We start from the raw sequence: 41,951 nt of genomic DNA, 5'->3' as shown, positions 1-41,951 counted from the left end.
GCACCCTGGCTCGAGCACTACAACACTCAACGTCGCCACAGCGCACTCGCAGGACTCCCACCCATCAGCCGACTGTGACCAACCTGGTGGCCGAGTACAGCTAGGCGGGTTCGTCCCTGAGTCTCAGCTGCCTGGACGCGATCGAAAGACGCAAGGCCGGACACACTCGGTGTCTCTTCGCTCGAGGTTGCAGCTGGGAGCTCCTCGACCACCAGCACGTCCTCCTCCGGGTCTTCGGACTCCGTCGTAGGTGTGTCCTCAGTGCCAGGCTCCGTGGTGCTGGTGGCAGCAGATCCAGCAGGTGTGGGAGACGGGGAGGTGTCACCCACGGCGTCATCTTCACCGCCACAGCCAACGACGCCGGCCAGGAGCACTGTCAGGGCCAGCATGGCGGCACCGCCCGGCCTGCTCCTCAAACGGGGCTCCTTTGTCACTGGGCTTGGGTCAGCAGCGCGTTGCTCACGGCGATGGCGTACCCAACTGCCAGGAGTCCTTCGGGTGCAGCGTGCGGTCGCTGATGAAGAAGTTAATCTCACCGCCCAGCGTGAAGTCAGCGTCGTGGATCCACTCGTTCGTGCCGGTGGCACAGGCGTTGTGCCCCGAGAAGTCGTTGCGGACCTGACTCGTGGCGGACCATGTGCGCGCTGAGGTCGCCGCCGACTGGATGGTCGACTTCAAGGCCGAGCTGACAGCCGAAATCATTGTCCGCTCGGCTGGAACCACCCGGTCGCACAGAGCGTTAGTCGAGGTGACGGCTGTCGAACTCGAGGACCCACGCGCCTCGACGGTTCGCCACGTTGGCAGCGATCTGACCGCGCCGCACTGGGGTGCCGAAGGCGTCGTCGCAGGCCGTCGTCGACTCACGAGCTGGTCTGACCAAATTATGCGACTGAGCCGGCGACGGTGCGTCGGGTCCAGGTTGGCCCGCATCGCCGAGGGTCGAACGGCCGCACGTGGCCCCACCATCCCGGCGGAGTGGCGTGTGGTCGGTGGTGCCAGGCGTTGAGATCTCCGGGCGACCGCGTTCCGTCCAGGAGCACCTCGACCTCGAGCGAGGGCTCTACGTCGCGGTAGCCGCGCTCGTCGGCCGAGGATGCGGTCATGCCGGGACATCCCTCTCTAGACGGGACCCTCGAAGGCTGTCACTCTGTGATCCGGCACACAGGGGGAGGGTCCGTAGTGAGCCTCAGGTCCAAAGCGACGATTATCGCCGCACTCGCCGGGTTGGTCATTGGCGCGACCACCTCTTACGCCATGGCCGCGGCCGCGATCAGTCCGTGGCGCAACTGGTCGAGTTACGTCAACGACTATAGGAACAGGTCGCTCGTCGACTCTGGCATCTCCCGCACCGAGACCCACCGGGTGAACTCGGGCGAGACGCTGGCGGGCCGAATGGGGACCCAGGGCCGCACCTACTGGGACGATGGCCCGATGTGCAGCTCGACGGTCTGGCGGTACAACACGGAGCCCGCCAGGGTGCACATCACGCGCTACTCCAACGGGTGCGGGGGCTGGATCTACTCGTAGGGGGCCTCCAGGACCTGGGATGGCAGCGGGTACGGCACCTACCCGAGCTTCCGAACGCCGAACTACCTTTCATGAAGCAGGGGGCTTGCAGATGAGGATCCCAACAGCACGCACCGTTCTCGCCGGTGGAGTCGCGTTCGTCGCGGCGGTGGCCTTGTCGTTCCTCGCAGGGAGTGGCATCGCGGCCCTGGCGACGCAGGACGAGGGCTCAAGCGACGTCAAGGTGAAGGAGCAGCCCAAGGACTGGGAAGTCGCCACATCGAACTTCCCGAAGAACAACTCTGGACAGACCTATGGGTCCGCCGCCGACGCGAAGACCCCCGACGAGGAACCGGACCTGATCGCGGTGGTGGGCGACTCGGGGCGCCATGGCTTCGTGAAGCAGCAGGACCTCCAGGGCCCCGGCGTCGGCGACGTGAAGACGCCCGAGGAAGCGCTCGAGTGGGAGCGCCAGATCGAGGCTGGCAAGGCCGACCTGACCGTCGATGTCTACGACGTGGAGGGGGAGTGGGTCATCGACACCTTTACCCTTGACGCCGGTGTCACGTCCGAGGGCTCGTCGACGGAGCGCTGACGCCAGGCAACTGAGAGGGCGCGACGGGTTCGCTCGCGATTGCCAGACAGTCTAGACAGGTAGCCGCCTTGCGCTACTGGTCACGCTCCGCGTGACGATCCCGCACTGGCACGCTCCGCGAGCCGATCGCCTGCGGGGACAGCCCACCGGCTGACCGTCATAGGCTGTTGGGCGGTGACACGAACGTGGGACGCGACAAAGACCGGGGTGCTGCACCTGCCGTCCGGTCGACTTGTTCGGGGACGTGGACTGCGCCGACCACTGCCCGACGGCGCCCTTCCCGACTTTGGGCTGTACTTGCTCGGCAGGCCACCTGAGGGCATGCCGTGGGACACGCGATGGCTTCGCTGGCCGGACTTCCGGCTACCCGCCGACCGAGTGGACGCGCGAGACGCGCTGAGCGAGGCATGGCGCCGAGCCGAGGACGAACGCGTGGAAGTCGCCTGTGGGGGCGGGCGCGGCAGGACGGGCACCGCCCTCGCATGTCTTGCAGTTCTGGATGGTGTGCCCGCCGACAAGGCGGTCGCGTTCGTCCGCGAGCACTACGACGCGCGGGCGATTGAGACGGCCTGGCAGCGCCGCTACGTCGAGCGCTTCAACACCGGGTGAGGTGGTCCGCAGCGCGATGGGCTATCGGTGAGCGCGTCCCGTTTCCCAGACCCCAGCGGAAGCGGGTACGTGCCGCGCCCTCACGGCACTGACCGCGTCCGCACTCGGTTCGCTGATCGGGCGGCGTCCCCGGGGCAGGGGAGTCCGCGCGGGGCCTTCCCGGTTGCGGGCGCCGCTCCCCCGGTCTCAATCTTCCCGTGTCCATCACCCACCTACGTGAATCATCGTTCCCTGAGGTGGGAGAACCAACCTGGCAGCCCTCGTGGTCTGGGAGCCTGGACAGCTCAATCGGATGACGTGAGGCCCCGGATGTTCGCACCGGGCGGTTGCCTTGCAGTCCGCTCACGCAACCACCTAGTGGTGCCAGCAGCCATGCCCCGCGACTTGGGCGTCTGGTGCACGGGGACCACGATCAGCGAAGCCTCACCCTCCCGGGACCACTTGATGGCGTGATAGACCGCTGACAGCGATTCGGTGCTGTCCACGGCGACCAGCCCGGGCGCCACAAGCCGAGCCTCGTGCCACGGCCCCTCAAGGTCAGGCAGGTCCTCCGAGGTCCAAGCGAGATACACAGTCATGCCTTTATCTTTCATGACATGTACGGATTCTCCTTGGCGTGATGTCTCCGCGCCCGCGGGGCAGCCTGACGGCACACCGGCCGCCCGCACCCAGCTCATGTCCGCTCGAGCCGCCGCGAGAGGTAGGGCGCGGTCGCGCTGCCTTCGGCCCTCGCGATGTCGGCCGGCGTGCCGGTCGCGACAACCCGACCGCCGGCATCTCCTCCGCCCGGACCGAGATCGATGACCCAGTCCGCGGTGGCGATCGCGTCGAGGTCGTGCTCGACGAGGACCACCGTGTTGCCGGCGTCGACGAGCCGGTGCAGCTGGCGCAGCAGCAGAGCGATGTCTGCGGGGTGGAGTCCGGAGGTCGGCTCGTCGAGCAGGTAGAGGGCATGGCCGCGGTGAGCGCGCTGGAGCTCGGTGGCGAGCTTGATGCGCTGTGCCTCCCCGCCGCTGAGCTCGGTCGCCGGCTGTCCAAGTCGCAGGTAGCCCAGACCCACCTCGCGAAGCGTCTGGAGGCTGCGTGCGGCGGCCGGTACGTCGGCCAGGAACGTGGCGGCGTCGTCGACGGATAGGTCGAGGACCTCCGCGATGCTCTTGCCGCGGTAGGTGATCTGGAGCGTCTCGGGGTTGTAGCGATCGCCGTGGCACGTCGGGCAGGGAGCGTAGGTGCCAGGCAGAAACAGTAGCTCGACGGAGACGAATCCCTCGCCCTGACAGGTCTCGCAGCGGCCCCCGGCGACGTTGAAGGAGAAGCGGCCGGCGCCGTAGCCGCGGGCCCGGGCCGCGTCCGTGGCGGCGTACAACTTCCGCACGGCATCGAACATCCCCGTGTACGTCGCGAGGTTGGACCGCGGCGTCCGGCCGATCGGGCGCTGATCGACCAATACCAGTCGGTCGAACGACTCACGAGCAGTCGGGTCCTCGGCCAGGACCTGGGTGACCAGGGTCGACTTGCCGGACCCGGACACCCCGGTGACGGCGGTCAGCACGCACAGCGGGATATCGACAGACAGGTCGCGCAGGTTGTGGCGATGTGCGCCGGTCAGTCGCAGCCAGCCCTGCGGGGCCCGCGCATCGTGCGCGAGCCGCTCAGCGCGACCGAACAGGTAGGCGCTGGTGACCGACTCAGTCACGTCCTCCAGGCCCGCGACAGGGCCGCTGTGGAGCACTCGACCTCCGGCCTCGCCCGCACCCGGGCCGATATCGACGACCCAATCTGCTCGTCGTACGACGTCGAGGTCGTGCTCCACGACGAACAGTGTGTTGCCGGACGCCTTGAGGCGGTCCAGGACATCCAGCAGCGGCTCCGCGTCGGCCGGGTGCAGGCCGGCGAAGGGCTCGTCCAGGACGTAGACGACTCCGAACAGGCCCGAGCGCAGCTGGGTGGCGATCCGCAGGCGCTGCGCCTCTCCGGGCGACAGCGTCGTCGAGCTCCGTCCCAGGCTGAGATAACCCAGGCCCAGATCGAGGAGCACCTCGACGCGCGCGACCAGGTCAGTGCAGATCCGCGCCGCGACCTCGTCGGCACCCGCGGGCCGCTCAGCGACCGGACGCAGCAGAGCCACCAGCGCTGTGAAGGGCAGGTTGTTGACCTCGGCGATCGAACGCCCTAGAAAGGTCACCGCGAGGGCCTCGGGCCGTAGTCCACTGCCCTGGCAATCCGGGCAGGGCGCTTCCTCCAGGAACCGCATGGCCCGCTCGCGCATCCGCTCGCTCGTGGAGTCGGCCAGCACGTGCATGACGTGGCTGCGCGCGCTCCAGAACTTCCCGTAGTAGCCGTGGTCGACGCGACCTGGTTCCGGCTCGATGAGCACCGAGGGCTGCTCGTCGGTGAACAGCAGCCAGTCGCGGTCCCGCTTCCTGAGACTGTGCCACGGCTTGTCGACGTCGATGCCGAGCCCCATCACGATGCTGCGCAGGTTGGCGCCCTGCCACGCGCCGGGCCAGGCGGCGATCGCCCCTTCACGGATGCTCCGTGACGGGTCCGGGACAAGCAGCTCCTCGGTGACGTCGTGGACGACGCCCAGGCCGTGGCAACGCGGGCACGCGCCCGCGCTGGTGTTGGGCGAGAACGCCTCGGCCGCGAGGTGATCGGCACCAGCCGGGTAATCGCCGGCCCGCGAGTAGAGGATCCGCAGCAGGTTGGACAGCGTGGTGATGGTGCCGACCGACGAGCGTGAGGTGGCCGTGCCCCGGCGCTGCTGAAGCGCGACCGCAGGCGGCAGGCCGGTGATCTCCTGGACGTGCGGGGCACCGACCTGCTGCAGCAGCCGGCGCGCGTAGGGCGCGACCGACTCGAAGTAGCGGCGCTGCGCCTCGGCGTACAGCGTTCCGAAGGCCAGCGACGACTTCCCCGACCCGGAGATCCCGGTGAACGCCACCATCACGTTGCGAGGAATGTCCACGTCAATGTTGCGCAGGTTGTTCTCATTGGCTCCGCGGACACGCACAAAGCCATCGGTCGCATCGGTGGTCACGTGCTGCCCCTGTCGGTCGCTCTCGGTTTGCTTGCAACGAAGCATCGCGTTCCCCGAAGAGTGCTTGAGACTCCCGCGGCCAAACGGGCCCGCCCTCCGAAGCCCACTGTGAGTTGGTGTACGCGAGCATCAAGGTCGGCGAGTGGGTGAGGAGCACCGTATGCGTGACGATGATCTCGGCAATGCGGATGAGCAAGCAGCCGAAGACACAGCAGATCGGTCGGTCAGAACGCTGGAGTTGTTCTTCGACCTGGTCTTCGTCTACGCGATGTCGCAGGTCACTGTCCTGATGCTCGCGGACATCTCCTGGGCGGGGTTCGGCCGCGGGATTCTGGCGCTCGCTGCTGTGTGGTGGGCGTGGGCCTGCTACGCCTGGCTGACGAACACCTCCGACCACGACGGACCCGGGCCTCGCCTGCTGCTCTTTCTCGCGATGGCGGCCATGCTGATGGCCGCGGTCGCGCTGCCGCAGGCGTTCGGCGCGCGGGCGCTGGTCTTTGCGCTTGCATTCCTGGCGGTCCGACTGATCCACGTCGTGCTGCTGGCTCTTGACGTGCGGGGCGAGGCGGACGTGGGTTCGGCCGCGCTGCGACTAGTCCCCACCCTGCTCGCCGGCCCGGCAGTGCTGGTGGCCGCGGCGTTCTTCGACACGCCAGAACGAGAGTTGCTGTGGATCGTGGCCGCGGTGATGGATCTGTCGGGGCCGGTCCTGGTCGGGACCACCGGTTGGAGCGTGACACCTGCCTACTTCGTGGAGCGGCACGGGCTGATCATCATCATCGCGCTGGGTGAGGCGATCGTCGGGGTAGGCGCTGGCGCCGAAGCCGCTCTTCCGCGCCCGAGTGTTGTGACGGCCGTCCTCCTCGCCGTGCTGATCGCGGCCGGTCTGTGGTGGTCCTACTTCGGTTATCTGCGCGGCGGTGCCGAACGACGGCTGCGCGGCACCACTGATCGGGAGCGGTCAAGGCTCGCGCGCGACTCCTACAGCTACCTGCATCTGCCGCTCGTGGCCGGGGTGGTGTTCTTCGCTCTCGGGGTGCACGAAGCAGTCGCGGCACCGGGGGAACCACTCTCCTTGTTGCCGGCCGTCGCCCTGGCCGGTGGCGTCGCGATGTTCTACGTCGGCGACGTCGCCTACCGATGGCGCGACCACCACCAGCTCGCCACCGGTCGCCTGGTGGCCGCAGTGGGGGCTGCTTCGCTGATCCCGGTCGCGGTGGTGGCGCCTGCTTTGGCGGCGCTCGCCGGGCTAACCCTCGTCTGCTTGCTGCACACCAGCTGGGAACTCTGGCACCACCCGGCGTTCGGCCCGGTCGACGACTCCTGATCGTCCAGTGCCATCGCCGCGCAGACTCTCGCAACTACGGCTTGGGACTACCTCACCGGACGGCGTTTCGCAGGGGCTCGCCGACGGAGGCACGGCGTAGTCGCCACGCGCGTGTCGCCAGGTGGAGGTTGAGTTGTGCCTCGACGTCGTTGAGGTCGTGGCCCGAGATCTCGGTGATGCGGCTGATTCGGTAGCGCAGTGTGTTGCGGTGGATGGTGAGCGTCGTTGACGTGTCGGCGTACTTGCCTCCGTGGTCGAGGTAGGCCGCTAGGGTGGGGACGAGTTCGGTGCCGTGGCGACGGTCGTAGCTCAATAGGTCGCCGAGCCAGTCCCTGATGAGGCGCTCGACTTCCTCAGCGTTGCCGTCGAGGGCGAGCAGCCGGTCTACTCCCAAGTCGGCGTAGGCGATGAAGCCATACGGATCGTGGGACTGCTGACGAGCCCTGAGTGCTCGTTGGGCTTGCTCATACGCACGTGGGATCTGTTCCGGCGAGTTGGCCGGCTCCCCCTTGGCGATCACACCGTTGGTGTCGCCGTAGGTGCGCGACAAGTCGTTGAACAAGCGGCCCATGTCGACACCTCGATGGGCGAGGGCGACGACCAGTCCCCGGTTCCGGACGACCAAGCAGGGCAGTCGCTGACGAGCCATGGCCATCCGGAGGTGATCGACGTCGCGGTCGTGCGCGCGGTGACCCCGCTCGGAGGACCATGCGCACACGATCAGGTCGTGCGGAACGGCAAGGTCGTGGCCCTGAGCGGATGTCCGGTCCACGGCAACGTCGGCCGGGAGCCCTTCAAGAAGGTCGTCGAGGAGGTCTCGACTCAGTCGGTTCTCCAGTTCATTCATCGCCGCGGCCCTAGCCCTCAGCAGCCCCAGTGCGACGCCCGCGTACCGCAGAGCGAATGATGCGTCGTCTCGGTCTTTGTCCGGTGGCACCTCCAGTTCGATCGTGCCGAGTTCGGGGCGTCCGCCGATGACCTCCTCGAGCGAGGTTCGCTCGAGGAGCGGTTGGTACCGACCGGCGACCGTGATCCGGGTCGTCTCGTGCCCGAATCTGTCCCGCAGCACGACAGCGGAGCCAGTGAGCCGGCTGAGTGAGGTGGCCACGTCGAGCTCAGTCCCGGTCGTGGATAGTCGGGCGAACTCCTCAAGCACCCCCTCACGGTGCTGCAGCGCCGCGACGGTGCGCGCCATCTCGTTATTGGCTGCATCGAGTTCGTGGGCGCGTCGGCGGTGGCGCTCGTGCACCTGCGCGTCCGCGAGCGCCGTCCCGAGGAGATCGCCCAACCGTTCGATGACGAACAGTTGTTCGGGGTCGGGCCGGGCGAAGCTGCGAAGGACCAGTCGGCCCGGGGCGCCGTTCAAGACCGCCACAGCCGTCGTCGACGTCCAGGAGTCGCCGTTGTCCTGCACGAATACCCGTTCACCGGTTGAGGGGCTCGGTTCCGCCGGCTTCGTTGGCTCCCCGGGGGGCAGGGTGATCCACTCCCGGTCCCGCTGGAAGGTGACGTGAACCAACTGGCAGCCGGTCACCGACTCGACCTCACGCTTCAGGACGTTGATGACCTCGTCCACGTCGTGACGTTGCATCATCGCCATGGACATCACCAGCAGCCCATCGAGGCCGGTGAGGGCACGCCGCAGATCCAGCTCGCCGGTTGGCACCACGGTTCCGGTTGTGGCGGGCTCGCAGACGGTCATCTCTTGATCCCTGGCCGGCCCGCCCGGGGTCCCCCTGTGCCGTAGGGACCCCACAGGTCGTCGCGCTGAGCGGCGACGCCTCGGTACATGCAGCACGGATGTATCCCGGGATCCAGTCCGAGTCCGTGATAGCTCATCGGTCCTCATCAACTCCCGGGGGCAGGGTCGCGCTCACCGTACCCCTTGCCCAGCGCACCCACCCGCGGGGAGTTGTGCACTCGAACCAAATCATGCCCCGGGACTTTGGCCTGGTGCGCTCATGACTTCTTGGTGGTCGGCGACGAGCGTGGACTGCTCGGAGTCACCGACACAACGATTGGAGATTCGCCATGAAGGCTGTCGTCTATCAGGGACCCAAGGATGTCGCGGTCACGGACGTTCCGGACGCCGAGATCGAACGGCCCACCGATGTGCTGGTCAAGATCACAACGACCAACATCTGCGGCTCGGACCTGCACATGTACGAGGGGCGGACCTCCTTCGAGAAGGGCCGGACGTTCGGCCACGAGAACATGGGAGAGGTGGTGGAGATCGGCAAGGGAGTAGAGAAGATCAAGGTGGGCGACCGGGTCGTGCTGCCCTTCAACATCTCGTGCGGGTTCTGCAAGAACTGCGAGCGCGGGCTCACGAACTACTGCCTGACGACGCAACCTGACCCATCGGCCGCCGGTGCGGCCTACGGCTTCGCCGAAATGGGCCCGTACGGCGGCGGGCAGGCAGAACTGCTCCGGGTGCCCTTCGGCGACCACAACGCGCTGCGCCTGGGTGAAGACGCGCAGGACAAGGAGAACGACTACGTCATGCTCTCCGACATCTTCCCCACCGGTTACCACGCCACTGAGATGGCTGGCGTGATCCCGGGCGACAGCGTCGTGATCGCTGGAGCCGGTCCGGTGGGTCTGATGGCTGCGTTGTCCGCGACGATCAAGGGCGCCGCGAAGGTCATGGTGGTCGATCGCCACCCCGACCGGCTCGCGCTGGCCGAGCAGATCGGAGCGATCGCCATCGACGACTCCAAGGTCGACCCCGTGCAGGCTGTGCTGGACGAGACCATGGGGCTCGGAGCCGACCGTGGCTGCGAGTGCGTGGGCTACCAGGCCCACGACCCGCAGGGGAACGAAGACCCGGCTGCCACCTTGAACATGCTCATCAACTCGGTGCGTTTCACCGGCGGGATCGGCACCGTCGGCGTGTTCGTCCCCGAGGACCCGGGGGCCAAGGGCGAATTGGCCAAGCAGGGCAAGGCGGCCATCGACTTCGGCACCCACTGGTTCAAGGGACAGACCATGGGCAACGGTCAGTGCCCGGTCAAGAAGTACAACCGCCGGCTGCGTGACCTGATCGCGGCTGACAAGGCGAAGCCGTCCTGGATCATCTCTCACGAGATCTCGCTGGACCAGGCCGCCGACGCCTACAGGAACTTCGACTCCAGGTCCGAGGGCTGGACCAAGGTCGTCATCAAGCCGGGTATGTCCGACGGAAAGAAGGCAAACTGATATGGCAGCAGATCTTCAGGGCAAGAGGGTCGCGATCCTCGCCGCGGACGGGGTCGAGCGCGTCGAGCTCGAGCAACCCCGCGAGTCTCTGGACAGGGCCGGCGCTCGGACCGAGGTCCTCTCGATCCACGACGGCGAGATCAAGGCCCGTAAGAACGACCTGGATGAAGCGGGCACGTTCACCGTCGACGGGCTGGTCGCCGACGCCTCGGTGGGCGACTACGACGCCTTGGTGCTTCCGGGCGGCACGGTGAACCCCGACCAGCTCCGGGTCGACGAGGGCGCCGTTTCCTTCGTCCGCGACTTCGTCGAGAGCGGCAAGCCGGTGGCGGCGATCTGTCACGGGCCGTGGACGTTGATCGAGGCCGGCGTGGCCACCGGTCGCACCCTGACGTCCTTCCCGAGCATCCGCACGGATCTGCGCAATGCCGGCGCGAACGTCGTTGACCAGGAGGTCGTGGTCGACACGAATCTCATCACCAGCCGCTCGCCGGAGGACCTGCCGGCGTTCTCCGAGGCGATCGTGTCCCAACTCGCGGGCACCACGACAAAGGAAGAGGTGAAGTCATGAGTGTGACCAAGGGATTGCTGGTCAGGTTTGACGCGTTGCCCGGCAAGGAGGACGAGGTGAAGGAGTTCCTCGACGCCGGGCGTGGGCTTGTCGAGCAGGAGCCGGCAACCACCGCGTGGTTCGCGATCCGCCTCGGGCCGTCGACGTTCGGGATCTTCGACGTGTTCCCCGATGACGCCGGACGTGACGCCCACCTGTCCGGCCCTGTTGCGGTAGCTCTCGGCGAGCAGACCGGTGCGTTGTTCTCCGAACCGACGATCGAGAAGCTCGACGTGTTGGGCTCCAAACTTCCCGCCTGACACCACAGACCGGGAGTACTGACCCCGACATGAGGGGTCGCTGCGCGCGGTGACTTCGGGCTGACACAGCCCGTTGAAATCGTGGCAGCGGCCCCTTCTCTTGCGGCCTACCGCACATCACCAACAGATCGAGGAACCGCGATGACAGGAACTGACGACGACGTTGCCCCGACGCGTTCACCCGAGGTAGCAGTGATCGGGGGCGGGATCGTCGGTCTGTCGACAGCGTACGCGCTGCGGGAGCAGGGCGTGCCGGTGCGCTTGTACGAGGCCGGTCTGCCCGGGTCGGGTCAGTCCGCAGGCGAGTCGCGGATCTTCCGGCATGCCCACGACGACCCGCGACTCGTCGCTTTCGCGCGCGAAAGCCGCGGCGTATGGGATGAGTGGGCCGAACACTTCGACGTCGAGCTGGTCTCATCAGACGGTGTCGTGGCGATCGGAGACAGCGCCCTGGCGCGGCTGCGGGTGCTCGACCAGGTCGGCGGCGTGAAAGCGTACGAGATCGATGCAGCCGAGCTCGCCCAGCGGATGCCGCTGCTCGCTGGGTACTCGGGGCCAGCGGTGCTCGACGAGTCGGGCGGCGCGATCCGCACCCGCACCGCGATCACGGCACTCGCGGGTGCCCTCGCAGATGCCGTCACCACCGCAGAGGTCATCTCCATCGATCCCCGCGCCGATGGGACGGTCGAGGTGCGCAGCGTCACCGACCGGGCTGTCTACTCCAAAGTGGTCGTGTGCGCCGGCCGCGAAACCGCCCGCCTGGCCCGCAGCGTCGGCCTGTCGCTGCCGGTTCGCCTTGCCGCACACGTCCGGCTGACCTTCGACGTGAAAGCCGCCGCCCCGGCACGAGTCGCGTGCCTACAGGACAGCAGCGGCGTCTTCGGCGAAGTCGGCGTGTACGCGACGCCGCTACCGGGCAACAGCAGTTACTCGGTCGGACTCAGCGAGACCGTCGGCGTCCGCGACGACGGAACGTTCATCGACCCGGCGGCGATTCGATCGCTGGACGAACGCGCGCGCGAATACGTGACACGGGCGCTGCCCGGTCTCCACCCAGAGCCGCGCGACTTCCTTCATTGCTGGGTGACCGACCTCCCATGGAGCGAGGACGGCGTGGCCGTGTGGGAGGCAGGCTCTGTCCTGTTCGTGGCCGGTCACAATCTGTTCAAGCAGGCACCTGCGCTGGGTCGCGCTCTCGCCCGAGCCGCGACAGGTGAAGGTCTCGCCGCCGAGCTCGAGCAGGGGGCGCGCCTGGGTGAGCCACAGCAATAGGCTCCCGATCCATTCGACGTAGCATCCACGGGTCCTTCTGTGCGCGGCAGCCGACTGGCAAGGGCAAGCGTAGGTTGAGGTATGGATCAACAAGACCTTCCCTGTTCACCCAGTGCACACCCCGCCCGCTCATCGGTGCGAGCTCAGGCGGTCATCGCAACACTTCGGCCAGTGCTTGTGATGGTGTCTTGAAGCCGAGGGTCTGTCGAGGTCGCTCGTTGAGCTGCTGGGCGATGGAGTCTAGGTCGGTCTGGGTCAGGGTGCGGAAGTCGAGCCTGCGGGGTAGGTACTGACGCAGGAGCCCGTTGGTGTTCTCGTTGCTGCCGCGCTGCCAGGGCGACTTGGGATCACAGAAGTAGACCTGGATGCCAGTGGCCGCGGTGAAGCGGCGGTGCTCGGCCATCTCGTGGCCCTGATCCCAGGTCAACGACTTCGCCAGGTGGGTGGGCAGCGTGGTGACTGCGGCGGCCAGGGCGTCGGCGACCACGTCGGCTTTGTGGTTGCCCGTCGGGAGCGCCACCAGCATCACGTATCGGGTGGACCGCTCGACCAGGGTGGCGATCGGGCTCATGTGCTTGCCGAAGACCAGGTCGCCCTCCCAGTGGCCGGGCACCGCCCGGTCCTCGGCCTCGGCTGGCCGTTCGGAGATGTGCAGGATCCCGGGACGGCCACCACGACCATCCGGCAGCCGGGTCCCGCGGGCCCGACGGATCACCCGCCCAGTGCGCAGGTAGGCGGTCAACTCCTTGCGCAAGGCACCACGCGACTGCACGAACAGCGTGCGGTAGATGCTCTCGTGGGACACCTGCATCTCCGGGTCGTCGGGGTAGGTCAGCTTCAGCCAGCCGGCGATCTGCTCTGGTGACCGCCGCTGCTGGAGCTTCTCGGCCACGATGCCAGCCAGCACCGGATGCCTCGCGAGCTTGCACGGCTTGGGTCGCGTCGCCCGTGACCAGGCCTGACGGTCGGCCACCAGCGCTCGGTAACGCGCCCGACCACCGTTGGCGGTGAACTCCCGGCTGATCGTCGACGGCGACCGTCCCAGCCCGCCCGCGATCGACCTCACCGACAAGCCAGCGGCCAGACCACGCGAGATCTCCTCCCGCTCAGCCAGGCTCAACCGGCCCGCTGCCCGACGCCGCGGGTCAGGTCGGATCCCACCACAACGGATCAGGTAAGCCCGCACCGTGCTGGTCGGCAACCCCAACGCCCGCGACGCCGGCTTGGCCGCGTGCCCCGCCCGCAGTCGGACCCACAGCTGATCGATCGCCTCCGGCGACAACCGCTCGTACCTGCGTGCCATCGCAACCTCCTCGGATCAGGAAGTGTTGCGCTGACCTATTGAGAGCGCCGGCATGAGCGTGCACAAGGGAAGCGGCCGCGGGGGAGTGCCGGCGCCTGTACCTCTCGCCGTGCCCGGGATGCGACGAGGGCTCCGGCGACGCCGAAGCCCTCGTACTCGAATCTGTTGAGCTCGAGCTCTACGTGCACAAGTGACTACAGGTCGTAGTGGTGATCGACGCACCCATGCTGAACTGCTCAAACGCGAGTTCGGCTGGCGTTGGGGCGTCCGTGAGGCCGCACGTTCCGAGTTCAGCTCGGGACCAGGGCGGTGACCTTGGCCAGGTCGTCGGCGTGCAGGTCGCGCTCGACCTCGAGGTCGTAGTCGGTCTGGATGTTGATCCAGAAGCGGTCGTCGACGCCGAGGGCCTTGGACAGGCGCAGGGCGGTGTCGGTGGTGATGGCGCGCTTGCCGTGCACGATCTGGCTGATTCGGGTCTGGGGGAGACCGGTGGCCTGGGCGAGGCGGTACTGGCTGATGCCCAGCCTCGCGAGCCGCGAGGTCCCGGGCCTGTGCACGCATCCCCGATCCTCCTGACAGTGGTCGTCGGGGGACAGGTGTGCAGACAGCGTTCGGCCAACACCAGGGACCGTCGTCCAAGACGCTGATGTCGCTGGACCAGGACGGTGACGAGGAGCCAGGCGCGGCAGACACGCTCCCGGAGCCCGGAGCTGGCTGAAGGTCGCCCAGGCACTCCAACGGCCCCGCTCACGGCCAAACACTCACGCGTTGGGCATCCCGGAAGCCGATCCCGCTGCGGGACCGTTCCGATGTGATCCCAAGCGGCTCGAGTGGCTCGCTGGTCGGCGGCGATTCGGTCGATGATTACTTACCCGCCGACTCCTCGAGTACGGCGATGGCCACCTGCACGCGGCTGTCCACCCCCAGCTTCGTCATCAGGCGCGCTACGTGGGTTTTCACGGTCGCCAGGGTGACGAAGAGCAGGGCGGCGATCTCCTGGTTGCCCAGCCCCTGGGCGATCAGGTCCGCGATCTCCCGTTCCCGGCCGCTGAGCGTCGCCAGCTTCGGGTGGCCCCGACGGCTCATCACCCGGGGACTCTCGGCTGTGTCGGCGAGCCGCAGCAATCGGTCCAGGCTTTGCGGGCTGATGACCGGCTGGTCGTGCGCTGCCGCGCGCACCGCGCTCTGGAGCGTGGCGGGTGAGCAGGACTTGAGGATGAAGCCAGCCGCGCCAGCACGCAGTGACTCCAGGACGGCCGAGTCGGTGTCGAAGGCCGTCAGCATCACCACGGGCGGTGCGTCCGGGTCCGCCGTGCGTATGTCTTTGAGGGCCTCGATCCCGCCCATCACCGGCATGCGGACGTCCATCAGGACGACGTCGGGGTGTAGCGCTGCCACTGCCGCGACGGCCTCCTGGCCGTTCTCGGCCTCGGCCACCACGGACATGTCCGCGGACCCCTCCAACAAGAGCCGCAAACCCGAGCGCATCAGCGCCTCGTCGTCAACGAGCAGTACGGCGATCTCGCGGCGCTTGGGTTCGGTCATCGCCACGGGAGCTCCAGCTTCAGCACGAACGTGTTCTCGTGGACGGCGCTGGTGCACTGCCCGCCGGCGAGTCTGGCGCGTTCCTCCAGTCCGATCAGGCCCATTCCCCCGCGGGATCGATCCACATCGCGCCCAGCACTGAGCGGGTTGGTCATGGTGAGCCCGACCCTCGTGTCGTCACGTCCGAGCTCGATGTCGATCGGTTCGTCGGGTGCATGCTTGCGCGCATTGGTCAGCCCTTCCTGGACGGTGCGACGCAAGGTGTGCACCGCGGCCGAGGGCAACGCCTCGAGGAGGTCCGTGGTGACCTGGGGGTGACGGACGTAGCGCACCTCTGCACCGGCGGTCCGGGCGCTGGCCACCAACTCGTCGATGCTGGTGCGGGGGTCGATCGCGTCGGGCTCCTCGCGAAGCGCCGTGAGTACCGCTCGAAGGTCGGCGACACCGAGCTCGGCCTGCTCACGAAGGATGCTTGCCTGCTTGCGTACGACGTCGGGAGGTAGGTCGTCGCGGACCTCCAGCACCCCCGCGTGTACGGCAACCAGACTCAACCGGTGGGACAGGCTGTCGTGCATGTCGCGGGCGATCCGCCGACGCTCCTCCTCGATCGCCTGCACCTCTCGCGCGCGCATCTCCGCACGGGTCATCGAGGCCGCGGCCTCCAACTGCCACTGCTGCCGGCGGCGCCGAAAACGTACGCGTCCCACCGCCGCCGCGATCGTCAGCATTCCGAGCAGTACGAGCAGCACCTGCCACCAGACGACTCGAGGGCCGGGCGCCAGGAGCAGATCACCGGCCCACCCCATCGTCACGGCAAGGGCGGCAGCCAGACTCCACCGCCACGAGCCGCGGGAGAAGATCGAGACCATGGCAACGAGGCCAGCCGCGAAGCCGAGCACCGAGACGGATCCACAGCCGGCCACGATGACACCGGCGACCAAGGCCTCCAGTGGACCAGCGGCGTCGTACCCAAGTCGATCGGGAGGCTCATGGCGCAACGCGATCGGCAGCAGGACCAAGGCCACCAGGCCGAGCAGCACGTGCACTCCGAAGTATGCCGCCCACTGCAACTCCTCGCCGGGCGGCAGCGCCGAGGTCCCCGAATCGTCGAGCTCCAGGACGATCGCGGACTCGATCAACTGGGCTACGACGCCGACCACGGCGCAGGCTGCCACGATCAGTGTGGTTCTGGCTCTTCTCACAGGATGATCCTAGGTAGATGCCCGGGAGTTGGTTGTCAGCCGAAGGTACGACAACGCACGAGCCAACTCCGCGAGTGTCATACCGATGACGGATACCGCCCGGGCTCGCGGCATCCGAGGCTTGAGCCATGAACACACAGAGATCGGTCCCAGCCCTCGACGACCGAATCCCGTCCTACTTCCGCATGCACCACCAGTCGCCCCGGCACCGGTGGTGGCGGCCGCTCGCCGAGCTCAGCGTGGCTTCGGTGGCCTTCGTGCTTCTGCTCGGCATGCTCATGATCGCGGCCGGCTTCCTCACGTTCGTTCCAGGATTCGAGTCAACCGTCGACGCCGCCTTCGAGTCCGACACCGTCGACATGACCGACCCGACAACCTTCGTCCTGCTGAACCTCACCCTGATCCCCTTGATCCCCGCGGTGCTCATCGGCATACGCCTCGCAGGCGCCCGGCCGACAGGCTCAATAGTTTCCGAGACCGGACGCTTCAGGTGGGACCGGCTGTGGCGCGCGGTACTGGTCGCCACCCCGATCTATGTCGTGTTTCTCGCCGTGGGCCTTGCGATCGAACCCGACGTCGAGCCCGTGTTCGACGCCGACGCCTGGCTGCTCCTAGGCCTGGTGCTGCTGCTCACCCCGCTGCAGGCGGCGGCCGAGGAGTTCGCCTTCCGGGGCCTGCTGGGCCAGATGATTGGTGCCTGGCTGCGCCACCCGCTGTGGGCGATCGCCCTGCCGATCCCCCTGTTCGTCATCGGCCACGACTACAGCGCAGCCGGCCTCCTCGATGTCGGCGTCTTCGCCCTGTGCGTCGGCGTCCTGGCGTGGCGCACCGGAGGACTGGAAGCGCCCATAGGGGTGCACGTCGTGAACAACGTCCTGGTGCTCGCACTCGGAGCATTCGGAATCATCGACGTCAACGACGCGTCCGTCTCGTGGGTCGCCACGACCTTCGGTTGCGCACTGACCATCGTGGTGACGGCGGCGATCCTGCGGACCGAGGCTCGGACACCGAACGCGGAGACGGCGACGCCCCGCTCCGAGGCGAGTCAAGAGTCGCAACTGCTGCCGTTGTGACTACGCAGTCCGGCTATTCAAACGACGACGTCGACTCCACGACGCCTGACGTTGCGCCTGCCGCCTCTGCCCCCCTAGCGACTTACGAACGCGCACAAATCGGATCGATCCGTCGATCCCGATATCGAGGAGGAATCACTCATGAAGTTGAGCACGATCTTTGAGAACTCGCAGAGACTGGCCATCACCGCCGCCGAGGAGGCGCACAGGTTCGGCCACCCTGCTGTCGACGTGGAGCATCTGTTCCTGGCGCTGCTCATCAGCCAGACCGATGCAGGCAAGCTGCTCCGCTCCCGTGGGATCGGCCTCGATGAAGCACGGCAGGCTGTGCGCACCGAGCATGCGGCGCGCCTGGCCGCGCTCGGCATCTCCGACGTGCCAATGTCACCCCGCGCGAACCCAGCAGGTGGCGCCGGTGACATCGAGTGGCACGAGCGCACCCTCACCCTGTTGTCCCAGTCCGGCGGCGACGGCACAGGGACCGCACTGCTGCGGTCACTAGTAGCCGACCCGGGTGGATTCGTCGCCGCGGTCCTGGAACGCCTCGACACCGACCCGGCTCTGGTACTAAACGCAGCCGAGGAAGCAGACCCCGGCATGGCTCCGCACGGCCCAACAGGCTCGATCGAGGAGCGTGCCACGCCATGTTGCGCCACCTACGATGCGTTCATCCCTGCCCCGCCAGAGCAAGTATGGCGTTTGCTCGACGATCCTAAACGACGCCCGGAATGGGACAACGCCATCGGGCCGATGGAGACCGTGGGGGCGGGGCGATGGACCGGGCGCGCTCCCGCGGCGCTGGCCACCACCCGATGGCGAGTGCCTCGACGGATGGAGATCCGTACCGTCGTTCTCGTCGCTCGCGAGGAGCATCACGTTCTGGAGTGGGAAACCTCGTTCCCTCACACCCGTCCCCGAAGAACAGAGCAGACACGAATCGAACTGCGCGAAGAGCCAGGCGGCACCCGGCTGCGCCTTACGCTGTACCGGCCGAACGCTCGTCGCGTCGGTGCGACAGCGCGGTTCCTCGCAGCAAGCGAGCTCACCCGCATCGCGACAGGCATCTCCCGAGCTTTTCGCGCATGAGCGCCGGCACTTGCCACCCGGCGTCGAACGTCGGCAGATCCCCCATTGACGAAGGACCCCCATGCCGAACACCGCGCCAAGGACGGTCGCCCTCTCGGTCAGTCAGCGACGGTGGTGTTCGGTGAGGGATCCCTTGCGGGACAGCCCTCACTGGAACACTCCGAAGCCCGTGGATGACACCGAATCGGGCTGGGCCAGTGCGGCACGGGTCGCGGTCGACGAAGCAGGCTGACGCCCTGGCACGCGAGCAGTTGGGATTCGAACCGTGTCGCGCTTAGGCACCGAAAACCACATCAAGAGTCGCCTCGTCAGGTCACATACCAGCAAGAAGTGCGGGCTCGGTTCACCGTCCTGTGCCGAGTTCGCACAGGTCAGCGCACGAGTGCTCACATGCCAGCAAACGCTCGACCAGATGAGAGCGCTCGCGCCGGATGACCAGAGGTCGCAGGTTCAAATCCTGCCCCCGCTACTGAAAAGTGGCCTCTGACCTGCAGAAACGCAGGTCAGAGGCCACTCGTATTTTGAACCGTTTCCGCTTATGTCGCGGATTGATGACCCAAAAACTCGGCGGATGCTGGCCCAGCGTGGCGAACTGCGCGGTGATGGCTGGCGATGTCCACCCCGATGCCTGGGTCTGAGTCAGCCGCACTGAGGCGGCGTCGCCTTCCAGAGGATCAGTGACCGTCCTGGTGGCCGTCTCCGTGATCGGTTTCGATCTCGTCGGCGGGCACTTCGGGATCCGTGGAAAGGTCGAGCGTGACGCTGCCGTCTTCGGCGTCGTTCGGGAGCGGGGAGAGGCTCACGCCGTTGGGCTTGTCTCCGACGGGGATCCGGGCCACGACCTCGAGTTCCTGGAGGTCCAGGACGGCGACGTCGTCGCCGTAGATGTTGGTGACGTAGGCGTGCTGGCTCGAGGGGTCGACGACGACGCCGTGGGAGCCCTGTCCGGTCTCGACGGTTGCGGTCACGGTGAACGTCTTGATGTCGATCACCGAGACGGCGGTCCCGGGCGAGTCTTCGGTGCCCTGGTTGGCGACGAGGAGGTAGCGGTTGTCGCCGCTGACATAGGTCTGGATGGGGCCGTCTCCGACTGCGACCGTGCCGACCAGCTTGCGCGACGTCATGTCGACCTTGGCGACGGCGTCCTCGCCGTTCAGGGAGGCGTAGACGAACCGGCCGTCGGGGGAGAAGGCGACTTGCGCGGGGGCCTTCCCGACTTCGACGTCTGTGACCAGCTGGTTGGTCCGGGTGTCGATGACGCTGAGCGTGGTGTCGGCGACGTTCGCCACGACAAGCCAGCGGCCGTCCGGGCTGGGGCGGAGGCCGTGCGGGCCCTGGCCCACCTTGATGGTGTCGATGGCCTTCATGGTGGACGCGTCGATGACGGAGACGGTGTCGTCCGCGCTGTTCGTGGTGTACGCGGTTGCCCCGTCCGGGGAGACCACGACATGGGCTGGTGCCGAGCCGGTCGGGACCACACCGTGCAGGTCCAAGCTCCCCGCGGACAGCATCGCGGCGTATCCGTCGTGGCCACTCACCGTCCACACCGACGCACCGTCGGGAGACACCTGCACGCCGGCGGCCGGTGTGCGGCCGGCCACGAGGCGTGTGGGGCCGCCCCGGCGGGTGCGGGTGTCGTAGCCGATGAGGTAGGACAGCTGCCGGTCCTGTGGTCCGGCTACCGAGCCGGAGGCGAACGCGATCGGTGCGGCCCAGGCAACTCCCGGTATGTCGGCGACGCGCTCGGGGGTGTCCGCGGGGAGCGTCGAGGCGGACATGTGCATGGTGCGGACCCCGGCCTGGGAGACGAACACGTCGGCCGGGGAGGTGCGGATGTAGTAGGTGACGCGGTCGACGGCCCCGGCGAAGATGCCGCCGAGGACGAGGACCAGTAGCAGGGAGGCGGCCACGCCGAGGACGGTCAGCGTGGCGCGGCGGCGGTCGGCGAACAGGAAGCGGCGCCCCACGGGCACGGCTCCTGTCGCGAGGGCGCGTCGTGGGTGATCGGATCGCGGCGGAGTTGGTTGCGTGATGGTGGTCATCGTCCGCTCCGGAATGCGGAAGCTGCGTCGAGCCGGTTGAGTCGGCGTGCCGGTAGCCATGCGGCGAGTAGTGCCATCGTGACCGCTGCGGCGGCGGTCTGGGCGATGGTGCCGGAGGTGAGCAGCACCGGGAATGCGGGTCGCCACCAGGCGAGGACTTCCCGGGTGATGATCAGCAGGACGATCGCGGCCAGTGTGCCGAGCACCGTCAGTGCCACGGTCTCGGTCACCGCGATTCGGCGAAGCCGGCCGGGCGTGGCGCCGAGGGCCTTGAGGACGCCCAGGTCCCGCTGTTGTTCGGTGACTCGGGTGTAGGCCACGAGCGCGACGATCAGGGTGCCGGCTGCGAAGGCCACGCCCACCATGAGCCGTACCGGCGAGCCGTAGATGTCGGTCGCCAGTCGCAGGGACGCCTCCCGCAGTTCGGCAGGAGTGCGCACGGTGTACCCCTCGTCACGCAGCTGCGCTGCTACGGCATCGGGGTCCGCGGTCGTGACCAGCACCGCTCCGGTGGTGCCGGTAGCCCGCAGCATCTGGTCCATCCCGGCCGTGGTGGTGAACAGCAGCGGGGTCATGAACAGTGCGGTGTCGTCGGTGAGGCCGACCACCCGCATCGGGTGTCCGAGAATGGGCAGCCGATCGCCGATGGCGAAGTCGTGTTGTTCGGCCCACAAAGCATCGATGGCCACCTCGTCGGGGGCTTCGGGGGCACGGCCATCGGTGAAGGCCCAGGGGCCACCGAGCCCGCTGCCGGGTTCGTAGGCGACCGCGGCCACGGCAGCCTTGCCGTGCGACAGCTCGAGGATCTGATACATGCCGCGCAGCGGCGCGGCTCGTGTCACGCCAGGGGCCTGGGCGATGGCGTCCACGGCCGGCGCCGGCAGAGCGCCGGGGTCGGCGAAGAGGTTGCGCGTTCCGGCCGGGACGACGACCAGGTCGGCACCGAGGTGGTCGTCGTAGGTGGTGACGCGGTCCTGGACGCCGACCCAGAGTCCGGCCAGCAGCAGCATGAGCATCAGGGCGAGCCCGATCCCGGCGGCTCCGGCGGCGGTGCGGAACGGATGCGTCGTGAGAAACCGGCGGGTGACCGGGACCGAGGCTTCAACCCTGGCCTTCATGTGGCTCACTTCCGTTTGCCGAGCGTGGCTCGACGTTCGTGCTACTTGTGGCCGTGACCGCCGTGCCCGCCGGGCATGGCGAACATCATGGCCGCCATCATCGCGGTGCACAGCAGAGCCGTGACGATGATGCCGGAACCTGCTACGCCGGTGAGGAAGAGCAGGCCGGCGATGGCGAGCATGGGGATGCAGCAGACGATCATCATCAGCCCGTGACCACCGTGCGCTCCGTGGGCGCCGCCGTCGGTCTCCTGTCCGGCGTGGTGGGGCTCGGTGGGTGTCGAGGGCTCTGGCTGGTAGGGCCATTGCTGGGAGTCGCGGAGGGATTCGCGGTCCATGCCGTTCGGGGTGCTCATGACGTCCTACCCTTCAGGGATGCGGGCACGTGGCCGAGCTTGGCGTAGAGCGGGCAGTGTCCGAGCGCTCCGGTGACGACCAGGTCGAGGCCTGCCAGTACGAGTAGCAGCTCGAGGACGACCGCCAAGGTGGAGGCGGCGCCGCCCAGCAGGAACGCGCCGGCGATCGCGGCGAGACCGCCGATGGCGACGCGAGCGACGCGTTCGGCGGGGGTGATGTTGATGCTCCAACGGTTACTCATGACTTCCTCCAACTTCGGTGGACCGCTGGTCTCCTCGGTCCACTTCGAGGGTCTCGCCGCGGGGTGAAGGTGACCGGCGCCGTCTTGTGAAGGTTCGCTGAAGAACCACGTGGCGTCGAAGTGCTCGGAGGGGCTGAAGGGCGGCGAGTCACCGCGGCGGCCACATGTCAGGTGGGAGGGAGGGTGGGTGCGGCGTTGAGGTCCAGGTGGCTGGCGCAGCAGGCAGGGAGCTCTTCTCGCAGCAGGTCCACGGTTCGGGTCGCCTTCTCGAGGAAGTCGCCGGTGGATGGGATGACGTGGCGATGGGGGTGGCGCTGCCAGGCCTCCAGGATGCGGGCGTCGACATCGGCCGCACGGAGGGCCGTCTCGGTCCGCAGCGGGTTCTGGTGGTTGTAGCCCTGGTCCGCGGTTGGCGTGCGTAGATGCAGCACTGTGCCGTACCGATGCAGCTCGGTGTCCAGCGTGGTGGCCGTCGAGGTCCAGAAGTCGCCCGGTGGCCCGGGCCAGTACGCGAGCCCGTCGACTGTGCCGCGGTCGCACAGCACGATTGCCGGATTGTGGGCGTCCCCGGTCGCCTCGAGTTCCTTCTGAACGTGGAAGATCGCCCGTTGCGCCGCGCGTCGACACTCCGCGTCGTCGTCGCGCGGGAACCCGCCACCGAAGACGATTCCTGCCGATTCCGGCAGGATCTTGACGTGTCGGCACAGCGAGCGGCGTACGAGTTCCAGGACGGCCGTCTTGCCCGCGCCCGGCCCGCCGGTGAGCAGAACCCGGCGGGGTACATGTGGGTGGTCGCACTCGCACTCGGCCATGACGCGCCTCCTTACGGGACGGGGAGGCGATCCGCAGCGTTGTGGCCGAGCCCCCACTTCTCCATCAGCGCGAGGACAGCGAGTCCCTCGTCGTGGATCTGCGCGTGGCGCAGCACCTGCCAGTGTGCGTGGAGATAGGCCTGGAGGTACTCCACGACGTGGTTCATGGGCACGGTTGTCCACGGATTGTGAGGTTCTACCTGGCCCGGTGTGCCGCCGAAGGCCACCACCCGGATCTCATGGCCGGCCCTGGTGGCTGCGCGGCCATGGTCGAGCAACCGACGCGAGACGTCTCGGGCCTCCTCGGCGGGGCAGCACCCGAACCGCGCGAGCGCGACCTCTAGTGTCGCCGGGTCGCGCAGAGCCGGGTTCAGTCGCGCACGACCTTCTTTGACCTCGCCGACGATCATGTCGGCTCGGCCAGTCGGCGCGCCGAGGGCCGGGTCGACCTCGGAGCTCAGGCGCTGGGGCACGGTTCCTGAGCGCCCGTGGATCAGGTCGTGGCCGGCACCGGGAAGGCGATAGGCCAGGACGTCGAGATCGGTGACGGTGCGCACCTGGCCGGCGCGCAGACTCTCCAGGACCGGGTGCTCGACGACGGTGAAGTAGCCATTGACGTGCAGGTAGGCCTGCACCAGGGCCACTGCGGTGTCCATGGGGACCTCCTCGGTGACTCGTGCCGTTGTCGTGAGGGCTCGTCAGTCGTGGTGGCCCTCGTGCTCGTCAGGGTCTGGGGTCTGCACGGGGGTGCGGTCCCGGTCCTGACTCGGATCGTCGTTGCTGATGGCCGGGCCGATGACGAACGCCGAGAGCGAGAACATCAGCGCGAACACGCCCAGAGCGAGGGCGGGGGCCTTCCAGGAGCCGAAGCGCCGGTAGAGGCGCCGAAGCAGGGGCAGGGAGAACACCAATCCCAGTACGGCGAACAGGACGTTGCCGGTGGCGCCGGTCACCAGTACCGCTCCTCCGAGGAGCCCGACGTGGTGCAGCAGGTGGGGAAGGAGGCCCATGATGCCGCCCACCACAGCGGTCACCGCACTCCAAGCGGTGGCCAGGACGCCCCGCCTCTGCGAAGTCTGGTTGGGGGTGCTTTCGGCGCGGGACTCGTCGAGGCGGTCGTCCGCTACCTCCCCGGCGGCAGCGTGGTGGTCGGACATCGTCACTCCTGTGCCTGGTAGGAAAGCGTGGTCATCATGCCGGTCTCGGCGTGGTAGATGTTGTGGCAGTGGGTCGCCCACTGTCCTGGGTTATCGGCTTCGAGGTCGACGTCGAGGGTCGCCATGGGGCGCACGATGACCGTGTCCTTGCGGGCTCCGCCGCCCCTCAGCGCGAAGGTGTGGCCGTGCACGTGCATGGGGTGGAACATCATCGACTGGTTGACGAAGCGCAGCCGGACCCGCTCACCCTGAATCAACCGCAACGGGTCGGTGTCGGGGAAGGTCTTGCCGTTGATGGTCCAGCGGTAGGGCGCCATGGTGCCGCCCAGGACCAGGTCGTGGGTTCGGTCGGCCGACCGTCGGTCCAGGCGGGCCGACTCGACCGCCGACAGCGCCGTGCCGAGCAGTACCTTGCCCGACAGTTCGCGGACCTTGACGTCAGCCGTGGGCGGGCGACCGGCGCCGGTGCGGATCACAGCCAGCGCCTGGCCCTGTTTGCCCTCGGCCGAGGCAACCAACTCGAACACGCCGTCGCCGAAGGTGACGGTGGCGTCGAAGCGCTCGCCCATCCCGATCAGTAGCGCGTCGGTGGGCACCGGCACGACGGGGAAGCCGTCGCTGTGCGTGACGGTCATGCGGTGCCCACCGACGGCGACCCGGAACGCCGTGTCCGAGCCGGCGTTGACGAAGCGGATCCGAACGCGTTGACCCGGCTTAGCCGACAGCGTCGCCGGATCGGCGGCTGTCCGGCCGTTGAGCAGGTAGTACGGGTAGGTGATATCCCCGGCACCACCGAGCAGGGGCGACCGCATGACCTCCATCCCACCCATAGAGCCCATCGAGCCGTGGTCCATCCCCTCCATGCCCGTGCCGCCCATGTCGTGCATGCCGCCCATGGAGTCGTCGCCGCCGGCTTGCTGCAGGTCGGAAAGGACCTGGTCCGGGGTGCGGCCCGTCCCGTCGACCCAGTCGTCCAGGACGACGATCCACTCGGCGTCGTACTCACCGGGCTCCTGAGGGTCGTCGACGACCAGGACGCCGTACAGGCCGCGGTCCAGCTGAACTCCGGAGTGCGGGTGGTAGAAGTACGTGCCCGGGTGAGGTGCGGTGAACTCGTAGCGGAACGTCTCTCCCGCGGCGATCGGATCTTGGGTGAGTCCGGGCACGCCGTCCATGTCGTTGCGCAGTGCGAGGCCGTGCCAGTGCACGCTCGTGGCGTCCGGGAGCTGGTTGGCGACGTCGACCCGGAGCACGTCTCCGGCGTCGACGCGGAGCAGCGGTCCCGGCGCGGTGTCGCCGTACGCCCACGTGCTCACGGTCTGGCCACCCAGGTCGAGGGTCACCGGCTGGGCCGTGAGGCGCGCGGTGACCACCCGAGCTCCGGGCTTTCGGCGCGCCGCCTCCGCCGCTGCTACCGCGTCGGCGGCGGGCCCGACCGCTGTGCCAGTGGACCGATTGCAAGCGGCGAGGCCGCCGAGGGCGGCCACGCCTGCGAGCCCGGCGGCCCCGCGAAGGACGGCGCGACGAGTGATCTCGGACAAGTGGGGGCTCCTGACTCAGGTTCGGCGAGAGGCGAGATGTGCGAGGCGGGAAGGGGCGAGCGGCTAGTGCACCGAGGCACGCAGCACACTGCTGCGGGCGTGGTACTCGTCTTCGTCGATCTCGCCTCGGGCGAACCGCTCGTCGAGGATCTGCATCGGGTCGCGGCGGTCCGGGGTGGACCCACCGGGGCGCTGCGTGCGGAACAGGGCGAGAACGGCAAAGACCACCAACGCCCAGAACGCGACCATGGCCACGGTCATGATGATCCAACCGCCCCAACCCATGCCGTCGTGGTACCAGCCCATCATCGTCCTCAGCTCCTTCGCTTGGCTTGGTGACTCCCACGATTGCCCGGACACCACTGTGTCCCGGTCGCGTTCATGTGAAGGTTCGCTGAAGAACGTGCCCTCGCCGGTGCTGACCTACGGCTGGCCGGGCAGCGGACTGAGACCATGGCGGGTATGGGCGAGGACGTCATGGACGAGAAGGCCGGCTCACCGGCAGGGGGTACCGCGGGTGGCCGCCCCCGAACCGGTCTCCGGGCGATGGTGGTCGAAGACGAGACGCAGCTGGCCGGACTCATCGGCAGCTACCTCGAGCGCGACGGCTTCGAGGTGGCGGTGGTTCATGACGGGCTCGAGGCGGTGGAGGCCGCCCGCGCCGTCGACCCGGACGTCGTGGTGCTGGACCTGGGTCTGCCCAGCCTGGACGGAATGGAGGTCTGTCGGCAGCTGCGCACCTTCTCCGATGCCTACGTGGTGATGCTGACCGCACGCAGCGAAGAGGTCGACACGCTCATCGGGCTCTCGGTGGGGGCTGATGACTACCTGACCAAACCGTTCAGCCCCCGGATCCTGATGGCCCGGATCCAGGCCATGCTTCGCAGGCCCCGTCCATCGGGAGCCTCGTCCGATGCCTTGGAAGGTGCTCGCACCTTCGGTGCCCTGGTCATCGATCCGTTGGGACGCGACGTATGGCTCGAGGAGGAACCAGTGGCGCTGACGCGCACCGAGTTCGACCTCCTCGCCGCCCTGTCCGAGCGACCCAGGATGGCGTTCAGTCGGCGCCAGCTCATCGACGCCGTCTGGGGACCCTCGTGGGTCGGTGACGAGCACCTGGTCGACGTGCACGTCGGCCACCTGCGCCGCAAGCTGGACGACGACGCCACTCAGGCCCGATTCATCCGGACCGTCCGTGGCGTCGGCTACCGGATGGGCACAGGGCAGTGACCAGCCCCCCACTCCTGGCGGACACGGTCCGTGCCCGGCCGCGGTTCGCCACTCGGCTCCTGGTCGCCCAGGCCCTGGTGCTGGTGGCCGGCGCCCTGACCACTTGGTTGGTCGCCTCCGTCGTCGGACCCAGCATCTTCAGCGACCACCTCCAGCAGGCCGGCGACACCCACACCGCCGAGGAGACTCGTCACGTGGAGGAGGCCTTCGCCTCGGCGCTGGTCCTTTCGGTCTCTCTGGCGCTGCTCGCCTCGGTCCTCGCGGCGTTGGCGGTCTCGTGGTACTTCAGCCGCCGGGTGCAGCGCTCGATCGGCAACGTGGCCGCCGCCGCAGCGGACATCGCCGCCGGACGGTACGACGCCCGGGTGCCCGACCCGGGACTGGGCGGCGAGTTCGCCTCCCTCGCACTGACCTACAACCGCCTCGCGGAGAGGCTCGAAGCGACCGAGTCGACTCGACGCAGCATGCTGGCCGACCTAGCCCACGAGATGCGCACGCCCCTGGCCACGATCGACGCGCACCTCGAGGCCGTCGAGGACGGCATCCGAGCCCTGGACGACGACACGCTCGGGGTGATCCGCGGCTCGACGGGCCGCCTGCGGCGCCTCGCCGAGGACATGTCCGCCGTCTCCCAGGCAGAGGAGGGGATCGACGTGACGCTGCGACCGGTGGCTGCCGCTGACGTGGCTGCTGCGGCCGCCGACGTCGCCCGCGACCGGTACGCCGCCAAGGGGGTAGACCTGCGCACCGAGCTCGCCGATGCCGGCCAGGTCCGCGTCGACGCCGACCGGTTCGGGCAGGTGCTCGGCAACCTGCTCGACAACGCCCTGCGCCACACTCCGGCGGGCGGGGCCGTGACCCTGGCCTGCCGCCGGATCGACCAGTGGGTGGAGTACCGCGTCGCCGACACCGGCCAGGGGGTGGCGGCCGAGCACCTGCCGCACCTGTTCGACCGGTTCTACCGTGCCGACACCGCCCGCGACCGTGGCCATGGCGGCTCAGGCATCGGGCTGGCCATTGCCCGGGCACTGGTCGAGGCACATGGCGGCGGCATCTCGGTGACCAGCGCTGGGCCCGGACTCGGGGCCACGTTCACGGTGCGGCTGCCCGGTCTCCGGTAGGGCCTTCGGGCCCGGACATCCGGGGCCAATCGCCGGGCATCTTCAGCGAACCTTCACACAACCTCGCCACTTTTCCCCGAGCACCCCGTCGACGCTGGACCGTGTCGAACCAGCGCGCACGAGGGGAAGCCATGTCATCACCCACGCCGGCATTCGAGCCGCTCCGGATCACCGTCGTGGACAACGAGGCCTGCCACTTCTGCGAGGACGCCCAGCGGGCGCTTGCGACGCTGGCAGCCAGCTACCCGCTCGCGGTCGACACGGTAGCTGTGCGCAGCGAGGCCGGCCAGGCGCTGATGGCACGCCACCGCGCGCCGATGAGCCCCCTGGTTCTCCTCGACGGCACCTTCTTCAGCAGCGGACGTCTGCCACGACGCAAACTGGAGAAGCTCCTCAAGAGCAGGTACGGCGACGCACCGAGCACCGCCTCCGCGGCGAGGGGGGCCAACCATGGGTGACCTGCTGACAACTGGCTCGGTCCTCGCCGCGTTCTTCGCCGGAGGCGTCGCCCTGTTCGCACCGTGTTGCATCGTCTTCCTCGCCCCGTCCTATCTGGCGGTGGCGGTGAAGAATCGGCGGTGGCGACTGCTGCCGCTGACCTTCGTGTTCGCCGCCGGCCTCGCGCTCGTGCTCGTGCCGATCACGCTGGGCATGAGCCTGGTGGCCTCGACCATCGCGAACTACCACGCACCGCTGTACTACGCCGGCGGAGCATTGATGCTCGCGTTGGCGGGGCTCAGCCTGTCCGGTCGGATGGTCAGCCTGCCGTCCTTCCTGCGAGCCCCCGACACCACTCGCGGGGACTCGGCCAGCTTCTTCGCCCTCGGCGTCTTCTCCGGAATCGCCAGCTCCTGCTGCGCCCCGGTGCTCGCCGGGGTGATGACACTGTCCGCCCTGTCCGGTTCCGCTGTCGGCGGAGTGACGCTGGGACTGGCCTACACCTTCGGCATGGTGTTCCCGCTGTTCGTGATGGCCCTGTTCTGGGACCGCTTCCGGCTCGGCGAGCGGCGCTTCCTGCAGGCCAGGCCGGTCCGGCTGGGGCTGGCCGGCAAGGTGCTGGCCACCAACACCATCAACATCGCGGTCGCCGTCGCGTTCACGGTCATGGGTGGCTTCGTCATCTACCTGGCCAACACCGGCCAGATGACCGGTGGCCCCGGATTCCAGGTCTCCATCGGCAAGGGGCTGTCCGAGGTCCTCGCCCGCATCGAGACCTGGACCGACCCGGTCCCCGAGCCGGTGCTCGGACTCGCCGTGCTGGCCCTCGCCGCAGTCTTCGTCATCGCCACCCTGCGTGACCGACACCGACCGGACGCATCGACCGACGCGGACCCCGACGAGCATCCCGCCTGCCACGGCCCGGGCGTCGGCGCCCACCCCGACAACCACAGCTGACCCGGACCCTGGAGGAAACATCATGTCGCACAAGGCCGCCGAGCAATCCCGTAACGAACGCCGTCAGCGCGCGGAACAGGCCGCGCGGGCATCCGGTCGTCGCCGCCGCCGCCTGCGCATCATGATCGGCACGGCCAGTGCATTGGCTCTGGTCGCCGCGGTGACAGCCATGATGCTCACCTCGCGCCCCGAGTCCTCCGACGCGATCCGCACCGCCCCCGAATTCACCCTCACCGACACCGGCGGCTCCGAACACACCCTGGCTCAACACCGCGGCGAGAACGTGCTCCTGTACTTCTCCGAGGGCGCCGGGTGCCAGTCCTGCATCGTCCAGATGGGCGAGATCGAGAAGCAAGCGGCAGCCTTCGAGAAGCTCGACGTCACCGTGCTGCCGATCGTGATGAACACCCGCGAGCAGATCACCGCCGACATGACCGCCAGCGGAGTCACCACACCGTTCCTGCTCGACGACGGCACGGTCTCCGAGGCCTACGGAACCCTCGGCAAAGGCATGCATGCCGGACTGCCCGGGCACAGCTTCGTGCTCATCGACAGGCAGGGCCGACAGCGCTGGTACGGCGAATACCCCTCCATGTGGCTGGCACCCGAGGACCTGCTCGACGAGATCCGCAGCAACCTCAGCGCCTGACCACCGAGGCAGAGTACCGATCTCGATGAAGGTTCGATGAAGGTCTCTCCGGCCACCTTGTGGGAGTACCCCATGGGGGTATAGTCAAGTGCGAAGGCAGACACCCCGTCCGGGTACAGGCAGAGGAGGGTCGCGATGCCAGCCGAACCGGGATACCTCACCGAGAAGCAGGCAGTGCTGACCCGGCTGCGCCGCATCGAGGGCCAGATTCGCGGCCTGCAGCGCCTGGTGGACGAGGAGCAGTACTGCATCGACATCCTCACCCAGGTCTCGGCGGCGACGAAGGCCCTCGAAGGCGTGGCGCTCGTTCTCCTCGACCAGCACCTCGAGCACTGCCTGACCCACGCCACCGACCCCGCCGAGGCCCAACAGAAGCTCAACGAGGCCTCCGCAGCGATCCGACGACTCGTCCGCTCATGACCGACCCGACCAACGAAGGAGCACCCATGCCCGCCCCACACACCAGCCACGAACTCCAGTTGGCCGACAGCCCCCCGAACGGCGGTGGCTGCGGCTGCGGAGGATGCGGCTGCGGCTCCAACACCGAGACCGGTAGTTCCACCGGCACCAGGATCGAATCGACCGCCACCGCCGCAACGAAGGGAAACGAAATGACCACGACCAGCTACGACGTGACGGGGATGACCTGCGGCCACTGCGCCAGCGCCGTCACCAGCGAGCTCAAGAGCCTGGACGGCGTCAGCGACGTCTCCGTCGACCTCGTCGCCGGCGGGACCTCGTCGGTCACCGTGACCAGCGCCCAGCCCCTCGATCGGGCGCAGGTCGCCGCAGCCCTCGACGAGGCCGGCGACTACCACCTCGCCTGACGGGCCAGGTCCCTCACGTCCGAAGCGCGATCCATCCCCCAGGAGGCACAGTCATGACCCAGCAGACCACCGCGTCCGACACCGTCAACGACATCGAGCTCGCCATCGGTGGGATGACGTGCGCCTCCTGCGCCGCGCGGATCGAGAAGAAGCTGAACAAGCTCGACGGCGTCACCGCCACGGTCAACTACGCCACCGAGAAGGCCAAGGTCAACTACCCGACAAACCTTAGCCCCGACGACCTCGTCACGGTGGTGGAGGCCACCGGCTACACCGCGACTGTGCCGGCCCGGGCGCCCAGCGGTGACGAGGGCGTGGCCACCACCGAGCCGGACGATCGGGACCGCGAGGCCGCGGGGTGGTGGCAGCGCCTGGTGGTATCGGCCGTGCTGACGGTGCCGGTGCTGGCCATGTCGATGGTCCCGGCGCTGCAGTTCGACAACTGGCAGTGGATCTCGCTGACCCTGGCCTCACCCGTCGTGGTCTGGGGTGCCTGGCCGTTCCACCGAGCCGCGGTGACCAACGCCCGTCACGGCGCCGCCACCATGGACACCCTGATCTCGGTCGGCGTCACCGCCGCCTGGCTGTGGTCGCTGTGGGCACTGCTGTTCACCCACGCCGGGATGACCGGGATGCGGATGCCGTTCGACCTCTTCCCCGACGGCGAGGCGGACGTCCACATCTACCTCGAAGTGGCGGCCGCGGTCACCACCTTCATCATCGCCGGCCGCTACTTCGAGGCCCGCGCCAAGCGCCAGTCCGGTGCGGCGTTGCGCGCCCTGCTCGACATGGGCGCCAAGGACGTCGCCGTCCTCCGTGGCGGCGCAGAGGTGCGCGTGCCCGTGAGCCAGCTGGCGGTCGGGGACCGGTTCATCGTGCGTCCGGGGGAGAAGGTCGCCACCGACGGTGTCGTCGAGGACGGCACGTCGGCCGTCGACGCCTCCATGCTCACCGGAGAACCAGTCCCGGTCGAGGTGGGCCCTGGCGATGTCGTCGTGGGCGCGACCGTGAACGCCGGCGGCCGGCTGGTGGTCCGGGCCACCCGCGTCGGAGCCGACACCCAGCTGGCCCAGATGGCACGGCTGGTCGAGGATGCCCAGAACGGGAAGGCTCAGGTCCAGCGCCTCGCAGACCGGGTGTCGGCGGTCTTCGTTCCCATCGTGATCGCCCTCTCACTGGCCACACTCGCCGGTTGGCTGCTGACCGGCCACAGCGTCACCGCGGCGTTTACCGCCGCAGTGGCGGTCCTGATCATCGCCTGCCCCTGCGCCCTCGGGCTGGCCACACCCACCGCACTGCTCGTCGGCACCGGCCGCGGCGCCCAGCTCGGCGTGCTCATCAAGGGCCCCGAGGTGCTCGAGTCCACCCGGATCGTCGACACCATCGTCCTGGACAAGACCGGCACTGTGACCACCGGGCGCATGGAGCTGATCGCCGCCGAGCCCACCGAAGGTGTCGACACCGACGACCTGCTCCGGCTGGTCGGCGCTCTCGAGAACGCCTCGGAACACCCGATCGGTCAAGCTATCGCCACCGGCGCCAGCCAACGCCTCGACGCGCAGCTGCCTGACGTCGAGGGATTCACCTCGACCCAAGGCCTCGGCATCGCCGGGGTGGTCGACGGCCACGCGGTCGTGGCGGGTCGGCCCGGCTGGCTCGCCCAGGAGTGGAGCCAGCCCCTCGCCCCGCGCCTGGCACAGGTGGTCGATGCGGCCGAGCAGGAAGGCCGGACCGTGATCGCCGCCGGCTGGGACGGCGCAACCCGCGGCGTGCTGGTCGTCTCCGACGCCATCAAGCCCACCAGTGCCCAGGCCGTGGCCGAGCTCAAGGAGCTCGGACTCAGGCCGGTGCTGCTCACCGGAGACAACGAACGCGCCGCCCGCGCGGTCGCCGCCGAGGTGGGCATCGACGAGGTCATCGCCGAGGTCCTTCCGGCCGACAAGGTCGCCGTCGTCGAACGTCTCCAGCGTGAGGGCCGGACGGTGGCGATGGTCGGGGACGGCGTCAACGACGCCGCCGCACTGGCGACCTCCGACTTGGGCATCGCTATGGGCACCGGCACCGACGTGGCCATCGAGGCGTCCGACCTCACCTTAGTTCGCGGCGACCTGCGCGCGGCCGTCGACGCGATCCGGTTGTCCCGCCGCACCTTGCGGACGATCAAGGGCAACCTGTTCTGGGCCTTCGCCTACAACGTCGCGGCGCTGCCTCTGGCCGCGCTCGGCTTGCTCAACCCGCTGATCGCCGGTGCCGCGATGGCGTTCTCCTCGGTGTTCGTGGTGTCCAACAGCCTGCGGCTGCGTCGGTTCCAGGCCGTCTCCACGCAATCGACCGAGGCGCCACACCTCGAGCACGACTCGACCAGGACCAACCCTTCCAAGGTGGAGGCAGGACGATGACCACCCACCAGCACCCCGCCGGCCGCCACGACGCGGACGCGCACCGTGACGGCGCCGCCACCGCTGTCCTCGAGGTTTCCGGCGTTCAATGGGCGACCAGCAAGAACGTCGCGGAGGCGGTGCTGTCACGCCAGCTTGGCGTGCTCTCCGTCGACGCCAACCCGGTCGCCCAGACCGCCACCGTCACCTACGACCCGAACCGCACCAGCATCAGCGAGCTGCGGGACTGGGTCCGGGAGTGCGGCTTCCACTGCGCCGGGCAGTCTGTCCCCAGTCACGTGTGCGACCCGATGCTCGAACCAGGTCATGACCACCACGCTGGCCACGCTCAGCAGGCCGCGCATGGCGAGCATGGCGAGCACGACCCGCATGACAGCCACGACAAACACGCCGGCCCCGCCGGCCCGGCATCGCCCGTCTCGTCACCGCACGACGCGATGGGCCACGGCGGACACGGCTCGATGTCGATGGCCGACATGGTCCGCGACATGCGCAACCGGTTCCTGGTCGCCGTGCTGCTCGCCGTACCCGTCTCTCTGTACTCGCCGATGGGGCGCGACATGCTCGGCTTTGACGCGGCCGCCCCGTTCGGGATGCGCGATGACATTTTCGCCCTGATCCTGTCGCTGCCGGTCATCTTCTACTCCGCCTGGATCTTCTTCGACGGCGCCTGGCGAGCACTCCGAGCCAGGACCCTGGACATGATGGTGCTGGTGGCCGTAGCGGTCGGCGCCGGCTGGCTCTACTCCCTCGGAATCACCCTCACCGGTGGCGGCGAGGTCTTCTACGAGGCCGCGGTCATGCTCACCGCATTCGTGCTGCTCGGCCACTGGTTCGAGATGCGAGCACGAGGCGGCGCCAACGACGCCATCCGCACCTTGCTGGACCTGGCCCCTCCGATGGCGACCGTGCTCCGCGAGGGCGAACCCGTCGAGGTCCCCACCTCTGAGGTCCAGGTCGACGACCTGCTCCTCATACGGCCCGGGGCGAAGATCGCCACCGACGGCACCGTCGAAGAGGGCGAGTCGGAGGTCGACGAGTCCATGGTCACCGGCGAGAGCCTCCCGGTGCACAAGGCACCCGGGGACCAGGTCATCGGCGCTACTGTCAACGCCAGCGGCACTCTTCGAGTGCGCGCCACGAAGGTGGGTGCCGACACCGCACTGGCCCAGATCGTCGCACTGGTGCAGCAGGCCCAGAACTCCAAGGCTCCCGGACAACGGCTCGCCGACAAGGCCGCGTTCTGGCTGGTCCTGGTCGCCCTCGTCGGAGGAGTCGGGACCTTCCTGGTCTGGCTGGCGGCCGGCGCGAGCGTGCAGACCGCGCTGCTGTTCGCCATCACGGTCGTCGTCATCACCTGCCCCGACGCCCTCGGCCTGGCCACCCCGACGGCGATCATGGTGGGGTCCGGTCTCGGGGCGAAGCGCGGGATCCTGTTCAAGAACGCGACCGCGATCGAGTCCTCCGCGCGCATCGACACCGTCGTGTTCGACAAGACCGGCACTCTCACCAAGGGCGAACCCGAGGTCACCGACGTAGTGGTCGGCGACTTCGATCACGACCGGGTGCTGGCCCTCGCCGGTGCCCTCGAGCGCGAGTCCGAGCACCCGCTCGCCCACGCCGTCGTGCGGTACGTCGACGCCACCGATGTCCCGCGCCTGCGTGCCACCGGGTTCCGCAACGTCACCGGCATCGGCGCCCTCGCCGAGGTCGACGGCCACCAGGTGGCTATCGGCAACCGACGCCTCATGGAGTCGGGGGGCATCACCATCGGTGATCTCGGCGCGCGGCGCGACGAGATCGCCTCCGGAGGCCGCACGGCGGTTTTCGTCGCCGTCGACGGTCGAGCCGTCGCCGTGCTCGGCATTGCCGACGCGGTCCGCGAGACCTCGGCTGCCGCGATCGCGGCGCTCCACCAGGCGGGCATCAGGGTGGCCATGCTGACCGGCGACAACCGCGCCACTGCCGAGCGGATCGCCGAGGAACTGGGAATCGACGACGTCATCGCCGAGGTGCTGCCCGAGGACAAGGCGCACCAGGTTCAGCAGCTGCAGGCGCAGGGCCGCACCGTGGCAATGGTGGGCGACGGCGTCAACGACTCGCCCTCGCTCGTGCAGGCAGACGTCGGGATCGCAGTCGGCGCGGGCACTGACGTCGCGATCGAAGCCGCGGACGTCGTCCTCATGCGGTCCGACCCGCTGGACGTGCCGGTGGCGCTGACGATCGGCCGGGGCACGCTGCGCAAGATGCGCCAGAACCTCGGCTGGGCGGTGGGCTACAACGCGATCGCGCTCCCCATCGCGGCAGGCGTGTTCGAGCCCGCCTTCGGCTTGGTGCTGAGGCCGGAGGTCGCGGCTTTGTCGATGTCGGGGTCCAGCTTCTTGGTGGCGGTCAACGCGCTGTTGCTGAAGCGGCTTCGGCTGCCGGTTCAGCCGGTCGCCTCGTCGGATTCAACGGCTTCGATGGGAGCTGTGGAGCACGCGGGGCATGAGTAGGGGTGTCATCGCCAAGGTCCTTGGGTTGGGATTCAGCATCTGCTCGGGGCCGTGAGGGCCAGGCTCCTCTATGGACCCCCGCACGTCTCCGGTCCGACCAGAAGGTGGATCAGTGCCCGACGAGGTCCACGCGGGCGGGCCACGGGTTTGGTTTGCAGCCCTCCAGGCCCTTGGTCTGTTGCAGCATCACTGGCGCGATCTCGCCAGGTCCGGGACAGCCGACGTGGGGATAGCCCAAGGCGTGGCCCGTCTCGTGGTTGATGACGTAGCGTCGATATGCCACAAGGTCACCGGCGTAGCCGTCTGCACCGAACTGCCACCGCCAGGCGTTGAGGACGACGTCGTCACCGTTGCGGCAGGACAGCCGTCCGTCGGTGTCGAGTGGTGCACAGAGTTGATCGGCCGTCTCCGGGGTGGCCAGGACGATGCGGAGGTCGGCATGGCCTTCGACGCGGACGAGCGTGTGTCGCGTCGCCCAGCCGCGCTGATCAGACAGGGTGGCTTCGACCAGCCGCGCCACATCCACGGTGCTGAAGGGCAGGCCCTGCTCGACCTCGACCCGGTAGGTCACCCCGTCCTGCGGCCCGAGCAGTGATGCGGCGGCGACTTCGAAGGTGCCGGGGCCGCGTTCCGGAATTTGAGTGGCGGGGGAGGGGGGCCCACTCGGATCTGGGTCACGATCTCGACCGACCGCGACCTCACCGTCTGGTCGCTCGCCCTTGAGAGTCGGGTCAGGGTGCGGCGCGGACGGTGGCGGGGACGCAACTGTAGTGTGGCGGCCCGCCTCCCCGGTGTTCGTTGCGCCGGGGATGAGGAACGCGGCGGGCACAGCCACGGCGGCGGTCGTTGCCAGCACCGCCAGGCCGGTGAGCCCTCTCGTGGCACGCCGCGGCGCGCGATGGGAACTCGCGCGTCGATGCGTGGCTCAGCGGTTACTCATCGTCCCTGGACGATCACAGGACGCGGGTCCATGTGTCGCCGTCATCGGTGGACCGGTAGACGGCCGTTTCGGTCGCGGCGAACCAGCCCTGGGCGCTGATGGTGAATGCGGCCGGTTGGCCCTCGATTGAGCCGACCTCGCGCCAGGTTCGGCCGGTGTCGGTGCTGACCCGGACGACGCCGTCGGGGTCGATACCGGCCAGGTTCCCGTCCGGAGTGGTGTCGAGGTACATCGTGCTCGGACCGCCGAGTTCTCGGGTCTCCCCGGAGATGGCGTCGATGCTGTGGAGTTGGCCGTTGCCGTCGGTCGCGATCAGCGCGACGCTCCCATCGACCGCCGCGACGCTGATCAGCGGACCTTGGAACACCTCGTCGAAGTTCTTCCGGTCCACGGTTCGCAGCAGGCGGCCGGAGGTCGCGTCGTATGCGTAGAGGGCGTCGCCGGCGGGTTCGAGGATGTGAAAGTCCGCCTCGCCTTGGAGAGCCAGCGGCGTCCAGCTCTCTCCGGCATCGGTCGACTCGATCAGTCCCAGGTGTGCGGGCAGGTCCTCGCGCAAGTCCGGGTGCCCGCTCCCGAGGAAGTGGCCAGGACCCACGACCGTGAACGCCATCGTGTCCTGGTAGCGGTCGGCAACCCGGCTGGGCTCTCCATCGCTCTTGACGCGGAAGAGCCCAAAGTGGGTGGCGACGTAGAGGCTGTCGTCGGCCGGGTCGACGCCGAGACCATGGATGTGGCCGAGGCCGGGGTCCTCACTGGGCGGTGCAGTCGTGGAGGTGTCTTGGGAGCAGGCTCCGGTGAGGAGAGCGGCGCCGACGAGGACGGCAGCTAGGGGAAGGTTGGATCGTTTCAAGGCGGTGGCTCCGAGGTGTCTGGTGGTGCCGGGCAGCGGAGTAACTCCGTCCTGCCCGGCACCGGGATCGAGATCAGGGCTTCAGCAGGTTCTGCATCGTCTGGATCTCCTCCGCCTGCGTCGTCTCGATCTCCTTGGCCATGTCGACGGCCTCGGGGAACTCGCCCTCGGACTGCTCGGTCTTGGCCATCTCGATCGCACCCTCGTGGTGCTCGATCATCATGGCGAGGAACATCTGGTCGAACTCCGCTCCGGCGGCCGTCTCGAGGTCGGCCATCTCGTCTTCCGTCATCATTCCGCCCATGTCGTCGGACGACATGTCGCCGTGATCCATGCCCGACATTCCGTCGTCCGGGACGTCCTCGCCCCAAGATTCCAGCCAGCCGGTCATGGTCTCGATCTCGGGGCCTTGGGCTGCCTCGATGTCGGTGGCGAGGTCCTTGACCTCCTGGCTTTCAGCGCGTGATTCGGCGAGGTCGGCCATCTCGATGGCCTGCTGGTGGTGGGGGATCATCTCCTGGGCGAAAGTGACGTCGGCCTCGTTGTGCCCGCCAGCGGTGCCAGTGTCGTCCTCGTTGCCGCAGGCGGCGAGGGTGAACAGCGAGGCTGTCACGACGGCAGTGATCAGCGACTTGCGCATGAGTGTTTCTCCATCTGTGTGATCAGTGTCTGGGAAGGCGAAAGCCCCGAGTCGCCCGGGTCGGACGCTCGTGGCGGACGCCTGTCAGCAGCGGATCACACAGAGCATGCGGAGGCTCGGCGGGTCACGGTCTCGCCCGATGAACCGCGGAGGCTGCCACGCTGGCAGCAAGGTACGGGGGATGCGGACGCCCCGACTTGCGAGCAGCAGAGCGATCCCCAGCAGCAGGAGGCCGGCCAGCACGGCTAGGCAGAGGCCAAGAAGCCCCGCACCGTTCTCGCCGACGGGCTCCTCGGAGCTCATTCCCGCTGGATGACCCGCGACGATCGGTTCGGAGGTATCCGGCTCACTGGCCGCTGGCCCGGAGTGGTCATGACTGATGGGGCCGCTTGCGGCGATCATGATATTCGCGCTCGGGGATGTTGCTCCCATGGTGTGAGCGCCGGTGTGAGATCCCCAACCGTGCATCGATAGAAGGCCGAACAGCGCGACGGCCACAGCGGCCAGCGCGTAGCGCGCACCGCGTGTCCCGGCCGGTGCTCGGAGGTCCCGCATGCCGCCGATCTTAGTTGGGCATGAACAGGCAGGAATCATGGCTCATTCTCCGGGCCCGACTGCGATTCGAGCCACGCCGCGCTTATGTCCCGAAAACGCCAGCGCAAGCCGTCTGATCCGAGCAGACATCGTCAAGAAGTTCTGGAGTCGACACGCTGGGTGGTGCGCGTCTGCGCAGGTCAGAGCACACATCGGCAAGTGAGGTCAAAGGATCCAGCGGCGGAACGCGCACGCGCTGGAGGTCCAGAGGTCGCAGGTTCAAATCCTGCCCCCGCTACAAGTGAAACCGCAGGTCAGAAGCCGTTTCCCGATTGACTGGGAAGCGGCTTTCTGCATCCGTCAGGGGGTTTGACAACCAATCTGACAACCAGGCACGACAACTGACGCGCCGCGCACGTCTGGCGGCTCGGCGGGGAGGGCAACCTCGGCGCCCAGGCGGTCGTGGGCAAGGTAGCGAACCGATGGCGCATTCGTAGGAGGTGCGCACGATAGGGCGTTCAGAAGCCACAGTCCGTCGCGGTCAAACCGGTCTCAGCCTAAGCGCACTTCCGAGAGATTTTGTCCGGGGAGAAGTGTAGGTTCTCGGTGGTCACCTGCATGGCGTGCTCCTGTGTTGACGAGGTTGCTCGTGCCAGGAGCTATCAGGGACGGCGAGCGTGTGATGATCACTGCGAGTAACGCATTGTGGTCGGATTGCACCATGCCGCAGACGGAGCAACCTTCGCTTGACAGTCCGAGGCGGAAGGTAGCGGTCGTGCTCGTGCACGGTCTTTTCTCGTCCACGGACGTCTGGGACGAGATGGGCACACTCGCGTCAGAGGATCCGTCATTGAAGGATGCGACCGTCTACCGCTTCTCCTACAGCTCGAAGGTGTTGACGCGAGGTCTGACTACGGTCACCCCAACGCTCGATGACGTGGCAGATAGCCTCCGCACCTACCTCAGGTACTCCGTAGTTGAGCCCGAGGTGGTCCTAGCGACGCACAGTCAAGGCGGTCTGGTAGCACTACGGATGGTGGCCGAGCATCTCGTAAGACAACAGGGGTGGGGTGGCCCAACTGTCCGACTGCTGTTGTTGTACGCCTGTCCCCATTTCGGCTCAAGCTTCGGGCTGCGTATTCGCCGCGTCTTCTTTTCGAAGCATGCGCAGGCCAAGTCGCTCGCGCCCTTAGATGGGCCGACGTTGCAGTCCATTCGGTCCGTCGTCCGCTACATGCAGACGCCGACCGCTCCTCTGGCGGACCTCAAAGTGATCGCGGTGGCCGGCGCCACCGACGGGATCGTCACACCAGATTCAGCAAAGGCGTTTTGGTCGGTAGTTGAGACGGTTCCGGGCGACCACTCAAGCATCGTTCGACCCTCTTCGGCGGGTGACGAGAGCTTCTTGATCCTCCGTAGGCAAGTGGCCGAGGTGCTCATTGCGCCGGTGACCAACTTGACCCTAAACGAACACGTGACCGCAGACTCACTTTGGCAGGAATTGGTGGACGAGGTGGCGTCGCGACTCCACTTCGCGTCGTGGGACGCGGCATACGGCGGCCTCGTCAGGACCACCCACGTCCTGCCGTCCAGTGTGCTCGCTGATCTTCATGGGTTCTCGGCGTGGCTGCTAGGACGCATCTTTCCTGTTGGCCATCCAGAGATCAGGAGATCACTTGAGTCGATGGGCCGCGTGGTTGTAGATCTGCTCAACACCTTCAACGACAACCACACAGAGGTTGCTGACCCTGAGAGCGAGAACCCATACATCCGCGTGGCGCCCTGGTACAAAACGGGCGGCTTCAATCCGAACTACGGCGATGACCTGGCGGACTTCCTCGCACACGTCAATCTGCTCGCCAACCTCACCTTCGAGATGACTCGAATCGCCAACTGGTTCTCCGATCTGGTGCGGGCGGAGATCGACCCCCACTTCCACGTCCGCGAAGGCGTCCTTCTGTTGGAAGTTGGACCCGTGGCTCACGGCGGCACGGAGATCGAAAGACCAATCTTCGAGCCAGGCGAGGTCGGCCCAGATGAGTTGCCGTATAGCGACATCGAGACGTTTCGCGCGACGTCGCGTTTTCGGACTGCCAGCGAAGGGGAGCCTGCAGCAGCAGTCCAGGGTGACGAGCGCGGCACTACGACCGATCGCGGCAATACCACGGATGAGGTCGAACACCTGCTGCTCGACCGACAGATGCGGGCTCTCGGCCAGGAGCTACAGGTCTACCGAGACTGGGGCCAGCAGGGCACACGAGACACGATGCTGGCGGCGTTGAGACTTGGCATTGAGTCAGGGCTCGTGTCGCCAGAGGGCTTCCGCAGCCCCGTTTGGGAGACGTCAGTACACCTCCGCTTCGTTCTCGATGGGGACGGTAACGCCGTGATCCGGATCGAGGAGGATGGAGGTGTCGCGCTCTCTGACTTTGCGTGGGAGGCCGGCGTTGCGACCATCGACGCTTTCTCGGCTCTTGAGGAGGCGATGAGAGGTCTCGGCGTCCACCTAGGCACTGGCCTTTTCCTCCCGACCAAGAACGTTCAAGAGTCGGCTGAGGCACTTGAACACGCGGCTCGCTATCGATCGCAGACCCTTAACTCAGGGAGCGAGTACCTCACCCACCTTATCGAGCTTGTCGAGGGCTGGTACATAACACAACGAGGAGTTGTTTCTCGTGAGCATCCCTACTACTTCATAAGCCGAGAGCGTGTCCATGAGTTGGATTGGGAACAACACGTCAGCGACAAGGGGTGGGAGGGTATTCATGCCGCGATGAGGGTGAGCCGGGCGCTTTTCGCGGAGGGACAGCACCCACGCCGGGCAGACAACACCTGATCTGTCGCAAAGGACGGGTCTGCTGCACGATCAGGTGACAGGTTGACCTGACCTACATCCTGGGTTCCAGATTTGGTGGCTAACTGACGGCCTTCACGAAAGGCTGAGAGCCATGCCTCGTCCCTATCCGCCGGAGTTCCG

General features: G+C 67.8%; 40 protein-coding genes. 21 read left to right on the top strand and 19 right to left on the bottom strand.

Annotated features, from left to right (window positions below; translation table 11 throughout):
- Positions 1-78, top strand: a 78-nt coding sequence (locus tag IG63_RS22890; protein WP_157210307.1) for an integrase core domain-containing protein, incomplete at its 5' end; no start/stop codon positions are given.
- A 381-nt stretch (positions 79-459) separates the two neighbouring features.
- On the opposite strand, the gene IG63_RS0119250 is transcribed toward IG63_RS22890, so the two are convergent.
- Positions 460-678 (bottom strand): hypothetical protein, encoded by a 219-nt coding sequence (locus IG63_RS0119250; protein ID WP_157210305.1) that lies wholly within the window; start codon positions 676-678, stop codon positions 460-462.
- Between the two features lie 501 nt (positions 679-1,179).
- On the opposite strand from IG63_RS0119250, the gene IG63_RS0119240 reads away from it, so the two are divergent.
- The 3 genes from IG63_RS0119240 to IG63_RS24015 all read left to right on the top strand — a co-directional run bounded on the left by IG63_RS0119240 (position 1,180) and on the right by IG63_RS24015 (position 2,710).
- The gene (locus tag IG63_RS0119240) at positions 1,180-1,527 is read left to right on the top strand and encodes a hypothetical protein (RefSeq protein WP_030485968.1); all 348 of its coding nucleotides are present in this window, start codon (positions 1,180-1,182) and stop codon (positions 1,525-1,527) included.
- 91 nt (positions 1,528-1,618) lie between these two features.
- The gene (locus IG63_RS0119235; protein WP_157210304.1) at positions 1,619-2,101 is read left to right on the top strand and encodes a hypothetical protein; all 483 of its coding nucleotides are present in this window, start codon (positions 1,619-1,621) and stop codon (positions 2,099-2,101) included.
- Between the two features lie 321 nt (positions 2,102-2,422).
- The gene (locus tag IG63_RS24015; RefSeq protein ID WP_425411799.1) at positions 2,423-2,710 is read left to right on the top strand and encodes a phosphatase domain-containing protein; all 288 of its coding nucleotides are present in this window, start codon (positions 2,423-2,425) and stop codon (positions 2,708-2,710) included.
- A 673-nt stretch (positions 2,711-3,383) separates the two neighbouring features.
- On the opposite strand, the gene uvrA is transcribed toward IG63_RS24015, so the two are convergent.
- The gene (gene uvrA, locus IG63_RS0119220) at positions 3,384-5,750 is read right to left on the bottom strand and encodes an excinuclease ABC subunit UvrA (protein ID WP_030485964.1); all 2,367 of its coding nucleotides are present in this window, start codon (positions 5,748-5,750) and stop codon (positions 3,384-3,386) included.
- Positions 5,751-5,910: 160 nt separating this feature from the next.
- Between uvrA and IG63_RS0119215 the strand changes: the two genes are divergently transcribed.
- Entirely contained in the window at positions 5,911-7,077 is a 1,167-nt protein-coding gene (locus IG63_RS0119215) for a low temperature requirement protein A (RefSeq protein WP_051707263.1), read from the top strand.
- A gap of 52 nt (positions 7,078-7,129) precedes the next feature.
- On the opposite strand, the gene IG63_RS0119210 is transcribed toward IG63_RS0119215, so the two are convergent.
- Complete coding sequence (locus tag IG63_RS0119210; protein ID WP_030485962.1) at positions 7,130-8,779, bottom strand: PucR family transcriptional regulator; 1,650 nt, start codon at positions 8,777-8,779, stop codon at positions 7,130-7,132.
- Between the two features lie 329 nt (positions 8,780-9,108).
- On the opposite strand from IG63_RS0119210, the gene IG63_RS0119205 reads away from it, so the two are divergent.
- The 4 genes from IG63_RS0119205 to IG63_RS0119190 all read left to right on the top strand — a co-directional run bounded on the left by IG63_RS0119205 (position 9,109) and on the right by IG63_RS0119190 (position 12,417).
- Positions 9,109-10,275 (top strand): glutathione-independent formaldehyde dehydrogenase, encoded by a 1,167-nt coding sequence (locus IG63_RS0119205; RefSeq protein WP_030485961.1) that lies wholly within the window; start codon positions 9,109-9,111, stop codon positions 10,273-10,275.
- Between the two features lies 1 nt (position 10,276).
- Positions 10,277-10,846 carry a type 1 glutamine amidotransferase domain-containing protein gene (locus IG63_RS0119200; protein WP_030485960.1) on the top strand — a complete coding sequence of 190 codons (570 nt, stop codon included), beginning with the start codon at positions 10,277-10,279 and terminating at the stop codon, positions 10,844-10,846.
- Positions 10,843-11,145 (top strand): putative quinol monooxygenase, encoded by a 303-nt coding sequence (locus tag IG63_RS0119195; RefSeq protein WP_030485959.1) that lies wholly within the window; start codon positions 10,843-10,845, stop codon positions 11,143-11,145. The genes IG63_RS0119200 and IG63_RS0119195 overlap by 4 nt, the downstream gene beginning before the upstream one ends.
- A gap of 141 nt (positions 11,146-11,286) precedes the next feature.
- Positions 11,287-12,417 carry an NAD(P)/FAD-dependent oxidoreductase gene (locus IG63_RS0119190; RefSeq protein ID WP_211249408.1) on the top strand — a complete coding sequence of 377 codons (1,131 nt, stop codon included), beginning with the start codon at positions 11,287-11,289 and terminating at the stop codon, positions 12,415-12,417.
- 151 nt (positions 12,418-12,568) lie between these two features.
- On the opposite strand, the gene IG63_RS0119185 is transcribed toward IG63_RS0119190, so the two are convergent.
- The 4 genes from IG63_RS0119185 to IG63_RS0119170 all read right to left on the bottom strand — a co-directional run bounded on the left by IG63_RS0119185 (position 12,569) and on the right by IG63_RS0119170 (position 16,440).
- Positions 12,569-13,720 (bottom strand): IS30 family transposase, encoded by a 1,152-nt coding sequence (locus IG63_RS0119185; RefSeq protein WP_030485957.1) that lies wholly within the window; start codon positions 13,718-13,720, stop codon positions 12,569-12,571.
- Positions 13,721-14,010: 290 nt separating this feature from the next.
- Entirely contained in the window at positions 14,011-14,277 is a 267-nt protein-coding gene (locus tag IG63_RS0119180) for a HigA family addiction module antitoxin (protein ID WP_030485956.1), read from the bottom strand.
- Between the two features lie 307 nt (positions 14,278-14,584).
- Positions 14,585-15,265, bottom strand: a complete 681-nt coding sequence (locus IG63_RS0119175; protein ID WP_030485955.1) for a response regulator — start codon at positions 15,263-15,265, stop codon at positions 14,585-14,587.
- Positions 15,262-16,440 carry a sensor histidine kinase gene (locus IG63_RS0119170; protein ID WP_157210303.1) on the bottom strand — a complete coding sequence of 393 codons (1,179 nt, stop codon included), beginning with the start codon at positions 16,438-16,440 and terminating at the stop codon, positions 15,262-15,264. The genes IG63_RS0119175 and IG63_RS0119170 overlap by 4 nt, the downstream gene beginning before the upstream one ends.
- A gap of 275 nt (positions 16,441-16,715) precedes the next feature.
- Here IG63_RS0119170 and IG63_RS21845 point away from each other — a divergent pair, with 275 nt between their 5' ends.
- Positions 16,716-17,540 (top strand): CPBP family intramembrane glutamic endopeptidase, encoded by an 825-nt coding sequence (locus IG63_RS21845; RefSeq protein WP_169741834.1) that lies wholly within the window; start codon positions 16,716-16,718, stop codon positions 17,538-17,540.
- Between the two features lie 141 nt (positions 17,541-17,681).
- Positions 17,682-18,626 carry an SRPBCC family protein gene (locus IG63_RS0119160; protein ID WP_030485952.1) on the top strand — a complete coding sequence of 315 codons (945 nt, stop codon included), beginning with the start codon at positions 17,682-17,684 and terminating at the stop codon, positions 18,624-18,626.
- Positions 18,627-19,300: 674 nt separating this feature from the next.
- On the opposite strand, the gene IG63_RS23710 is transcribed toward IG63_RS0119160, so the two are convergent.
- The 9 genes from IG63_RS23710 to IG63_RS0119115 form a co-directional block, all read right to left on the bottom strand.
- A complete protein-coding gene (locus IG63_RS23710; protein WP_245604517.1) occupies positions 19,301-20,593 on the bottom strand; it encodes a YVTN family beta-propeller repeat protein in 1,293 nt (430 codons plus the stop codon).
- 71 nt (positions 20,594-20,664) lie between these two features.
- A complete protein-coding gene (locus IG63_RS21085; RefSeq protein WP_245604520.1) occupies positions 20,665-21,786 on the bottom strand; it encodes an ABC transporter permease in 1,122 nt (373 codons plus the stop codon).
- 41 nt (positions 21,787-21,827) lie between these two features.
- Positions 21,828-22,142, bottom strand: coding sequence for a hypothetical protein (locus IG63_RS21080; RefSeq protein ID WP_036196260.1), 315 nt, complete (start codon positions 22,140-22,142; stop codon positions 21,828-21,830).
- Positions 22,139-22,384, bottom strand: coding sequence for a YgaP-like transmembrane domain (locus tag IG63_RS0119140; protein WP_030485949.1), 246 nt, complete (start codon positions 22,382-22,384; stop codon positions 22,139-22,141). The genes IG63_RS21080 and IG63_RS0119140 overlap by 4 nt, the downstream gene beginning before the upstream one ends.
- Before the next feature lie 167 nt (positions 22,385-22,551).
- The gene (locus IG63_RS0119135; protein WP_084597344.1) at positions 22,552-23,196 is read right to left on the bottom strand and encodes an ATP/GTP-binding protein; all 645 of its coding nucleotides are present in this window, start codon (positions 23,194-23,196) and stop codon (positions 22,552-22,554) included.
- 11 nt (positions 23,197-23,207) lie between these two features.
- Positions 23,208-23,852 carry a hypothetical protein gene (locus tag IG63_RS0119130; protein WP_030485947.1) on the bottom strand — a complete coding sequence of 215 codons (645 nt, stop codon included), beginning with the start codon at positions 23,850-23,852 and terminating at the stop codon, positions 23,208-23,210.
- Between the two features lie 42 nt (positions 23,853-23,894).
- Complete coding sequence (locus IG63_RS0119125) at positions 23,895-24,353, bottom strand: hypothetical protein (RefSeq protein WP_157210301.1); 459 nt, start codon at positions 24,351-24,353, stop codon at positions 23,895-23,897.
- A 2-nt stretch (positions 24,354-24,355) separates the two neighbouring features.
- Positions 24,356-25,894 (bottom strand): multicopper oxidase family protein, encoded by a 1,539-nt coding sequence (locus IG63_RS0119120; protein ID WP_030485945.1) that lies wholly within the window; start codon positions 25,892-25,894, stop codon positions 24,356-24,358.
- 63 nt (positions 25,895-25,957) lie between these two features.
- Positions 25,958-26,203, bottom strand: a complete 246-nt coding sequence (locus tag IG63_RS0119115; RefSeq protein ID WP_206051916.1) for an SHOCT domain-containing protein — start codon at positions 26,201-26,203, stop codon at positions 25,958-25,960.
- Between the two features lie 153 nt (positions 26,204-26,356).
- Between IG63_RS0119115 and IG63_RS0119110 the strand changes: the two genes are divergently transcribed.
- From IG63_RS0119110 to IG63_RS0119070, 9 genes are all read left to right on the top strand, one after another.
- Complete coding sequence (locus tag IG63_RS0119110; RefSeq protein WP_425411798.1) at positions 26,357-27,124, top strand: response regulator; 768 nt, start codon at positions 26,357-26,359, stop codon at positions 27,122-27,124.
- Positions 27,121-28,245: a sensor histidine kinase gene (locus IG63_RS0119105; RefSeq protein WP_084597343.1), complete on the top strand. Its 1,125-nt coding sequence runs from the start codon at positions 27,121-27,123 to the stop codon at positions 28,243-28,245. Before IG63_RS0119110 ends, IG63_RS0119105 begins: the two co-directional genes overlap by 4 nt.
- Positions 28,246-28,376: 131 nt before the next feature.
- Positions 28,377-28,703: a hypothetical protein gene (locus tag IG63_RS0119100; protein ID WP_051707258.1), complete on the top strand. Its 327-nt coding sequence runs from the start codon at positions 28,377-28,379 to the stop codon at positions 28,701-28,703.
- Positions 28,696-29,640, top strand: coding sequence for a cytochrome c biogenesis CcdA family protein (locus tag IG63_RS0119095; protein WP_030485940.1), 945 nt, complete (start codon positions 28,696-28,698; stop codon positions 29,638-29,640). Before IG63_RS0119100 ends, IG63_RS0119095 begins: the two co-directional genes overlap by 8 nt.
- 22 nt (positions 29,641-29,662) lie before the next feature.
- Complete coding sequence (locus tag IG63_RS0119090) at positions 29,663-30,289, top strand: peroxiredoxin family protein (protein WP_030485939.1); 627 nt, start codon at positions 29,663-29,665, stop codon at positions 30,287-30,289.
- Positions 30,290-30,424: 135 nt separating this feature from the next.
- Positions 30,425-30,709 (top strand): metal-sensitive transcriptional regulator, encoded by a 285-nt coding sequence (locus IG63_RS0119085; protein WP_030485938.1) that lies wholly within the window; start codon positions 30,425-30,427, stop codon positions 30,707-30,709.
- A gap of 191 nt (positions 30,710-30,900) precedes the next feature.
- Positions 30,901-31,116 (top strand): heavy-metal-associated domain-containing protein, encoded by a 216-nt coding sequence (locus tag IG63_RS0119080; RefSeq protein WP_030485937.1) that lies wholly within the window; start codon positions 30,901-30,903, stop codon positions 31,114-31,116.
- Between the two features lie 53 nt (positions 31,117-31,169).
- Entirely contained in the window at positions 31,170-33,515 is a 2,346-nt protein-coding gene (locus IG63_RS0119075; RefSeq protein WP_084597342.1) for a heavy metal translocating P-type ATPase, read from the top strand.
- Positions 33,512-36,010, top strand: coding sequence for a heavy metal translocating P-type ATPase (locus tag IG63_RS0119070; RefSeq protein WP_051707256.1), 2,499 nt, complete (start codon positions 33,512-33,514; stop codon positions 36,008-36,010). The genes IG63_RS0119075 and IG63_RS0119070 overlap by 4 nt, the downstream gene beginning before the upstream one ends.
- A gap of 109 nt (positions 36,011-36,119) precedes the next feature.
- Here the strand turns inward: IG63_RS0119070 and IG63_RS22375 are convergent, their stop codons facing one another.
- From IG63_RS22375 to IG63_RS0119055, 3 genes are all read right to left on the bottom strand, one after another.
- Complete coding sequence (locus tag IG63_RS22375; protein WP_245604519.1) at positions 36,120-36,839, bottom strand: DUF3152 domain-containing protein; 720 nt, start codon at positions 36,837-36,839, stop codon at positions 36,120-36,122.
- A gap of 124 nt (positions 36,840-36,963) precedes the next feature.
- Positions 36,964-37,800, bottom strand: coding sequence for a F510_1955 family glycosylhydrolase (locus tag IG63_RS0119060; protein ID WP_030485933.1), 837 nt, complete (start codon positions 37,798-37,800; stop codon positions 36,964-36,966).
- Between the two features lie 73 nt (positions 37,801-37,873).
- Positions 37,874-38,440 (bottom strand): DUF305 domain-containing protein, encoded by a 567-nt coding sequence (locus tag IG63_RS0119055; protein ID WP_030485932.1) that lies wholly within the window; start codon positions 38,438-38,440, stop codon positions 37,874-37,876.
- 1,255 nt (positions 38,441-39,695) lie between these two features.
- On the opposite strand from IG63_RS0119055, the gene IG63_RS0119045 reads away from it, so the two are divergent.
- Positions 39,696-41,810 carry an esterase/lipase family protein gene (locus IG63_RS0119045; protein WP_157210300.1) on the top strand — a complete coding sequence of 705 codons (2,115 nt, stop codon included), beginning with the start codon at positions 39,696-39,698 and terminating at the stop codon, positions 41,808-41,810.
- Positions 41,811-41,951: the final 141 nt, after the last annotated feature.

This window comes from Nocardioides aequoreus (assembly GCF_000720335.1).
In the GTDB taxonomy this organism is placed as follows: Bacteria; Actinomycetota; Actinomycetes; order Propionibacteriales; family Nocardioidaceae; genus Marmoricola; species Marmoricola aequoreus.
This window is presented reverse-complemented; position numbering and strand designations above follow the sequence as displayed.

Excerpts from the sequence above, each read along its gene's own strand:
- IG63_RS0119235 (WP_157210304.1), top strand. The coding sequence starts at position 1,619 with ATGAGGATCCCAACAGCACGCACCGTTCTCGCCGGTGGAGTCGCGTTC.
- IG63_RS24015 (WP_425411799.1), top strand. The coding sequence starts at position 2,423 with ATGCCGTGGGACACGCGATGGCTTCGCTGGCCGGACTTCCGGCTACCC.
- IG63_RS0119215 (WP_051707263.1), top strand. The coding sequence starts at position 5,911 with ATGCGTGACGATGATCTCGGCAATGCGGATGAGCAAGCAGCCGAAGAC.
- IG63_RS0119210 (WP_030485962.1), bottom strand. The coding sequence starts at position 8,779 with ATGACCGTCTGCGAGCCCGCCACAACCGGAACCGTGGTGCCAACCGGC.
- IG63_RS0119205 (WP_030485961.1), top strand. The coding sequence starts at position 9,109 with ATGAAGGCTGTCGTCTATCAGGGACCCAAGGATGTCGCGGTCACGGAC.
- IG63_RS0119200 (WP_030485960.1), top strand. The coding sequence starts at position 10,277 with ATGGCAGCAGATCTTCAGGGCAAGAGGGTCGCGATCCTCGCCGCGGAC.
- IG63_RS0119195 (WP_030485959.1), top strand. The coding sequence starts at position 10,843 with ATGAGTGTGACCAAGGGATTGCTGGTCAGGTTTGACGCGTTGCCCGGC.
- IG63_RS0119190 (WP_211249408.1), top strand. The coding sequence starts at position 11,287 with ATGACAGGAACTGACGACGACGTTGCCCCGACGCGTTCACCCGAGGTA.
- IG63_RS0119185 (WP_030485957.1), bottom strand. The coding sequence starts at position 13,720 with ATGGCACGCAGGTACGAGCGGTTGTCGCCGGAGGCGATCGATCAGCTG.
- IG63_RS0119175 (WP_030485955.1), bottom strand. The coding sequence starts at position 15,265 with ATGACCGAACCCAAGCGCCGCGAGATCGCCGTACTGCTCGTTGACGAC.
- IG63_RS0119160 (WP_030485952.1), top strand. The coding sequence starts at position 17,682 with ATGAAGTTGAGCACGATCTTTGAGAACTCGCAGAGACTGGCCATCACC.
- IG63_RS21085 (WP_245604520.1), bottom strand. The coding sequence starts at position 21,786 with ATGAAGGCCAGGGTTGAAGCCTCGGTCCCGGTCACCCGCCGGTTTCTC.
- IG63_RS21080 (WP_036196260.1), bottom strand. The coding sequence starts at position 22,142 with ATGAGCACCCCGAACGGCATGGACCGCGAATCCCTCCGCGACTCCCAG.
- IG63_RS0119140 (WP_030485949.1), bottom strand. The coding sequence starts at position 22,384 with ATGAGTAACCGTTGGAGCATCAACATCACCCCCGCCGAACGCGTCGCT.
- IG63_RS0119135 (WP_084597344.1), bottom strand. The coding sequence starts at position 23,196 with ATGGCCGAGTGCGAGTGCGACCACCCACATGTACCCCGCCGGGTTCTG.
- IG63_RS0119130 (WP_030485947.1), bottom strand. The coding sequence starts at position 23,852 with ATGGACACCGCAGTGGCCCTGGTGCAGGCCTACCTGCACGTCAATGGC.
- IG63_RS0119125 (WP_157210301.1), bottom strand. The coding sequence starts at position 24,353 with ATGTCCGACCACCACGCTGCCGCCGGGGAGGTAGCGGACGACCGCCTC.
- IG63_RS0119115 (WP_206051916.1), bottom strand. The coding sequence starts at position 26,203 with ATGATGGGCTGGTACCACGACGGCATGGGTTGGGGCGGTTGGATCATC.
- IG63_RS0119110 (WP_425411798.1), top strand. The coding sequence starts at position 26,357 with ATGGGCGAGGACGTCATGGACGAGAAGGCCGGCTCACCGGCAGGGGGT.
- IG63_RS0119100 (WP_051707258.1), top strand. The coding sequence starts at position 28,377 with ATGTCATCACCCACGCCGGCATTCGAGCCGCTCCGGATCACCGTCGTG.
- IG63_RS0119095 (WP_030485940.1), top strand. The coding sequence starts at position 28,696 with ATGGGTGACCTGCTGACAACTGGCTCGGTCCTCGCCGCGTTCTTCGCC.
- IG63_RS0119090 (WP_030485939.1), top strand. The coding sequence starts at position 29,663 with ATGTCGCACAAGGCCGCCGAGCAATCCCGTAACGAACGCCGTCAGCGC.
- IG63_RS0119085 (WP_030485938.1), top strand. The coding sequence starts at position 30,425 with ATGCCAGCCGAACCGGGATACCTCACCGAGAAGCAGGCAGTGCTGACC.
- IG63_RS0119080 (WP_030485937.1), top strand. The coding sequence starts at position 30,901 with ATGACCACGACCAGCTACGACGTGACGGGGATGACCTGCGGCCACTGC.
- IG63_RS0119075 (WP_084597342.1), top strand. The coding sequence starts at position 31,170 with ATGACCCAGCAGACCACCGCGTCCGACACCGTCAACGACATCGAGCTC.
- IG63_RS0119070 (WP_051707256.1), top strand. The coding sequence starts at position 33,512 with ATGACCACCCACCAGCACCCCGCCGGCCGCCACGACGCGGACGCGCAC.
- IG63_RS0119055 (WP_030485932.1), bottom strand. The coding sequence starts at position 38,440 with ATGCGCAAGTCGCTGATCACTGCCGTCGTGACAGCCTCGCTGTTCACC.
- IG63_RS0119045 (WP_157210300.1), top strand. The coding sequence starts at position 39,696 with ATGCCGCAGACGGAGCAACCTTCGCTTGACAGTCCGAGGCGGAAGGTA.